General features: G+C 47.2%; 52 protein-coding genes, 1 tRNA gene and 1 rRNA gene. 27 read left to right on the top strand and 27 right to left on the bottom strand.

Annotated features, from left to right (window positions below; translation table 11 throughout):
• Window positions 1–41 precede the first annotated feature (41 nt).
• Together rhlB and gppA are read left to right on the top strand one after the other, a co-directional pair.
• Window positions 42–1,352: an ATP-dependent RNA helicase RhlB gene (gene rhlB, locus AACT42_RS24750; RefSeq protein ID WP_064626111.1), complete on the top strand. Its 1,311-nt coding sequence runs from the start codon at window positions 42–44 to the stop codon at window positions 1,350–1,352.
• 7 nt (window positions 1,353–1,359) lie between these two features.
• Complete coding sequence (gene gppA / locus AACT42_RS24745; RefSeq protein WP_017045714.1) at window positions 1,360–2,853, top strand: guanosine-5'-triphosphate,3'-diphosphate diphosphatase; 1,494 nt, start codon at window positions 1,360–1,362, stop codon at window positions 2,851–2,853.
• Between the two features lie 105 nt (window positions 2,854–2,958).
• On the opposite strand, the gene AACT42_RS24740 is transcribed toward gppA, so the two are convergent.
• The gene (locus AACT42_RS24740) at window positions 2,959–3,633 is read right to left on the bottom strand and encodes a 7-cyano-7-deazaguanine/7-aminomethyl-7-deazaguanine transporter (protein WP_026028324.1); all 675 of its coding nucleotides are present in this window, start codon (window positions 3,631–3,633) and stop codon (window positions 2,959–2,961) included.
• 391 nt (window positions 3,634–4,024) lie between these two features.
• Between AACT42_RS24740 and gmk the strand changes: the two genes are divergently transcribed.
• From gmk to AACT42_RS24715, 5 genes are all read left to right on the top strand, one after another.
• A complete protein-coding gene (gmk, locus tag AACT42_RS24735) occupies window positions 4,025–4,648 on the top strand; it encodes a guanylate kinase (RefSeq protein ID WP_017044367.1) in 624 nt (207 codons plus the stop codon).
• Between the two features lie 103 nt (window positions 4,649–4,751).
• A complete protein-coding gene (rpoZ, locus tag AACT42_RS24730; protein ID WP_013855406.1) occupies window positions 4,752–5,024 on the top strand; it encodes a DNA-directed RNA polymerase subunit omega in 273 nt (90 codons plus the stop codon).
• A 39-nt stretch (window positions 5,025–5,063) separates the two neighbouring features.
• The gene (gene spoT / locus AACT42_RS24725) at window positions 5,064–7,184 is read left to right on the top strand and encodes a bifunctional GTP diphosphokinase/guanosine-3',5'-bis pyrophosphate 3'-pyrophosphohydrolase (protein WP_017045712.1); all 2,121 of its coding nucleotides are present in this window, start codon (window positions 5,064–5,066) and stop codon (window positions 7,182–7,184) included.
• A gap of 206 nt (window positions 7,185–7,390) precedes the next feature.
• A complete protein-coding gene (gene recG / locus AACT42_RS24720) occupies window positions 7,391–9,469 on the top strand; it encodes an ATP-dependent DNA helicase RecG (protein WP_094168042.1) in 2,079 nt (692 codons plus the stop codon).
• A 219-nt stretch (window positions 9,470–9,688) separates the two neighbouring features.
• Window positions 9,689–11,083, top strand: coding sequence for a uracil-xanthine permease family protein (locus AACT42_RS24715; protein WP_047688004.1), 1,395 nt, complete (start codon window positions 9,689–9,691; stop codon window positions 11,081–11,083).
• Window positions 11,084–11,186: 103 nt separating this feature from the next.
• On the opposite strand, the gene envZ is transcribed toward AACT42_RS24715, so the two are convergent.
• The 3 genes from envZ to AACT42_RS24700 form a co-directional block, all read right to left on the bottom strand.
• The gene (gene envZ / locus AACT42_RS24710; RefSeq protein ID WP_017043535.1) at window positions 11,187–12,491 is read right to left on the bottom strand and encodes a two-component system sensor histidine kinase EnvZ; all 1,305 of its coding nucleotides are present in this window, start codon (window positions 12,489–12,491) and stop codon (window positions 11,187–11,189) included.
• Window positions 12,492–12,571: 80 nt separating this feature from the next.
• Entirely contained in the window at window positions 12,572–13,291 is a 720-nt protein-coding gene (ompR, locus tag AACT42_RS24705; RefSeq protein WP_010319303.1) for an osmolarity response regulator transcription factor OmpR, read from the bottom strand.
• A 151-nt stretch (window positions 13,292–13,442) separates the two neighbouring features.
• Window positions 13,443–14,429, bottom strand: coding sequence for a DUF3187 family protein (locus AACT42_RS24700; protein WP_094134139.1), 987 nt, complete (start codon window positions 14,427–14,429; stop codon window positions 13,443–13,445).
• 282 nt (window positions 14,430–14,711) lie between these two features.
• Between AACT42_RS24700 and nfsB the strand changes: the two genes are divergently transcribed.
• Together nfsB and AACT42_RS24690 are read left to right on the top strand one after the other, a co-directional pair.
• On the top strand, window positions 14,712–15,365 hold the full coding sequence (nfsB, locus tag AACT42_RS24695) for an oxygen-insensitive NAD(P)H nitroreductase (RefSeq protein WP_094134140.1): 654 nt from the start codon (window positions 14,712–14,714) through the stop codon (window positions 15,363–15,365).
• Between the two features lie 3 nt (window positions 15,366–15,368).
• Window positions 15,369–15,659, top strand: coding sequence for a putative quinol monooxygenase (locus tag AACT42_RS24690; protein WP_013855414.1), 291 nt, complete (start codon window positions 15,369–15,371; stop codon window positions 15,657–15,659).
• A gap of 7 nt (window positions 15,660–15,666) precedes the next feature.
• Here AACT42_RS24690 and AACT42_RS24685 read toward each other — a convergent pair whose 3' ends face one another.
• Both AACT42_RS24685 and AACT42_RS24680 read right to left on the bottom strand, forming a co-directional pair.
• Window positions 15,667–16,599 (bottom strand): LysR family transcriptional regulator, encoded by a 933-nt coding sequence (locus AACT42_RS24685; RefSeq protein ID WP_013855415.1) that lies wholly within the window; start codon window positions 16,597–16,599, stop codon window positions 15,667–15,669.
• Window positions 16,583–17,347 (bottom strand): tRNA (adenine(22)-N(1))-methyltransferase, encoded by a 765-nt coding sequence (locus AACT42_RS24680; protein ID WP_237666813.1) that lies wholly within the window; start codon window positions 17,345–17,347, stop codon window positions 16,583–16,585. Before AACT42_RS24680 ends, AACT42_RS24685 begins: the two co-directional genes overlap by 17 nt.
• Before the next feature lie 181 nt (window positions 17,348–17,528).
• On the opposite strand from AACT42_RS24680, the gene AACT42_RS24675 reads away from it, so the two are divergent.
• The 3 genes from AACT42_RS24675 to AACT42_RS24670 are packed head-to-tail and all read left to right on the top strand — an operon-like array spanning window position 17,529 to window position 19,039.
• A complete protein-coding gene (locus AACT42_RS24675; protein ID WP_064624188.1) occupies window positions 17,529–17,879 on the top strand; it encodes a GlpM family protein in 351 nt (116 codons plus the stop codon).
• 3 nt (window positions 17,880–17,882) lie between these two features.
• Complete coding sequence (locus AACT42_RS24880) at window positions 17,883–17,987, top strand: NUDIX domain-containing protein (RefSeq protein ID WP_161441892.1); 105 nt, start codon at window positions 17,883–17,885, stop codon at window positions 17,985–17,987.
• An 11-nt stretch (window positions 17,988–17,998) separates the two neighbouring features.
• Window positions 17,999–19,039 (top strand): AbrB family transcriptional regulator, encoded by a 1,041-nt coding sequence (locus tag AACT42_RS24670; RefSeq protein WP_064624186.1) that lies wholly within the window; start codon window positions 17,999–18,001, stop codon window positions 19,037–19,039.
• A 48-nt stretch (window positions 19,040–19,087) separates the two neighbouring features.
• Here AACT42_RS24670 and greB read toward each other — a convergent pair whose 3' ends face one another.
• Window positions 19,088–19,570, bottom strand: coding sequence for a transcription elongation factor GreB (greB, locus tag AACT42_RS24665; RefSeq protein WP_010319306.1), 483 nt, complete (start codon window positions 19,568–19,570; stop codon window positions 19,088–19,090).
• Window positions 19,571–19,913: 343 nt separating this feature from the next.
• Here greB and AACT42_RS24660 point away from each other — a divergent pair, with 343 nt between their 5' ends.
• Entirely contained in the window at window positions 19,914–22,244 is a 2,331-nt protein-coding gene (locus tag AACT42_RS24660) for a Tex family protein (protein WP_088728565.1), read from the top strand.
• 149 nt (window positions 22,245–22,393) lie between these two features.
• On the opposite strand, the gene AACT42_RS24655 is transcribed toward AACT42_RS24660, so the two are convergent.
• Both AACT42_RS24655 and bioH read right to left on the bottom strand, forming a co-directional pair.
• Window positions 22,394–22,864 carry a hypothetical protein gene (locus AACT42_RS24655; protein ID WP_026027513.1) on the bottom strand — a complete coding sequence of 157 codons (471 nt, stop codon included), beginning with the start codon at window positions 22,862–22,864 and terminating at the stop codon, window positions 22,394–22,396.
• Window positions 22,865–23,131: 267 nt separating this feature from the next.
• Window positions 23,132–23,896: a pimeloyl-ACP methyl ester esterase BioH gene (gene bioH, locus AACT42_RS24650; protein WP_038148688.1), complete on the bottom strand. Its 765-nt coding sequence runs from the start codon at window positions 23,894–23,896 to the stop codon at window positions 23,132–23,134.
• A 146-nt stretch (window positions 23,897–24,042) separates the two neighbouring features.
• On the opposite strand from bioH, the gene AACT42_RS24645 reads away from it, so the two are divergent.
• From AACT42_RS24645 to cysQ, 4 genes are all read left to right on the top strand, one after another.
• On the top strand, window positions 24,043–24,744 hold the full coding sequence (locus tag AACT42_RS24645) for an amidophosphoribosyltransferase (RefSeq protein WP_019282843.1): 702 nt from the start codon (window positions 24,043–24,045) through the stop codon (window positions 24,742–24,744).
• Between the two features lie 99 nt (window positions 24,745–24,843).
• Window positions 24,844–25,431 (top strand): Fe-S biogenesis protein NfuA, encoded by a 588-nt coding sequence (nfuA, locus tag AACT42_RS24640; protein WP_013855425.1) that lies wholly within the window; start codon window positions 24,844–24,846, stop codon window positions 25,429–25,431.
• A 155-nt stretch (window positions 25,432–25,586) separates the two neighbouring features.
• Window positions 25,587–26,132, top strand: a complete 546-nt coding sequence (nudE, locus tag AACT42_RS24635; RefSeq protein WP_010319312.1) for an ADP compounds hydrolase NudE — start codon at window positions 25,587–25,589, stop codon at window positions 26,130–26,132.
• Window positions 26,133–26,156: 24 nt separating this feature from the next.
• Window positions 26,157–26,984, top strand: coding sequence for a 3'(2'),5'-bisphosphate nucleotidase CysQ (gene cysQ, locus AACT42_RS24630; protein ID WP_010319313.1), 828 nt, complete (start codon window positions 26,157–26,159; stop codon window positions 26,982–26,984).
• A gap of 80 nt (window positions 26,985–27,064) precedes the next feature.
• On the opposite strand, the gene AACT42_RS24625 is transcribed toward cysQ, so the two are convergent.
• The 12 genes from AACT42_RS24625 to gspC are packed head-to-tail and all read right to left on the bottom strand — an operon-like array spanning window position 27,065 to window position 38,291.
• On the bottom strand, window positions 27,065–27,823 hold the full coding sequence (locus tag AACT42_RS24625) for a type II secretion system protein N (protein ID WP_017043523.1): 759 nt from the start codon (window positions 27,821–27,823) through the stop codon (window positions 27,065–27,067).
• Window positions 27,820–28,317: a type II secretion system protein M gene (locus tag AACT42_RS24620; protein ID WP_013855429.1), complete on the bottom strand. Its 498-nt coding sequence runs from the start codon at window positions 28,315–28,317 to the stop codon at window positions 27,820–27,822. The genes AACT42_RS24625 and AACT42_RS24620 overlap by 4 nt, the downstream gene beginning before the upstream one ends.
• Before the next feature lie 10 nt (window positions 28,318–28,327).
• Complete coding sequence (gene gspL / locus AACT42_RS24615; RefSeq protein WP_017049386.1) at window positions 28,328–29,539, bottom strand: type II secretion system protein GspL; 1,212 nt, start codon at window positions 29,537–29,539, stop codon at window positions 28,328–28,330.
• Window positions 29,508–30,527 (bottom strand): type II secretion system minor pseudopilin GspK, encoded by a 1,020-nt coding sequence (gspK, locus tag AACT42_RS24610; protein ID WP_017048718.1) that lies wholly within the window; start codon window positions 30,525–30,527, stop codon window positions 29,508–29,510. The genes gspL and gspK overlap by 32 nt, the downstream gene beginning before the upstream one ends.
• Window positions 30,514–31,167 (bottom strand): type II secretion system minor pseudopilin GspJ, encoded by a 654-nt coding sequence (gspJ, locus tag AACT42_RS24605; RefSeq protein ID WP_094134142.1) that lies wholly within the window; start codon window positions 31,165–31,167, stop codon window positions 30,514–30,516. Before gspJ ends, gspK begins: the two co-directional genes overlap by 14 nt.
• Window positions 31,154–31,516 (bottom strand): type II secretion system minor pseudopilin GspI, encoded by a 363-nt coding sequence (gene gspI / locus AACT42_RS24600; protein WP_013855433.1) that lies wholly within the window; start codon window positions 31,514–31,516, stop codon window positions 31,154–31,156. Before gspI ends, gspJ begins: the two co-directional genes overlap by 14 nt.
• Window positions 31,500–32,078, bottom strand: a complete 579-nt coding sequence (gene gspH / locus AACT42_RS24595) for a type II secretion system minor pseudopilin GspH (protein ID WP_094134143.1) — start codon at window positions 32,076–32,078, stop codon at window positions 31,500–31,502. The genes gspI and gspH overlap by 17 nt, the downstream gene beginning before the upstream one ends.
• Window positions 32,079–32,112: 34 nt before the next feature.
• On the bottom strand, window positions 32,113–32,556 hold the full coding sequence (gene gspG, locus AACT42_RS24590) for a type II secretion system major pseudopilin GspG (RefSeq protein ID WP_010319321.1): 444 nt from the start codon (window positions 32,554–32,556) through the stop codon (window positions 32,113–32,115).
• A 50-nt stretch (window positions 32,557–32,606) separates the two neighbouring features.
• Entirely contained in the window at window positions 32,607–33,827 is a 1,221-nt protein-coding gene (gene gspF, locus AACT42_RS24585) for a type II secretion system inner membrane protein GspF (protein ID WP_017045694.1), read from the bottom strand.
• Window positions 33,827–35,326 carry a type II secretion system ATPase GspE gene (gene gspE, locus AACT42_RS24580; protein ID WP_019282846.1) on the bottom strand — a complete coding sequence of 500 codons (1,500 nt, stop codon included), beginning with the start codon at window positions 35,324–35,326 and terminating at the stop codon, window positions 33,827–33,829. Before gspE ends, gspF begins: the two co-directional genes overlap by 1 nt.
• Window positions 35,323–37,356, bottom strand: coding sequence for a type II secretion system secretin GspD (gene gspD / locus AACT42_RS24575; RefSeq protein ID WP_094134144.1), 2,034 nt, complete (start codon window positions 37,354–37,356; stop codon window positions 35,323–35,325). Before gspD ends, gspE begins: the two co-directional genes overlap by 4 nt.
• Before the next feature lie 38 nt (window positions 37,357–37,394).
• The gene (gene gspC, locus AACT42_RS24570; protein ID WP_237666812.1) at window positions 37,395–38,291 is read right to left on the bottom strand and encodes a type II secretion system protein GspC; all 897 of its coding nucleotides are present in this window, start codon (window positions 38,289–38,291) and stop codon (window positions 37,395–37,397) included.
• A gap of 337 nt (window positions 38,292–38,628) precedes the next feature.
• Between gspC and hslR the strand changes: the two genes are divergently transcribed.
• The 4 genes from hslR to AACT42_RS24550 all read left to right on the top strand — a co-directional run bounded on the left by hslR (window position 38,629) and on the right by AACT42_RS24550 (window position 43,930).
• Window positions 38,629–39,015 carry a ribosome-associated heat shock protein Hsp15 gene (gene hslR, locus AACT42_RS24565; protein ID WP_094134146.1) on the top strand — a complete coding sequence of 129 codons (387 nt, stop codon included), beginning with the start codon at window positions 38,629–38,631 and terminating at the stop codon, window positions 39,013–39,015.
• Window positions 39,016–39,046: 31 nt separating this feature from the next.
• Window positions 39,047–39,922 carry an Hsp33 family molecular chaperone HslO gene (hslO, locus tag AACT42_RS24560; RefSeq protein WP_013855441.1) on the top strand — a complete coding sequence of 292 codons (876 nt, stop codon included), beginning with the start codon at window positions 39,047–39,049 and terminating at the stop codon, window positions 39,920–39,922.
• Window positions 39,923–40,259: 337 nt separating this feature from the next.
• Window positions 40,260–41,888, top strand: a complete 1,629-nt coding sequence (pckA, locus tag AACT42_RS24555; RefSeq protein ID WP_013855443.1) for a phosphoenolpyruvate carboxykinase (ATP) — start codon at window positions 40,260–40,262, stop codon at window positions 41,886–41,888.
• 107 nt (window positions 41,889–41,995) lie between these two features.
• The gene (locus AACT42_RS24550) at window positions 41,996–43,930 is read left to right on the top strand and encodes an AsmA family protein (RefSeq protein WP_094134147.1); all 1,935 of its coding nucleotides are present in this window, start codon (window positions 41,996–41,998) and stop codon (window positions 43,928–43,930) included.
• On the opposite strand, the gene AACT42_RS24545 is transcribed toward AACT42_RS24550, so the two are convergent.
• From AACT42_RS24545 to typA, 4 genes are all read right to left on the bottom strand, one after another.
• Window positions 43,891–44,823: a bifunctional GNAT family N-acetyltransferase/hotdog fold thioesterase gene (locus AACT42_RS24545; protein ID WP_017048711.1), complete on the bottom strand. Its 933-nt coding sequence runs from the start codon at window positions 44,821–44,823 to the stop codon at window positions 43,891–43,893. The genes AACT42_RS24550 and AACT42_RS24545 overlap by 40 nt on opposite strands.
• Window positions 44,824–44,895: 72 nt before the next feature.
• Window positions 44,896–45,330 (bottom strand): D-aminoacyl-tRNA deacylase, encoded by a 435-nt coding sequence (gene dtd / locus AACT42_RS24540; RefSeq protein WP_013855445.1) that lies wholly within the window; start codon window positions 45,328–45,330, stop codon window positions 44,896–44,898.
• A complete protein-coding gene (locus tag AACT42_RS24535; protein WP_094134148.1) occupies window positions 45,302–46,216 on the bottom strand; it encodes a virulence factor BrkB family protein in 915 nt (304 codons plus the stop codon). The genes dtd and AACT42_RS24535 overlap by 29 nt, the downstream gene beginning before the upstream one ends.
• A 133-nt stretch (window positions 46,217–46,349) precedes the next feature.
• Window positions 46,350–48,173, bottom strand: coding sequence for a translational GTPase TypA (typA, locus tag AACT42_RS24530; RefSeq protein WP_010319743.1), 1,824 nt, complete (start codon window positions 48,171–48,173; stop codon window positions 46,350–46,352).
• 500 nt (window positions 48,174–48,673) lie between these two features.
• Between typA and glnA the strand changes: the two genes are divergently transcribed.
• From glnA to add, 6 genes are all read left to right on the top strand, one after another.
• Window positions 48,674–50,083, top strand: coding sequence for a glutamate--ammonia ligase (glnA, locus tag AACT42_RS24525; RefSeq protein ID WP_017043509.1), 1,410 nt, complete (start codon window positions 48,674–48,676; stop codon window positions 50,081–50,083).
• Between the two features lie 148 nt (window positions 50,084–50,231).
• Window positions 50,232–50,813 carry a DUF4124 domain-containing protein gene (locus tag AACT42_RS24520; protein ID WP_094134149.1) on the top strand — a complete coding sequence of 194 codons (582 nt, stop codon included), beginning with the start codon at window positions 50,232–50,234 and terminating at the stop codon, window positions 50,811–50,813.
• 134 nt (window positions 50,814–50,947) lie between these two features.
• Window positions 50,948–51,994, top strand: coding sequence for a nitrogen regulation protein NR(II) (glnL, locus tag AACT42_RS24515; protein ID WP_026027507.1), 1,047 nt, complete (start codon window positions 50,948–50,950; stop codon window positions 51,992–51,994).
• A 39-nt stretch (window positions 51,995–52,033) separates the two neighbouring features.
• Window positions 52,034–53,437, top strand: coding sequence for a nitrogen regulation protein NR(I) (gene glnG / locus AACT42_RS24510; protein ID WP_088731466.1), 1,404 nt, complete (start codon window positions 52,034–52,036; stop codon window positions 53,435–53,437).
• Between the two features lie 105 nt (window positions 53,438–53,542).
• Entirely contained in the window at window positions 53,543–56,092 is a 2,550-nt protein-coding gene (locus AACT42_RS24505; protein ID WP_441351405.1) for an EAL domain-containing protein, read from the top strand.
• Between the two features lie 91 nt (window positions 56,093–56,183).
• Entirely contained in the window at window positions 56,184–57,188 is a 1,005-nt protein-coding gene (gene add / locus AACT42_RS24500; protein ID WP_094125495.1) for an adenosine deaminase, read from the top strand.
• A 198-nt stretch (window positions 57,189–57,386) separates the two neighbouring features.
• On the opposite strand, the gene AACT42_RS24495 is transcribed toward add, so the two are convergent.
• Together AACT42_RS24495 and rrf are read right to left on the bottom strand one after the other, a co-directional pair.
• Window positions 57,387–57,463: transfer RNA gene (locus tag AACT42_RS24495), tRNA-Asp, on the bottom strand.
• Window positions 57,464–57,492: 29 nt separating this feature from the next.
• Window positions 57,493–57,608: ribosomal RNA gene (gene rrf / locus AACT42_RS24490) — 5S ribosomal RNA — on the bottom strand.
• Between the last annotated feature and the right edge of the window lie 63 nt (window positions 57,609–57,671).

The following is a 57,671-nucleotide window of genomic DNA, read 5'->3' as shown; positions in this document are numbered from 1 at the left end:
TTTACTTTCGTATTGCAAGCTTAAGCTGATATTCTATGGCGATGAAAAAGACACATATCACAGAGCAAAAGTTCGCCGATTTGGGATTACATCCTCAAGTTGTTGAAGGATTGGAAAAAAAAGGGTTCGATTACTGTACCCCGATCCAAGCCTTGGCGTTGCCGGTACTGCTCACCGGCCAAGACATTGCAGGCCAGGCCCAAACAGGGACTGGTAAAACGCTTGCGTTTCTCGCTGCTACTTTTAACCACTTACTAACAACCCCTGAACATGAAGGGCGAAAACCGACGCAGCCGCGTGCCATTATTATGGCCCCGACTCGTGAGTTAGCGATTCAAATTTATAACGACGCCGAACCTCTGATTGCCAGCACTGGCATCAAAGCCGCGCTGGCTTACGGTGGTGAAAGCTACGATAAGCAATTGTCTAAGCTGCAAGATGGTGTCGACATATTGATCGGTACAACAGGACGTATCATCGATTTCTACAAACAACACGTGTTTAACTTGAATAATATTCAAGCTGTAGTGCTGGATGAAGCTGATCGCATGTTTGACCTTGGTTTTATCAAGGACATTCGTTTTCTGTTTCGCCGTATGCCTGAACCTAAAGAACGCCTGAACATGCTATTTTCAGCCACGCTTTCTTATCGCGTTCAAGAATTGGCGTTCGAGCACATGCATAACCCTGAGCACGTGGTTGTTGAACCAGAACAAAAAACTGGCCATCGCATCCAAGAAGAGCTGTTCTACCCGTCTAACGAACATAAGATGGCGCTATTACAGACACTGATAGAACAAGACTGGCCAGATCGCGCCATCATTTTTGCCAACACAAAACACCGCTGCGACTCTATTTGGGGTCATTTAGCTGCAGATGGGCACCGTGTCGGCTTGCTAACGGGCGACGTACCACAGAAGAAACGTGAAAAGATCCTTGAGCAATTCACTACCGGTGATGTAGACATTCTTGTTGCAACCGACGTGGCAGCGCGAGGCTTACACATTCCTCAAGTCACACACGTATTCAACTACGACTTACCTGATGACTGTGAAGACTACGTGCACCGTATTGGTCGTACAGGTCGCGCAGGAGAGAGTGGTCACTCGATTAGTTTTGCCTGTGAAGAGTACGCCATTAACCTAACCGCGATTGAAGAGTATACCGGGCACGCGGTTCCTGTTTCTGATTACGATGCATCGGCGTTGATTGAAGACTTACCACCGCCAATTCGTCTGCGTTCTCGTAATCCTCAGCAGCGCCGTACTAATAACAATGGCCCTCGTACTGGCAACCGTAAGCCACAAAATCGTCGCCCACGTCAACCGCATCAAAGTAATAAGGGTTCGTAATCCATTTATGAGTAAAGCCGTCTCCTCGCCGCTCTACGCTGCCATCGACCTTGGGTCGAACAGTTTTCATATGCTCATCGTGCGTCATATTGATGGCAGTGTACAAACGATGGCCAAAATAAAGCGCAAAGTACGCTTGGCCGCCGGGTTAGATGATAACAACGCTCTTAGCCAAGAAGCGATGCAGCGAGGATGGGACTGCCTCAGTTTATTTGCGGAACGACTACAAGATATACCCGCCAGCAATATCCGTATTGTTGGCACTGCCACACTGCGTACAGCCACCAACGTTGAGCTGTTTTTAACTCAAGCCAACCAAATACTCGGCCACCCCATTCAGGTTATTTCCGGTGAAGAAGAGGCGGCAACTATCTATAAAGGAGTGGCTCACACTTCGGGTGGCTTAGGACGACGCTTGGTTGTCGATATTGGTGGGGCCAGTACTGAACTCATCATTGGTGAAGGGTTCGATGCCAAAGCGTTAACCAGTTTAAAAATGGGCTGCGTCACTTGGCTTGAGCGCCATTTTAAAGACAGACAGCTTAACGCGGCTAACTTTAATCGAGCGATCGATGCGGCAAAACAGACGTTAGCGCCTATCCTTGAGCAGTACACACAGTTAGGTTGGGATGTGTGCGTGGGTGCCAGTGGCACAGTACAAGCGTTGCAAGAAATTATGTTAGCGCAAGGGATGGATGAGGTGATCACTCATACCAAACTAAAACGCTTGCAAAAACAAGCGATGCTCGCCGATCACTTGGAAGAGCTTGATATTGAAGGCTTAACTTTAGAGCGAGCGTTAGTTTTCCCAAGTGGCCTATCGATTTTAATTGCCATCTTTGAACTGCTCGAGATTGAATCGATGACTTTAGCTGGCGGCGCATTGCGTGAAGGCTTAGTGTATGAAATGGTCGAAGAGCTGCGCCAAGATGACATTCGAACGCGTACCATCAATAGCGTTCAGGTGCGATATCAAATTGATGTTGACTACGCCAAGCAAGTGGCTCAACTTGCCCAATCGCTGCTCAAACAGTGTGGGGGGGAAGATTGGATTGCGGAACCGCAAGCTGAAATGCTGCTCACTACCGCTGCACAATTGCATGAAATAGGGTTAGCGATTGATTTAAAAAAAGGCGGTGAACACAGCGCCTACCTGTTACAAAACCTCGACTTACCCGGCTATACCCGTGCACAGAAACACTTTCTAGGCGAAATTGCTCGTCGTTATCGCGAGCAGCTCTCTTCATTGCCAGAGCAGTACGCTCTGTCGGGCAACAGCGCCAAACGGGTGTTACGTTTACTGCGCCTTGCCGTATTGCTCAGCCATCGTCGTAACGAGGCACTACAGCCTAAATTTACACTGCAAGCTCAAGGTGACCAACTGACTCTTCGGTTATCCGCCAAATGGTTAGCGGCCAATCCTCTCACCACCGCCGAGCTGGATATTGAAGCAAACCGTCAAAGCGACATTGGTTGGCCACTCATTATCGACCCATCATAGTTATAAGATGCAGACACATAAAAAAGCCCGAGCAGCACTTGCTCGGGCTTTGATTTTCTATCTTCCTAGTATAATAGCTTGCTACTCCACTACTGAACATTTCAACTACTGAGCATTGATCCCAACGGTTCGAAAATCAGGGTTGACCGCTGTCAGCTTCCGGATCAAGTAATTGAGCAGCACACCGTACATCGGCACAAACAGGCCTAAACTGATCACCAGTTTAAAACCATAATCGACCAAGGCAATTTCGGTCCAATGTTCAGCCATGAATGGATCGGGGCTTTGATAGAAAGCAATCGCAAAAAAAGCGACCGTGTCTAATGCATTACCAAATAACGTAGAACATGTTGGCGCAACCCACCACTGCTTCATCTGGCGCAGACGATTAAACACATGCACATCCATAATTTGCCCTAGCAAATACGCCATAAAACTGGCAATCGCAATACGAGCAACAAACAGATTAAACTCATGAAGCTGAGCAAGCCCTTGGAATTGACCTTCAAAAAATAGCACCGAGAGTGCATAAGAAACAATCAAAGCCGGTAACATCACTAAGAAAATGATTTTACGAGCCAACGCTGCACCAAAAATGCGTACAGTGAGATCCGTTGCCAGAAAAATGAATGGGAAAGTAAATGCGCCCCAAGTGGTATGTAAACCGAATACAGTAAAGGGAAGCTGAACCAGATAATTGCTTGATGCAATAATGATCAAATGAAATAGCACTAAAAGTGCCAAAGCTTTGCGCTGCTGCGCAAGGGTAAAGTAACTCATTGTGTACCTTTTTAGTTTGTTTTGGGGGCGAGGGAACCCAAATCGAAGAATTAGTCTTGCATTAATTTATAGGCTTACCACGCGATCATATCCAAATCACGAGCTCAGCGGCGGGCGATTATACAGCAATCCCTCTCCTCGACAAGCCTTGAAATAAGAGCAAACGTTTACCCATTGAAGAAAATATCACCGTTTTAAAATTTCCCTTTCACAGCTAAAGGCCGACCTTTTTGTTGTAGACATCCATGGGAACGTGCTACTCTTCGCCTCCATTTTTTCTGGCCTTATTTTCATTTTCTAGGATGAAACTCTCTGGGTCAGTGCTATCTTTTAACATGCTGATAGACGCAAATATCAGTATTCAATCCTAACCTAACGTGGAACAGAACAGATGGGCAAAGGTACTCTTTATATCGTCTCTGCACCCAGTGGTGCAGGCAAATCAAGCTTGATCTCTGCGATGTTGGAAACCAACCCAACCTATGCGATGAAAGTCTCTGTTTCACATACCACACGCGGCATGCGCCCGGGCGAACAAGATGGTGTTCACTACCATTTTGTGCAAAAAGAGCTGTTTGAAGAGTTGATTACTAAAGGTGAATTTCTCGAACATGCTGAAGTATTTGGCAACTACTACGGCACCTCTAAGGTATGGATTGAAAATAACCTCAACAAAGGCATTGACGTTTTTCTTGATATTGACTGGCAAGGCGCGCGTCAAATACGCGACAAAATGCCGGATGCAAAAAGTGTGTTTATCCTTCCTCCTTCAAAAGAAGAATTGGAACGCCGCTTGAATGCTCGTGGTCAAGACAGTGAAGCCGTCATTGCTAAACGTATGAATGAAGCTCAAGCTGAAATCTCGCATTACACCGAATACGACTATGTCATCATAAATGATGATTTCGATGTGGCATTAATGGATTTCAGAGCTATTTTACGTGCTGAACGATTGAAGCAAGACAAGCAAGCTGCTAAATATAACAGCATGCTCAACGCGCTACTGGCGGAATAATCACCCGCTCAAACAAGGCAAAGTCTATCGCTAGTATAAACAAAGATTAGACTGTATACTTTCTCGTCATTTAAAAATTTTTAGTTAACTATTTGGAGTTCTCATGGCACGCGTAACTGTTCAAGACGCTGTTGAAAAAGTGGGCAATCGTTTCGACCTAGTTCTGATTGCGGCTCGCCGCGCTCGTCAAATGCAAACTGGCGGTAAAGATTCATTGGTGCCAGAAGAGAACGATAAGCCAACCGTTATCGCTCTGCGCGAAATCGAAGAAGGTCTTATCACGAAAGATGTGCTTGATGCTCGTGAGCGCCAAGAGCAGAAAGAGCAAGAAGCCGCAGAATTGGCCGCCGTAAGCAGCATCGCTCACAACCGTTAATTCTGCCATTCAAATTCAACAACCTTCCGGGCCTATAATTTGTATCTATTTGATAGCCTTAAAGACGTTGTCCAAGAATACCTAACAGAGCCTCAAATTGAGGCTCTGCGTCAATCTTATGTGGTCGCACGTGAAGCCCATGAAGGGCAAACCCGTTCTAGCGGCGAACCTTACATCATTCACCCTGTTGCGGTTTCTCGAATTTTGGCTGATATGCGCCTTGATTTGGAAACGCTACAAGCAGCGTTATTACATGATGTCATCGAAGATTGCGATGTCACTAAAGACGATCTTGAAGCGCAATTTGGTCACGCCGTGGCGGAATTGGTAGACGGGGTTTCTAAACTCGACAAGTTGAAATTTCGTGATCGTAAAGAAGCCCAAGCCGAGAACTTTCGTAAGATGGTGCTGGCAATGGTGCAAGACATTCGCGTTATTCTCATCAAACTTGCTGACCGCACACACAATATGCGTACCCTTGGCGCATTGCGCCCGGATAAAAAGCGCCGTATTGCCCGTGAAACGTTAGAGATTTACGCACCTCTTGCTCACCGCTTAGGGATTCATAACATCAAGACTGAGCTAGAAGAGCTTGGCTTTGAAGCATTGTACCCAAATCGTTATCGCGTATTGAAAGAAGTGGTAAGATCCGCTCGCGGTAACCGCAAAGAGATGATCCAACGCATCCACAGTGAAATTGAAGGCCGCTTGCAAGATTTCGGTTTGAAAGCACGCGTGGTCGGCCGTGAAAAGAACCTGTTCTCCATCTATAACAAGATGAAAACCAAAGAGCAGCGCTTTCACACCATTATGGACATCTACGCTTTTCGAGTCGTGGTCGACACTGCAGATACTTGTTATCGTGCATTAGGCCAAGTTCATAGCTTGTACAAACCTCGCCCGGGGCGCATGAAAGATTACATCGCCGTGCCCAAAGCGAACGGCTACCAATCTTTGCATACCTCGATGGTCGGCCCACACGGCGTCCCAGTTGAAGTGCAGATCCGCACTGAAGACATGGAACAGATGGCCGACAAAGGCGTGGCTGCTCATTGGTCTTACAAAGGTAATGGCGAACGCACTGGCACCACCGCGCAAATTAAAGCTCAACGCTGGATGCAAAGCCTACTTGAGCTACAACAAAGCGCTGGCAACTCGTTTGAGTTTATTGAGAACGTTAAGTCGGATCTTTTCCCTGATGAAATCTACGTCTTCACACCCAAAGGCCGCATCGTTGAGCTGCCTGTCGGGGCAACTGCGGTTGATTTTGCCTACGCGGTACACACCGATGTCGGTAATACCTGTGTTGGAGCTCGTGTTGATCGAAACCCTTATCCGTTAAGTAAATCACTGAAAAACGGCCAAACGATTGAAATCATCAGCGCTCCTGGGGCTCGTCCTAATGCCGCTTGGCTCAACTATGTGGTCACGTCTCGCGCTCGTACTAAGATACGTCAAGTGCTTAAAACCATGCGCCGTGAGGAATCGATCACACTTGGTAGACGTTTGCTCAATCACGCGCTGGGTGATCTTTCACTCAGTGACATCAGTGACGAGAACATTAAGCATGTGATTGGTGAGCTTAAAATGGCCACGGTCGATGATCTGCTGGCCGCGATTGGTTTAGGCGAACTGATGAGTATTGTCATTGCGCGTCGTCTGCTTGGCGATGCTGATGAGCTGACCGAAGTGGAAAGCAATGATGGCAAACCGAAAAAGAAACTGCCGATCCGCGGCGCTGAAGGTATTTTGCTCACGTTTGCTAACTGCTGCCACCCCATCCCAGACGATCACATCATTGCGCATGTCTCTCCGGGTCGTGGTTTAGTGGTGCATCGTGAAACCTGCCCTAATGTTCGTGGCTACCAAAAAGAGCCGGATCGTTACATGGCGGTTGAGTGGTCTAAAGATTACGACCAAGAGTTCATCACCGAACTGAAAGTGGACATGCAAAACCACCAAGGTGCGTTAGCGGAACTGACGAATGTAATCTCGAAAACAGGTTCCAACATTCATGGCCTCTCCACCGAAGAGCGTGATGGACGTTTGTATACTGTTACTGTGCTGCTGACCACCAAAGATCGCATTCACTTAGCAAACATCATGAAAAAAATTCGTGTGATGCCTCATGCACTGAAAGTGCGACGCCGGAAAAATTAAACTATCCAAATAAATAAAACCCCTTGCGGCTAACCACTCATGGGGTTTTTTATTTGCCGATACCCTACTTCATCTTGCATTTTAGACGTCACTATTCAAATTAGCCGATGGCCTGCCGCTTATCGACCATTACATGATTTTATGCTGTACAAAAAAACAGTTCGATGGTTGAATAATACATAACGATACTGTTAATGAGCCCTGTTATGTCACAGCTACTGTCCGCGATTCCTCTCACCTCACTCTCTGGCGTGGGTGCTAAAGTGGCTGAAAAACTGGAAAAGGTTGGCTTAATCAGTGTGCAAGATCTGCTGTTCCATCTCCCTTTACGTTATGAGGACCGCACACGGATCTACCCTATCGCTAAATTGCATCCCGGGCTTTGGGCCGCCGTGCAAGGTAAAGTCATGGCGGTGGATACGGTTTTTGGCAAACGCAAAATGCTCACAGTAAAAATAAGCGATGGTAACGGCACCATTACGCTGCGTTTTTTTAACTTTACGGCTGGGATGAAAAACAATTTTGCTGAAGGTAAGTTAGTGCACGCTTACGGTGAAATTAAGCGTGGTGGATTCGGCCTTGAAATTGTTCATCCTGATTATAAATTTTATGCTCCTCAGCAACAGCCAGATGTCGAAGCTAACTTAACACCCGTTTACCCAACAACCGATGGCCTGCGCCAACTCACGCTACGCACACTCACTGATCAAGCATTAAGTTTACTCGACAAAGTCGCCGTACAAGAATTGCTACCTGCCGGGTTGTATGATCACCAAATTACGCTCTCTGAAGCGCTGCACATCATTCACCGGCCGCCACCGGGCATTAACCTGCAACTGTTTGATGAAGGGAAACACCCGGCGCAGGTTCGCTTAATTATGGAAGAGCTGTTGGCGCAAAACCTCTCCATGCTGGCTGTACGCCATCAAGGCCAGCAAGATATCGCATTGCCGCTGGCTGGGTCTGGCAAACTCAAACAACAGCTGCTTGCACAACTGCCTTTCTCTCCCACTAAAGCACAAACACGTGTTGTGACAGAGATCGAAGCCGATCTGGCACAAGCTCACCCCATGATGCGTTTAGTACAAGGTGATGTGGGCTCAGGGAAAACCTTGGTCGCTGCATTAGCCGCCGCACGTGCTATCGAACATGGCTATCAAGTAGCATTAATGGCACCGACAGAATTGCTGGCCGAGCAGCACGCGATTAACTTTGCCAACTGGTTTGAAGCAATGGGCATCCAAGTCGGCTGGCTGGCGGGTAAATTAAAAGGCAAAGCGAAAGAAACAGAACTGGCTCGCATTGCCAGCGGTGAGGCAAAAATGATAGTGGGTACTCACGCTCTTTTTCAAGAACAAGTTGAATTTCATCACCTTGCGCTCGTCATCATTGATGAACAACACCGCTTTGGCGTCCACCAGCGTTTAGAACTGCGTGAGAAAGGGGCGAAGCAAGGCGCATATCCGCACCAGTTGATCATGACCGCAACGCCGATCCCACGAACTTTAGCGATGACTGCTTACGCTGATTTAGAAACCTCCGTTATTGATGAACTGCCACCGGGACGAACGCCCATTCAAACTGTCGCAATCCCAGATACAAAGCGTGATGATATCGTCGAGCGCGTACGTCATGCCTGTTTGAGTGAAGGAAAACAGGCTTATTGGGTCTGTACTTTGATTGATGAGTCTGAGGTGCTAGAAGCGCAAGCCGCCGCCGACACAGCGCAAGAACTACAACGCACTCTGCCCGATGTCAAAATCGGTTTGGTGCATGGCCGAATGAAGCCGAGCGAAAAACAAGCGGTGATGCAAGCCTTTAAAAACAATGAACTGCACTTGCTGGTTGCCACAACGGTGATTGAGGTTGGCGTTGACGTGCCGAATGCGAGCTTGATGATCATCGAAAACCCTGAGCGTTTGGGCTTAGCACAGTTGCACCAATTACGCGGCCGCGTAGGGCGAGGCTCTGTCGCCAGTCATTGCGTATTGCTTTACCATGCACCACTATCGAAAACCGCGCAAAAACGCTTGGGTGTACTGCGTGAGAGCAATGACGGTTTTGTGATTGCCCAACGAGACTTAGAAATTCGCGGTCCGGGTGAGCTGCTTGGTACCAAACAGACCGGCCTCGCGGATTTCAAAATTGCGGATTTAGTCCGTGACCAACGTTTAATTCCTGAAGTACAGCGCATTGCTCGCTACTTACACGACCATTATCCAAGCCACGCGACCGCCATTATCGATCGCTGGTTAGGAGAGAAGGACATCTACGCCAAAGCATAAGATTGTTCGTTCTGTATTCCCCTCTCCACTTACACAGCAAAGCAAACGTTTGCTTTCTTGCGTAAACCCTCTATAATTTCGCCAATTTTTTTAGTGAACTACTCACTTATCCAGTCCGAGCAGATTCTGATTAACAGCAATCACAGATGACGTGTCTGCTCCACTTAGTGCTCCCACTCAGCGAACGCTAAGACAACAACGCACCATTAGGAAAACAGTATGACTATCCACAACGCTTCGCGTAAGTCTGATTTGGTTTATCAACTCAACGATAGGCCACCGCTACCCCAAACCATTTTCGCCGCTTTACAACATTTGCTAGCCATGTTTGTTGCGGTCATCACCCCTTCGCTCATTATTTGCCAAACACTTGGTGTTTCTGCCGAACAGACCAACACCATCATCAGCATGTCGCTGTTTGCATCTGGCTTATCCTCCTTTATCCAGATCCGCACCATTGGCCCGATTGGCTCCGGTTTACTTTCTATCCAAGGCACCAGTTTTAACTTTCTTGGGCCAATTATTGGCGCAGGCTTGTCATTAAAAGCGGGTGGTGCAGATATCAGCACTATGATGGCGGCGATCTTTGGCACCATTTTAGTCGCTTCTTTTGCTGAAATCCTATTATCACGAGTGCTGCAATACGCGCGCCGCGTGATCACGCCGCTGGTGTCGGGCATTGTGGTCACCCTGATAGGCTTAACACTGGTACAAGTTGGTTTAGTTTCTATGGGTGGCGGCTATGCTGCGCTCAGCGATGGCACTTTTGGCAGCTTAGACAAACTGGCATTGGCGGGAACCGTGCTTGGGCTTATCGTGTTGCTCAACCGCTCAAGTAACCCATACATTCGCGTAGCATCGATTGTGATTGCGATGTTCGTTGGTTATATCATGGCCTACTTGATGGGGATGGTGAACACTGATTCACTGAGTGAAACTGCCCTGATTGCACTACCAATACCTATGCAGTTTGGTTTGGGTTTTGATTGGTCACTCTTTATTCCTCTGGTACTGATTTTCTTGATCACCGCATTGGAAGCGATTGGTGATATCACCGCCACTTCCGAAGTGTCGGGCGAGCCTGTCAAAGGGCCGATTTACATGAAGCGTATTAAAGGTGGTGTGCTGGCTGATGGTTTGAACTCCGCGCTGGCGGCGGTCTTTAACAGTTTTCCCAACTCGACCTTTAGCCAAAACAATGGCGTAATTATGCTCACCGGGGTTGCCAGCCGTTATGTGGGTTACTTTATTTCCGCCATGCTGGTGTTGCTCGGCCTGTTCCCAGGCGTGGCAAGCTTTGTACAATTGATTCCTGAACCGGTACTTGGCGGTGCAACCATCGTCATGTTCGGCACCATTGCAGCCGCAGGTGTGCGTATTATTTCCCGTGTGGATCTCGACCGCCGCGCGATTTTAATCATGGCACTGTCGTTTTCGATGGGGTTAGGCATTGCGCAAAAGCCAGAGATTCTGCAATTTATGCCCGAGTTCATTAAGAGCATTTTTTCATCCGGCGTAGCGGCTGGCGGTATCACCGCCATTTTGCTCAACTTGCTACTGCCAGAAAAATTGCCACGCGAAGAAGAAGAACTCGAAGAGCTCAAAACCAACTGATTGCATGGATGGGCCCAAAAACTTCGGTCAGCAGCCGAAAAAGCATAAACCGCAAACACAATGGGCTCAGTTGAGCCCATTGTGTTATTTAGTGACTAAGCCCTTATTTGGTCGGGAAGCTCAGTTGCGCTTTGAGTCCACCTTCACTGCGGTTACTCACCACAACGCTGCCATGATGCTGGCTAACAATCCGTTTCACTATCGCCAAACCAAGCCCTGTGCCTTCACTGCCGCGCGCGGTATCACCACGCGTAAAAGGTTCAAACACTTTACTCACTTGGCTAGGATCAATACCCGGGCCATTATCCTCCACACAAACCCAAGCCATTTTGTTATCTGCGGTACTGCCCGTGCTCACCTTAACCCAACCATTGCCATAACGAATGGCGTTCACCACTAAGTTGCTCACCGCGCGTTTAATGGCGATCGCATTGCCAAAGGCTGGCTGCATTGGTAAATGCAGCGCGACATCGATTTTGATTTCGTAGCCCCCTTCGGCAGTGGCGACATCATTGGCGATCTCATTGAGATCAACGGCGGTAAAGGTCTGTTTATTGACGGGTTTAAGGTAGTCCATAAACTGACTGATGATCTCGTTACACTCTTCCGTATCACTGATGATCCCTTCGGCGAGATAACTCTCTTCTGGAGACATCATTTCCGTGGCTAAGCGAATACGAGTCAGCGGCGTACGTAAGTCGTGGCTGATCCCCGCCATCAATAATGAGCGATCCTCTTCAAGTGCTTGGATCCCTTTCGACATTTGATTAAACGCCAACGTCACCGCGCGAATTTCAGAAGCGCCTTTGAGCGGCAATGGCGGCGGGTTCTCACCTCGGCCAACGGCTTTGGCGGCTTTTTCTAAGGCAATTAAAGGACGATTTTGCAGACGAATAAACAGCCATCCCCCTAATACGATCAGTAACGCCATCACCAAACTATTGTGAAATAGTGGCGCAAAATCCTCTTTTTGCAACTCAGAGAGAGGGATGCGTATTAATGACCCCGGAAAAGAGTCCACTTTCATCCATAAAATATAACTCTCTTTACCCAAAATCATCCGCACATCGGTCGGCGAGCCGAGCTCATTGCTCATCTCCTCGCTCATCAAATCAATGCTGATGGCATCGTGATACTCTTGGGCCATCTCACTCTCTTCACCATGAATAGTGACACCCAACTGCTCTAACACTCGGCGGCGCTGTAAGGCGTCCATTCCCAGCTTCGATGTATTGTTCGCCGCATCATCCAGCATTAGGTTGATCTCATGGCCCAAAATCTTATTGAACTGCTGCAAACTGGGCATCAAAGCATAGTTAAATACGGCGTAATAAGAATACACTTGGCTGGCGATCAGCAATGAAAAGAAGAGCAAAATCGATTGAGTAAAGGAACTGCGAATGCGCATAGGAAAACCCGCTATGAACGTACTATCAAAAAGGCGACAAAAAAGCTCCTGTGGGTTAACCGACAGGAGCTGATTGAAATTTAAGACTCTTTACCATCTGGAACGAAGACGTAACCTAAGCCCCACACCGTTTGTATGTAGCGTGGTTTGCTTGGATCCACTTCAAGCATGCGACGTAAACGCGAGATTTGCACATCAATCGAGCGCTCCATTGCGGAGTATTCACGCCCTCTTGCCATATTCATCAACTTATCGCGCGACATCGGCTCACGCGCATTGGTGACTAAGGTCTTCAATACGGCAAATTCACCGGAAGTGAGCGGCATCGGCTCATCGCCACGGAACATTTCGCGGGTACCTAAATTCAGGCGAAACTCACCAAATTCAACCACCGATTCTTCAGCACTTGGCGCGCCGGGGGCTTCAATCACTTGGCGGCGTAGCACGGCTTTGATTCGCGCCAGTAGTTCACGCGGGTTAAACGGTTTGGGCAGGTAATCATCCGCACCCACCTCCAAGCCAACAATACGATCCACTTCGTCGCCTTTAGCGGTCAGCATTAAAATCGGCAACATGTTATTGGCGTTACGCAAGCGGCGGCAAATAGACAAACCATCTTCACCCGGTAACATCAAATCAAGCACCATTAAGTGGAAGTTTTCACGAGTGAGCAGGCGATCCATCTGTTCGCTATTGGCGACACTACGCACCAGAAAACCTTGCTCTGACAAGTAACGCTCAAGCAATGCACGTAAACGCGCATCATCATCCACCACTAAAATTTTATAGTTTTCTTGCATCTGAGATCCCACCTAATTCTGAGCTTCAGCCAATATCAAACCGAGCGAGTAAAATGTAACACCGTTGCGGCTAAAATCATGCAAAGAATTGTTAACGTTTATGTCTTTTGTCGCGCTTCGTTGTTAGACACTAAGCGGATAACATCGTTTGTCAGTTCGGCTCTTTATCAAAGCGGCCAAAACGATAGCGATAGCCTAAACCAAAGGCAATATCGGTGCTGTTGTTGGCATTAAACATATTTTCGACCGCAGTAACTTCAATCGCTGAATGGCTCATTTGATAACGATACCCCAAAATAAACTCGGTCGATGGTTTAGAAAAGTCATCCTCGCCCGTTGAAAGGCCTTGATAGAATGAGACCTGCCCAATCAGATAATGGCGTTCTAACCACTGATATCGATAACTGGTACCCATCGACCAAGTGCTCGAATGATACTGGGTTTGGCCTGGTACATTGGTCGGGTTGCGAAAGGTGATAGCCAACAGGGTATCAAGTGCATGCTTACCTCTTCGGTAGCCATAATTGAGCTGCACCGCTTGTTCAAACTCGGACAGGTTGAATATTCCATAGTGTGGATCGTTGTAATAGAGTGAAACTCCCAATGACAAACCGTGATGAGGCTTATCCACCATCTGGTACTGTAAATAGCTGGTCAACGCACGGCTCAATGTCTCGCCTCGGAACGCTTCCTGATCAATGCCGTATTCTGGCATTTGAATGATGAAGCGATCGTTATCGACATCCTCACGCCCATTTTGATCAATGCCAAACCAGTCATGAAAAGCAAGTGTTAAGCCATCTAAATGATTATTGGCAGCAAAGTTCCAACGATAATTAAGCTCAACCTGCCACTTCGAAGAGAACTGCCATTTACCGCCCATTGCAAGCTGATTCTGGTAATAATCCAAACTATAGTGGGGAGTGATCGCCCAAATGCTGGCGATAGTCGCGCTGGTGTAGAGCTCCGCTTCTTCCTCTAGCATCGAAAAGCCGGAGCGAAGTTGCGCAGAAAGGCTATTGGTATGCAGTGGCGATTGCACATAGCTTTGCGCAGGCCCGTAGTCAATGTCCGCCCACGCCGAGGGGATGGGAAGAGAAAAGAGAATAAACCAACAAATGCACTTACACTCCGTCATGCATACTCTCCGGCCAAAGCAACCTTTTGAATATATTAGACAATCATTAACGCTTAGTGAGTGACCATATCCCTTAATGATGATCTACCGTACACATTAAGTGTATGCGCTAATTCAGAAATATCATGAGATAGTGCTAACTTTTTCCGCAAGCTAGGGCGTTTTCAAATTCGGATTATCAAATTTTTTTTGAAAATGAATTAAGTAAGAGGCGGTTTCTTGTTTGGACTCAGTCCGTTATCTTAGCGCCATCTCGAATGTTATCTTCCCTAGGAGGGAAAAATGAATATTGTTCAAGCATCGCAAGCGCGCTATTCCACCAAAGCGTTTGACACCAACCGTAAACTGACTGAACAGCAAGTCGCTGATATTAAAGAACTGGTACGCATGAGCGCCTCTAGCGTCAATTCGCAGCCTTGGCATTTTATTTTGGCGGCTAGCGAGGAAGGCAAAACGCGTATCGCCAAAGCGGCGCAAGGTCAATTTTCCTTTAACGAACGCAAAATTTTGGATGCGTCTCACGTGATGGTGTTTTGCGCCAAAACCGATATTGATGATCACTACTTATTGACGCTGCTGGAAAACGAAGAGAAAGATGGCCGCTTTGCCAATGAAGAAGCCAAAACAGGCATGCACGGTGGACGCAGCTATTTTGTTAACTTGCATCGAGAAACGCTCAATGACGCCGAACACTGGATGCAAAAACAAGTTTATTTAAATGTTGGAACACTGCTGCTCGGAGCGGCTGCGATGGGCATTGATGCTGTCCCCATTGAAGGATTTGATGCCGAGGTGCTCAACCAAGAGTTTGGCCTGACTGAAAAAGGGTTCACCAGCTTAGTAATTGTACCGCTCGGTTACCACAGCGAAGAAGATTTTAACGCCAAGCTGCCGAAATCTCGCTGGTCAGAGCAAACCGTCTTTACTGAGTTATAAGCCATGATCCACTTATTAGCCGAAATCAAAGCCCTTCCCGACTCAATAGAGCGAGTGCAAGCTATGCTTGAAGCGCTGCTTGAACCAAGCCGCAACGAAACAGGCTGCTGCCAATATGAGCTCTATCGTGATAACTCGATTGACGGGTTATTCTTGATGCAGGAGATTTGGTGCTCAGAGGAGAGCTTGCAACAACACCAGCAGAGTGCGCATTTTCAGCACTTTCAACAACAGCTTAGCGAGCAAGAGGCATTGGAATACCTACAAATCCGCCCGCTAACGTTTGTTGGCTAATGCGGGATTAACTCTCACGCTGTTTGATGGCTGTCAGTACCGCTTGTCGTTGCTGGCAGCCTTTTCCACGAATAAATTCCTGAAAAGCGCGAATGGTTGGGGTGATCAAACGTCGGTCTGCGCACACGATATAAATTGGCACTGGCCCACTTTCCCATTGCGGTAAAATGCGCACTAAGCGCCCATCAATAATATCCTGACTGATATCCATTAATGACTTATTGGCAATGCCTTTACCTTTAACAGCCAATCGATGTACCACGTCACCATCGTTGCATGCAGGGTTTCCTTGCACTACCACACTCTGCGTTTCGCCCTCTCGGCTCAAAACCCACTTATTATGCAGCGTGTCGGCCAGCATATAACAAAGACAATTGTGATGTTGCAGATCGTCAGGATGGAGGATAGGTGGATGCGTCGCCAAATATTCAGGCGAGGCGCACAACACGCGCTCGTTTGATTCACACAGCGGCATCGCAACCAAATTGGAATCAGCAGGATGGCCATAACGAATCGCAATATCCATCGGGTGAGCATACATATCCGCTAAGCGATCGGAGAGATCCAGTTTAACAATGACGTTCGGGTGCAAAGCAATAAATTCATCGATCCAATCCAGCAATAAATTGCGTCCCAAATCCGAAGGGGCACTGAGGTGCAGCTTCCCCGCTAGTTGACCGCGCGCGCATGCTATCTGATCGAGCCCTTCTTGCAACGTGGCAAGGGCTGTCTGAGTTTTGGCGAGGAAAATCTCCCCCTCTTGGGTTAAGCGCATATGACGTGTCGAGCGGACAAAGAGCGGAAACTGCACCTGCTCTTCTAAGCGGCGAATGGCGGCACTGACCGCGGCCGTGGTCAGCGATACGCTGTTGGCCGCCTTAGAAAAACTGCCTTGGCGTGCGGTTTCGACAAACAAGTTCAGATCATTGAGTGCTTTCATCTTCTCCGCCTATTGGGCTATTTCCATCGCTAAAATTCCCATGACAAGTGATATTAATCGGCTGATAGGCTTGCCAACACTTTTGCGCGCTAACATCGCCGCCTTGCGCTTTACGCTGATAATGCTGTTGCAATTGCGTCAGATAACGCTGGGCAATCATTTTTTGCTCATCATTGGCCACTTGCCAGATCGATTCACCGACCAAACTAAGGGGTGGTAATTTTGGTTCTCTACCTCGTACTGCAGGCGGATGAATCTGCACGTTCAGCAGCTCGTAGATACGCCGATTCTCTTCCACCAGTTGTTCCTGTTGTAATCTCGCGCCCAGTGTTATCAACTGTTCACGTAAGGTATAGCCGTGATGCACAGGACAAAGCAGAAAATCGAACGAGCGATGCGGATAACGCTCAACCAGCGCGGCAATGAATTCACTCATTAAATCACCGCCAACCCCAGCGATGATCAGTAGATGCGAGCCAGAATGGCTATCAAGCGGCAAATCGCGCACATCAAGGCAATGTGCACGCCAGCGCGGTAACGACGCCGTTGCAGGGAAATAACGCGTTAAATCAAGCGTCACCTTTTCAATCAACGCTGGCACAATATCTACAAAATGCACCACACTATTTGGACAGCGCTTCAGTAACGCCGCGCCAAGCAAACCGTGATCGCAGCAGCAATCCCAAATATGATCGTAGTGGCGGTTGATCTGCTGTACTAACTGCGTGAGCCGTTTTCCTAATTTCATCTTTGCCCAACCAAGCCGCATGATACAACATGCCGCCGAATAAAAAGAGTGGCGGCCATTTTACTTGGATTTGAAGAAATGTTGCAGAGAAAATAACAAACCCGCCAATGAGCATTTCTACTTATTCAGTGAGTGATTTATAGTGGGCAACACTTACCCTATTCTGACAAAAGGACATGTCATGGCGGCTCTGTTTTTCAAGTGCTTACTTGGTGCGCTTGCAGTGTTAATCATTGCCCTGCTCTCTAAAAGCAAAAGCTTTTTTATTTCTGGTCTTGTACCGCTGTTTCCTACCTTCGCTCTGATTGCGCATTACATTGTCGGCACAGAACGCACGATGGAAGACCTGCGCACCACCGCGTTGTTTGGCCTTTACTCGCTTATCCCGTATGCGGCATATCTGTTGGCAGTATACTACTTCAGTTATTGGCTACCTCTCACCAGTACACTGGTATGTGCCACTCTGGTGTGGTTGGCATTCGCTGCATTATTGTTAGTAAGTTGGACACGTTTAAACCCTGCGATGGCCTAAACCATCATCATCCCCAACGGTCATATCGATACGGGAGAAAGCCAAACGCAAGCACTACAACGTGAAGTGCTAGAGGAACGATGGCATTTACGCTGCACAATTTATTAAGGAAAGACATAATGTTCGAAAGAGCTTCTTTTACTCTGTTTATTCACATTGTGGTGATCGCAGCTGTTGCGGCGAGTGTGGGAAGCTTGCTCGCCATTCCGCTTTCTGAAATGTTTATTGCCGCAGCTTTGGTCATTGTGCTGCATAAAAAACGCCTCTTATCCATCCACGTTCCTAACGGGTTATTGTTGACGGTGCAAATTGTGCTCGGCATCAGCGTTGGGGCGACCATCAGTTTAAGTCAACTGGGCGAAACCTTAACCCTACCGGTGATTATCGGTTTGGTTTGCTGCTTAAGCTTGCAGATCGCCAGCAGCTTTCTTTGGCTCCGCAAAAGAGAAGGTTGGTCACCGTTTGAATCTCTACTCGGTGCGGTACCGGGCGCGATGGCAGCGATTTTGGTGATCAGCGAATCAAGCCAGACTCCTTCAACCAAAGTGGTTTATTCGCACTCGGTGCGCTTGATGATCCTCACGTTACTGGCTCTTTTTATCTCCAATAGCACGCCCGACGTTGCCCCTGTTGAGAGCAGTTTGACGATTTACGCGTGGTTGATTTTCTTTGCGCTTGCGCTGCTTAGTCTACTGCTGGGCAAAGGCTCGACCTTGCTCGGTATTCCTGCGCCCTATATGTTGGCGGCACTGCTGGTCACGGCCAGTTTCAATAGTTTTTCGACAGGCATTACGCTACAACTTCCAACATGGATGGTGGTATTCGCCACCGCACTGCTGGGTATTTTGATTGGCGCACGCCTTGCCGATACCACATTGCGCGAAGCCATGGCTTATTCGCGCGCAGGTGTGATGGTTACACTGATTGGTCTGCTGGTCGCCGTCGCCATGTCTGGCTTGTTTGCGTTACTGCTGGATAAATCTTGGGTGGTATTACTTTTAGCTTGGGTCCCCGGCAGCGTAGAAGCGATGACCGCCGTCGCCCTACTGCTGGGCATGGAACCCGCGTTTGTGATGATCAACCACGCCCTACGGCTACTGCTGCTCTACTCGCTACCCGCCGTGTTGAAAAAGCCGTTAGAGGCGTTGCGAAGCAAGTGAGATGAGAAAAATGAGCGACCGAGGAATATTTTGAACCGAATACTCCGTTCACTGCCCTTTTTCATACTCAATCGAGTTAATAAACCACTCTTTGATACCGGTGGGCGTGGGCACTTGCACCTCGTCATCAACCTCTTTTTTCAGCAGAGCACGCGCCATCGGTGAATCGATGGATATGTAATCTTTCGCGTCACCGTAAATCTCTTCTGGACCCACAATGCGAAAGCGCTTTACATCACCCGCTTCATTTTCAATTTCCACCCAAGCACCGAAAAACACTTTCCCCTCTTGTTGAGGCGAATAATCAACTATCGTCACTTCCGGTAAAAATTTTCTCAAAAAACGAATTCGGCGATCAATTTGGCGTAGTAAACGCTTATTAAAGGTGTAGTCTGCGTTTTCAGAGCGATCCCCTAGGCCAGCAGCCCAAGTGACTATTTTGGTAATTTCTGGCCGTTTTTCATGCCAAAGATGGTCATGCTCTGCCTTTAATTTATTGTAGCCCTCACGGGTAATCAGTTTGGTCTTCAAGATCTTTTCCCATTACACACTGCCGCACATTCAAGGTAGCCGCGGGTTATACATTCATCACGATGGCTTGCTACTATACTGTCATTTTCGCTCGGCACCAACTGACTGAGCTTATCTTTAGCCACTAAACTCATCTTCGGTTTTAGCGCTGCCAACGCTGAAAAATGACATCAAAATCACACGCGTTACGTGACCTCTTTGGCACAATCGGGTAGAAGGTTATCTCACTAATCTCATAACAGCGCGCCGTTAGACTAGAAATAAGTCTAACGTGCCCCAATAGTTACCCTATTCAAACCACCCTGAGTGGTGGTGCTACTGAACTACAAAAGAGAAACCACGGATGAGCCAAGCTATCTGCAAATTGATCGCACAAGAGCTAAATGTGCGTCTTGAGCAAGTGACAGCGACTGTCACACTTATTGATGACGGAAACACCGTTCCTTTTATCGCCCGTTACCGTAAAGAGGTCACGGGTGGGCTAGACGACACCCAACTGCGTACCTTAGACAGCCGTTTATCCTATCTGCGCGAACTCGATGATCGCCGCCAAACCATTCTGAAATCGATTCAAGAACAAGGCAAGCTCAGCGCTGAGCTAGCACAAGAGATCAACCAAGCAGATAGTAAAACTCGCCTTGAAGATCTCTATTTGCCCTACAAACCTAAGCGTCGTACTAAAGGTCAAATTGCGATTGAAGCAGGGCTTGAACCCCTGGCAGACAAGCTGTGGAATGAAGCGCAAACCGACCCTGAAACCGAGGCCGCACACTATGTGAACACCGAGAAAGGGATCAGTGATATCAAAGCAGCACTGGACGGTGCACGCGCCATTATCATGGAACGCATTGCTGAAGATGCCAACCTGCTGGACAAAGTGCGCCGCCATTTGACGCGCAGTGCCGAATTGGTCTCTCGCGTGGTCGAAGGCAAAGAGCAAGCAGGGGAGAAATTTAAAGATTACTTCGCGCATAATGAAACGCTCAGTAAAGTGCCTTCACACCGCGCATTGGCCATGCTTCGCGGCCGCAATGAAGGCTTTTTAAGCTTGAGCATGAATGCCGACCCAGAGCAAGAAGAGGGCGTGCGCCAATCGTATTGCGAAACGCTGATTGCACAACACTATGGCATTCACTTAAGCAGCGCCCCTGCCGATGGGTGGCGCAAACAAGTGATCAGTTGGGCGTGGCGCATTAAAGTATCAATGCACATGGAAACCGAACTGATGGGCACAATGAAAGAGCGTGCCGAAATCGAAGCGATTGAAGTGTTTGCCACCAACTTAAAAGATTTGTTGATGGCCGCACCAGCTGGCCCACGCGCCACTCTCGGCTTAGATCCTGGTTTGCGAACGGGTTCGAAAATTGCGGTAGTGGACGCCACGGGTAAAGTACTGGCAACTGAGACGATTTATCCGCATCAACCGCATAACCAACATGACAAATCAGCGAAAATTGTTGAGCAGTTGGTACGCCAATTTAACGTCGATTTGATTGCGATTGGCAACGGTACCGCATCGCGCGAAACCGATACTTTTGTCGCCGATGTCATTAAGCGCGGCAACCTGAAAGTGCAGAAAATCATTGTTAGCGAAGCAGGGGCCTCGGTCTACTCAGCCTCTGAGTTGGCGGCCAAAGAGTTCCCCAATATGGATGTGTCGCTACGCGGCGCGGTGTCGATTGCTCGCCGCCTGCAAGATCCACTTGCCGAGCTGGTGAAAATCGATCCGAAATCGATCGGTGTGGGCCAATACCAACACGATGTCAGCCAGTCGATGCTCGCCAAACGCTTAGATGCGATTGTTGAAGACTGCGTCAACGCAGTGGGCGTGGATGTGAATACCGCCTCTGCCGCGCTGTTAACACGCGTGGCCGGCTTGTCTAACGCACTGGCGCAAAACATCGTTGATTATCGGGATGAAAATGGACGCTTCGCCTCACGCGCTACACTGAAAAAAGTCGCGCGCTTAGGGCCAAAAGCATTTGAGCAATGTGCGGGCTTCTTACGCATTATGGATGGAAAAAATCCACTCGATGCCTCTTCGGTTCACCCAGAAGCGTATCCAGTGGTGAAAGCCATCGCCGAAAAAAACAGCAAAGAGATCAAAGCACTGATCGGCAATAGTGAATTTTTGCGCAATTTACACGCCGTCGATTACACCGACGAGCATTTTGGCCTACCGACTGTCACTGACATCATCAAAGAGCTCGATAAACCGGGCCGCGATCCACGCCCTGAGTTTAAGACCGCGACCTTTGCTGACGGCGTGACTGAAATGAAAGATCTGGAAATTGGGATGATTTTGGAAGGCGTGGTATCGAATGTGGCCAACTTTGGTGCTTTTGTTGATATTGGCGTTCACCAAGATGGCTTAGTGCATATCTCTGCGCTGACTGATCGTTTCATTGCCGACCCGCGTGAAGTGGTGAAAGCGGGCGACATAGTCAAAGTCAAAGTAATGGAAGTCGATGTGCAGCGAAAACGCATTGCTCTCTCGATGCGCTTAAACGATGAGCCGGGGCAAGATAACCGCAGCCAACGCTCTGGCTCTACAAGTGGCAACACGCGTTCGCATCAAAACGGTGGCCAACCGCAACGCCGTCGTGAAGAGCCACAACAAAACGCGGCAATGGGTGGAGCTTTCGCCGCCGCCTTTGCTAAAGCGAAAAAATAGCGGCGATGCGTAACTTACTGGATAAACGAATCACAGTGAAAAGCACCTAACCACGTCGCTCATATCAGAGCCGCAAAAAACACAAATCCCCACTGCGGCCAATGCCTAAGTGGGGATTTTATTTATCGCGATAAGTCGCATTCATCGACCTACAACACCGCAATCACTTCAGAAGGCGTATTGGGTGCAACCGCGTGACCATAATAGTACTTAATTACAGTTCGCCGGCGCGCCATTTTGCCTTCGGTTATCGCAGCATCAATAATGTGTTTAGGTAACCTAAACCGCATCGTATAGCTTTTACCTTGATCCTTGCTGTAGGTGGCGAGAGCGAGCAAGTCAAACAGCCTTTCGAGCTCGCTTTTCTGCTCCTCTTGATAAGAAGTCGATGTTTCGTATTCGGTGCCAACCTCATAGCTTGGATGCTCTGAAGGGTCCCATGACGACTGTTTTCGTCTTTTATCATCCGCCTTTACCTTACGCTCAGCGTTGGTTTTAGCCAGTTCGACGGTTGGCATCACAGGGGCGCGGATCCGATTGTCACGCGCGGCCTGTTCCGTTTGCACATTAACCGATGGGGCGATAAGTGGCACACTTACGTTCGTTGGTGACACCATCATAGCCGAAACCTCCTCAGTATCGCCCGCCCCGATAGACCTGCTTTCGCTCAGCACTACTGGGTTAGACTTTATATCGACCAGATTGCTCAAACTTTTAGCAAATTTATTTTTAATTTAACATTTGCACCCAACGGCTTGACGTTTCAGGACGCTACAGATAAAGACAGCAAGCGGGCGAATCCCCATGAGAGAGATCAACGATGTGATTGAGGTGAGCCAACACAGCTATAGCTTTAAGTAGAAAAACATTGCATGGGTATCAATGCCTTAACGTGCAAAGGCGATGAGCTGCTGGCAAAAATCGTCCAGTTCAGTGATGAACGGTGCGTGGGAGGAATTGCCAAAAATGTACTGCTCGCTATTGGGCAAGGTTTTTTGCAACTCTTGCGCCACCTTAACCGGCACCAAACCATCAAGCCGACCATATAGACGAAGCATGGGAATCGAGAGTGCTGTCAACGGCTGGCGCAAATCCACCTCCGCCAACATGACCAAACCCGCTAACAACGATTGTGGGTTCGGCGCGGGCCGTGATAACACCGCTTGTTTTAGGTATTTGACATCTTGCTTTGCCTGAGGGCTACCCATCGCTTGCAGCGCCATAAAGCGCTCAACAGTAGCCTGAAAATCGTCCATTAACTGTTCAGTAAAGGCACTGAGCACTTGAGGGAGAATACCACGCCACGGTTTCTGTGCCGCAAATTTGGGAGAGCTCGCCACAGTGACCAATTTGCTCACATAACTTGGGTGATGCAGTGCCATATGAGTCGCCACTAACCCACCCAAAGACCAACCGACCCAAATGGCTTGTTTAGGCGCTTGCATGATTAGCGCTTGCGCGATCTCTTCTAGATCAGCGGCGTGGCTAGCGGCGCTGTGACCATAACCAGGCAAATCAACCACGTGCACACGAAAATGTCCTTTAAGCACATCGACCGCTTGCTGCCATACTGCACCATTCATCCCCCAACCGTGCACCAAGACAAGATCATCGCCCTCGCCTGAGGCTTGCCAATATAACGCTGTGGCCATGCTCACAAATTCTCCCACTAAATTCACACTTCTTCGCTGAAAAAATACCGATCATACACTCACTGACTTGAAATCACGGTCAACACAAAGACTGATTCAAGTTGCAAGAGTATAACCATACTTCGTTTCACAGCTTTGGTTGAGTTATGTTATCGCATTGGGTTCAAAAAACCATCACTCGCTTGGTAAGCCGTCAGTGTCTACTGTGTCGTTTACCGATTGAAACTCATCAAACTGGGGCTTGGTGTAAGACCTGCCTAACCTATTTTGCACCACAACCTCGCTGCCAACAATGCGGCCTGCCAACGCTTATTACCGTGCCTCAATGTGGGCAATGTTTAGCGAATCCTCCGCCTTGGCAACGCCTATACTGTGTCGGCGACTATATTTTTCCGCTCAGTCACACCATTCATCAACTCAAATATGAAGGTCAATTTTGGCAATCTCGCCATTTGAGTGCCTTACTGACGCCACGTATCGACACTCCCGCCCCGCTCATCACTAGCGTTCCGTTGCACTGGCAACGGCGCTTAAAACGCGGCTTCAATCAAAGTGCGCTACTTGCCTCTCAATTAAGTCAACAACTGGGGGCTAGCTGCGATAACCAGTTGATCAAACGCAATCGCGCAACACCCCAGCAGCAAGGGCTTTCTAAATTACAGCGCAAACAAAATCTCAAACATGCATTCACACTACGGCACCTTCCCACGCACAAGCACATTGCACTTGTTGATGATGTAGTGACCACGGGCAGCACCGTGCAGCAAATCTGTCAATTACTGCTTGAAGTCGGTGTCGAAAGGATTGATATTTACTGCATATGCCGCACTCCTGAACCTAAAGATTAACCAACACGGTTTTATTTAGCGCGTAAAAAGGACTGGATCCGCCGTGTTTCAGGAGTAGAATGGCAAGTAATAACCTATAAATTTACTCAGGTATTCGTCGTGTCAAATTCTATTATTATTACCGAAACAGCCCAAACCCATTTCGGCAAGTTGCTTGGGCAACAGCCTGATGGTACTAACATCCGAGTTTTTGTAGTCAATCCAGGCACTCAAAATGCAGAGTGTGGCGTCTCTTACTGCCCACCCGAGGCAGTGGAAGCGACTGATACTGAAATTGCCTTTGAAGGTTTTTCTGCGTATGTCGATGAACTGAGCTTGCCGTTTTTAGAAGACGCAGAGATCGATTTCGTCACTGATAAAATGGGTTCACAACTGACACTTAAAGCTCCGAATGCGAAGATGCGTAAAGTGTCTGATGACGCAAGCCTGATTGAACGTGTGGAATATGCGATTCAAACTCAAGTCAACCCGCAGTTAGCTGGCCATGGTGGCCATGTCAGCTTGGTTGAAATCACCGAAGATGGTATTGCGATTGTCGCCTTTGGTGGCGGCTGTAACGGTTGTTCAATGGTCGATGTCACCCTCAAAGAAGGCATTGAAAAAGAACTGCTTCAACAATTTGAAGGCGAATTAACCGCGGTGCGCGATGCCACTGAACATGATCGTGGTGAGCACTCTTACTACTAGTGACCCGCTAGATACGTGGATTACAGAAAAACGAAGCCGAGATGAGATTCTCGGCTTTTTTATACTTAAAATCATTTGCCGCGCTCAAGTCCTTTTCAATTAAGGTCATTTTCTCATATAGTTAGAAAAGTCATTTGCCTTACGGGAATTAGTGTATGCCAACCAAAAAACTGCCCGAAATTTTAGCCCAAAGAACGGCAGCTCAATCGACCCTGTTTACCATCGAATCATTAGATTTACGCTTTTCTAACGGCGAACAGCGCACCTATGAACGAATGAAACCGAGCGGCCGGCATGCAGTCATGATGGTGCCAGTAACGGCACAAGGAGATTTACTGCTGGTTCGAGAGTATGCCGCTGGCACTGAACGCTATGAGCTCGGATTCCCTAAGGGTTTGATTGACCAAGGAGAAAGCCCGCAACAAGCAGCAAATCGTGAACTCAAAGAAGAAATTGGTTTTGGCGCAAGCACCTTAACCCCCTTAAAAGAAGTGGTACTTGCCCCCTCTTACTTTTCGAGCAAAATGACACTCTTCTTAGCACAAGATCTATACTCAGAAGTAATGGAAGGCGATGAACCCGAACCTTTAGAGGTCATTCGCTGGCCTCTGGCCCAAGCAGAAGAGCTACTGACTCACCTCGATTTCTGTGAAGCCCGAAGCATTACCGCACTACTGCTTGCTCTGCGCAGCCTAAAATAACAAAGTAGAGCTATAGGATTGATGATGCCAACAGCCAATAATTTATCTTACTTACTGCCTGACGTAATTGAAATCGCTCGCTCTGCCGGGCAATTGATTCTCGATATCTACGAAAAGAAAAACTACGAAGCGTTCACCAAAAGTGACCACACCCCTGTCACCAGTGCCGATCTTGCTGCGCATAAACTGATCTGCGAACGACTGAGTGAACTCACGCCAGATATTCCTGTTTTGTCGGAAGAGGCGGCGGACATTAGCCTAGAAAAACGCAGCCAATGGCAGCGCTACTGGTTGGTTGACCCGCTTGATGGTACGCAAGAGTTTATTGCGCGCAGTGGTGACTTTGCCACCATTATCGCACTGATCGAAGAAAACCAACCAGTGATGGGCGTCGTCTATGGGCCCGTTTCTGGCGTGACCTACTACGCCTACGCAGGCAAAGGCGCATGGAAGATCCCCGACATGTCTGAAAGCTTGCGTATTGAAACACACAAGCACGAAACCGTTGGGCAATCCATCGCGATTGCGATCAGTCGCCGCCAAGATATTAACCGTATTACAAGTTGCATGAGCAGCGCATGGAATTATGAGCTAGTGCCGCTGGGCTCGGCAGCGCTGAAAGCGTGTTTAGTCGCAGAAGGTGCTGTCGACTGCTATTTGCGCCTCGGCCCAACCGGTGAATGGGATACCGCCGCCACGCAATGCATCGTAGAAGAGGCGGGCGGACGCATCCTCAACACGCAACTGCAACCGCTGTCCTACAATGAGCGTGAAACGTTAGAAAACCCCAACTTTATTGTGTTAGGGGATGCTGATTTGCCTTGGAATACCATTTTACAAGTCAAACCATAACGGCCATTACCAATAAAAATGCCGATCAATAGACTCAGCATTTTTATTGGGGTATGAAATGATTACGGTTAAAAAACCAATCAAAGCTGGCCTTGATAATTAAACTGATATTTACCTTGGTTGTCTGGCGCTCCAATCCACTGTAATTGCTCCGCCATTTCGGGTGGGAATTGCGCTTCAGGTTTAAACCACGCTTTCGCACTGTAACTCATATCTGGTTGCAGCTGCAGGGCAAATTCACTGCTCATTTGCTCACTGTTTTGCTGACCGTTCAATGTCATCTGATTGCTTTGACATTGCAGATCTGCCACTACCGGACCAAGCGAGAGCTCTCCTAAAGGTGAGTCAACTCGGCCATGAGTCCACGCAAGTGAGCCTTCGGCAGATTCACACCACGGGCTATCATAGCGGTAATGGTTCAGGGACAACTCGACTTGCCCCTGAAAAGTCACTGGTACAGGCAGCGGAAACAGCGTCGCTAATTTATTAGCCGCGACAGAAACCACAACCTTGTCCGCATAAGGGCCAGAAAACCCCAGACCAAGATTGCCTTTGCCACGAACTCCCATATCACTACCGCGTCCAAAGCGTACCGCCACTTCAAACTTGGCCATCAGCAGTTGTGATACTTGGATGTCCCAGTTGAGATCGCCGACATTTTGCCCTTGCCAAAAGAGTTGCTGAGCACTACCAGACCACACCGTACCGTCAACACCAGTGACACGCATGACTTCGGAAGAGGAGAGTTGATTCATCACCAAGGAAGCCGGAATATGCGCGACCACACTGATGAGAAAAACCATTACAAGGAACCCGCTATAGAGCAATTTCTTTTTCACTCACCACCTCGCTTCAGTTGTAAGCGTTTTACTTCGACAACGCCACTTTGCTGAGCACGGTTGATGTCCATAAACTCGACATCGACACCTTGCTGCTCTTTTAGAAAGGCAAGCCAATCCACCAATTTAGAGAAAGGAAGTGGTTGTATCCAAACCTGCATCATTTCATCACGCGGTTGAATACGAATAAGCTCAATTTGAAAACGCTGCACACTTGATGAGATGACTTGATTGAGCGGTTGCGTCGTTGCCACCCCACCACCTTGTGCGCGCAATTGAGTAATGGCATCGGCCTTATCCGTCACCCAATTAAGCAATTGTCTTTCACTGATAATCCGGGCTTGCGCAAGCTCGGTTTTCTGATTAAGTGGCGCTAAAATGCCCCAATAAATGATCGCAACCACACACAGCGACACACCACCTAACAGTAATTTCTGTTCACGAGGGGAAAAGGCCGCCCATCGTTGTTGAAGTGCACTCAGGCTATTTTTCATGTCACTAACCTCACTGGCTTTTCAGTATGAAGGTACCATTAACTACAGAACCCGAGCGGTTTAACTGCCCTTGCTCAACCACAAACTGCTTTTCCAATTTAAGGCGCGCTTGTTCAAAGCTTTCAAAATCATTACTTTGAACTTCAAGGCGAATTTCACCCCGATTGCCATCATATTTAACACTTTGCAACTGCATGTTCGGTACGCTGCCGATACTGCTGGGCAACTTCGACAACCACTCCAACATCGAACCATTGGCTTCACCGCCAGAGAGTCGAGCCGCTTCATCATTCATCAGTCTTTTCAGGTAACTGATGGTGGGTATTTTCTGTTTATCAGGGAAAACCGCGCGAAAAACACGTTCACTCTCCGCTCGATAAGCATCGGCTTGCGCTTCGTAGTGCCCTGCTTGCAAAAGATGGTGGCTGGTTGAAATTACAATCAACACCGCGGCCGCTAATGCGCATTTTTGCCATACTTGCCAATGCTTCAAAAACGAGGACTTGGTTTTAAAACTTCCCGTCAGTAAAGTCACTTTGCTCGCTATTGCTTGCTGAGTCAGCAACGCCATGACTAAATGAGGCTCGGCCTGTTGCCAATGTTGCCCTTCAGCCAATGTCAGCTCAGGGAGCGGGGTATACGCCTCTAGCGGTAAATAGTGCCCCTCTTGCTTGACCCATTCTGAAGCACTAAACAGCGTTAACCACTGCGGTTCAATGCTCACCCCTAAATACTCACCTTTACGGATTAACCATTCTTGGCCGATCTGCAGTGCCGACAACCCCTCTGATGCAGGGATAGCCAACACATCCGGTAATACCTTTTTCACGTCAAAACCCGCGGCTTTGAGCTCATCTAAGCGGGTACGCAACCAAGCACGATCCACCCCGACAACGTAAGCAGTGGAAGCGGTTTTATGCAAAATTGAAAAATGCAGCTCATCCACATCTTGTGCGATCTCATCTTCGATTAGATAAGGCAACATTGACTCTAAGCGACGAGCCGCCCCTGATGGAATCGCGACCTCAGTGAGAACTAAATCACTGGCAGCGAGCAGCACAATCGTGGCGCGTTCAGCCGCATAGCTAGAGAGCTGAGATAGCTGCTCCCATCCGGATATTTCACCGCTGGCAATCACTTCTTGCTGCTGTGTTGACCACACCAGCCAAGGTATTTCAGCGTCTTGTTGACTACTCAGCCGAACGGTCAGAAACTCGCTCACTGATCCCTCCAAAGCGACGGCGTATGACCGTTGCGGTTTCTCTATTATCACTAAACAATAAACTGCGAATACGAACTCGCGAGTCATCAACCAAGATTTGAGCATCCAGTTCAAAATAAGCACTATCGACAGCTAGGTACTGTTTCGCCTCTTCTTTCACTTTGCTCTCCACAGCAGCCAATGCGGCCTCTGCGAGAAAATTGTCTACCGAAGCCCAACCATCAAATGGTCGGCTCTCGAGTAAGTTTTTTGCATCCCCTTCACTTAAGTGCGGGCTGAACATCGCCACCAATAACTTGGCATGATCAGGTTCCAAGGTATTGATATTCAAACGCCAATCATCAGTGGGGAGAGTACAGATATAAGGCGCTATTTTATTCATTACATCACCGCTCACCTGCTGAACCGCGCGCAACTCACTGTTATCCGCAAGTAAACTATTCGCCGCCAGATAAGCAGGAGACATTGATTCATACTGGCTGTCTTCTACGCCATAAGAGGACTGCACATCTGAATCGCCATCAATATACTCCCAAGCCGAATCGGCAATCACTTCGGCTTGATAGCTGTCGACCTCAAGCTCTTCCAATAACCGTTGCAACACTTGCACTAAATAGGGTTTTTCGACACTCCCTGCCGCAGGTCTGGCTCTCGAGAGTACATTCAGGTTAAAACAAGCCTGTTTATCAAGGATGCGCCCTTTCAAAGTGCCGTAATCCAATGGATACGTTTGCTCTTTCATCGCCCAAGGTTGACTTAAGTTAATCGTTTCGTTGTCTTTGTAGCTCTGCTCGATAGCAACTTTGGCTAAAGCTTCACTACCCACACTATACCAATAGGCTTGCTGGTAACTAATTTGATTATTCGCTCTTTGAAACTGTGTGAATAAACGCTCGGACATGGTTGCGGCAATCGACACCATAATCGCCAACAACAGCAAGATAACGATTAACGCCACACCGCGTTGGGCTCGATTAGGGTGCGCCATTATTATCAGCCTCTTTATTGGTCGAATTGATGCCACCACCAGCAGTAAGGTAGATACGCTCAATCTCGCCATAATCTTTCAGCGCCAATTTCACGGCCACCGCCTGTGGGATTTTCAAGGCATCAATCCACTCTTCACTCCATTTATCTTGGTTATAAAAGCGCAGCGATAGTGACTCAACATCATGTAACAATGGCGTGATGATCCCTTCTTGCCCTGCAGGAGTATCAGGATAACGCCACCATATACGCTCTAACACGCCCTCTTTAATTCGGTAGCCGACCTTAGTGACTTCCCCGCGTGGAAATTGCTGCTGTGGGTTATGCCAACCTAATCGAGCAAACAGCACTCCTTTTTGATCGGAGTCGAGCAAGTACTCTTTCCAAATCAGCATCTGTTGACTTGGCTCTTCACCATTGGTGCGAAATTGACGCGTTGCCATCTGCCGAAAATCGCCATCCATTAACACCATGGCGCGCTGCAATTCGTTCAAACGTTGGCTACGTTGGGCTGAAATCTCATTACTGCGCTGGACTTGGTTCAATACTTGGTAAGCACCAACGCTCAAACTAGCGAAAATCGCAATCGCCACCAGCACTTCAATCAGGGTAAAGCCTTTGTTCCGTTTATTTGGCGACATAACTTCTCACTGTCACCAAAGGTGATCCTTCTTTTTCACTAGCCACGCTGACATCAAAAGCTTTCAATAAATTATCCGCAGTGGGTACTAAAGTGACTTTCCAATACCAGGTTCGGCCCGCCAATACTTCACTGCCATTTTTCGCTTGTACGTTTTTAGGAGTAAGCATCACTTGCGCCATCTGGTTATCGACCACCATGGCGGCAAACGCTTTTTCTTCCAAATAACTCACGGTATTGATGTGTTGGCTGACCGAACGGATCACACTGATGGAAGCGGTGGCAAAAATAGCCAGCGCCACCAAGACTTCTAACAGCGTCATCGCTTTTTGTTTACCCATCGATCGCATCTCCCGGAGCGAACAGCGTGATTTCCCCGTTTTCTTTCACTACCACTCGCCAGCCTTGCTCTGCATCTTGCTGATTAAGATGGATGCTCAGGACAAAAGGGGTCAACTCACCACTGGATAAAATAAACACTTGTGGTGGTAGCTGCTTTTTCTGTTCGTTTTCATCAGCAAACTTATCGTCATCAAACAGACTGCCCGGTTTGAAGAGTCGATCATCGTTTTTCCATGCACTTCCTCCCAGCTCAAACTGGAGAGATAACCCCTCAGGCAGTTGGAGCTGTGAAGCCATTTTCTTGCTCTCTAGCGGCTGCCATCCCTTGTCCTCCACCGATAGGAAAACCAGATGCGATTTTTTTTCATCGACCCGCAAACCAAAATCTTTGCCACTGAGAATGGCTTCTTCATTGCTCAGTTGTAGACGCTGATAAAGGCTCATCGCGTACTGTTTCGCATCATCGTTGTTCGTGCTAGGTAGCGTCGATATAACGGCCACAGCACTGAGCGAGAGCAGCACGAGCACCAGCAGTATTTCGAGTAGGGTAAAACCGCGTTGAGATAGCATCAGATAAATGGGGCGGCTAAGGCCGCCCTCTCTCTTATTGGAAATCTTGCATGTTCCAGTTGCCTATGTCGGCACTGGCGCCTTCGCCGCCTTCTTGACCATCAGCACCCAGCGTGAAGATATCAATCGTACCGTTATCACCAGGGCTTAAGTATTGATAAGGGTTGCCCCAAGGGTCATTTGGCAAACGGCGAATATAACCGTTATCGCGGTAGTTGCGTGGCTCAGGATTCGACGGCTTGGTCACTAGCGCTTCTAAGCCTTGATCTGTCGTTGGGTACACGCTGTTGTCTAATTTATACATATCCAACGCATTTTCGAGTGCGACAATATCGGTAATCGCTTTTTGTTGGTCAGCTTTTTCTTTATTACCGAGCAAATTAGGCACCACAAAACTCGCCAAAATACCCAAAATAACTACAACCACCATCACTTCAAGCAAAGTAAAGCCCGACTGTTTATTTGTTTTTGTTCTCATTCCAATCTCCAACATAGTTTGGTCGTTATCATTGCAGAATTCAGTCATGATCAACGACTCATTAAATTATTCATTTCTAAAATCGGCATCAAGGTCGCCATCACGATAAACAGTACCAACCCAGCCATCAATGCAATCAGTGCCGGGGTAAAAATACCTAATGCGATGTTGACCGTCGATTCAAAACTCGCGTCTTGGTTATCGGCCGAGCGCGTCAGCATACTTTCGAGCTCACCACTTTGTTCACCACTGGCGATCATATGCAGCATCATCGGTGGAAATAACTTGGTTTGCTCAAGCGCTTTACGCAAGCTCGACCCTTCGCGAACATTGTCAGCCGCCAACAACACTTGTTGCTTAACGTATTTATTGGACATCACATCCACCGCCACACGCATCCCATCCAAAATAGGAATCGCACTGGAGGTACAAATCGACAAAGTTCGCGCAAAACGCGCAGTATTGAGACCGCGAGTGATTTTGCCAATCAACGGCATGCCGATGATTTTTTTATCCCACTTCAACCGCAAGTTCGGCTTGCTTAGCAACCATCGGACGAGATAAATCAAGATCACCAATAGCACCAGCAATTGGACACCCCAATGCTGGATAAAATCACTTGAGGAGAGTAAAAATTGAGTCGACTTCGGTAATTCTTGCCCCATTTGGACAAATTGTCCGACGATTTTAGGCACCACAGCCGCCAGCAAAAAAGCCACAATACACACCGCGAACACCACCAACACCACTGGATAAATCATCGCTTGTTGTAACTTGGAACGCATTTTTTGGCGATTTTCAGCATAGTCCGCTAAACGCTCAAGCACCGAATCCAAATGGCCTGATTTTTCGCCCGCTTCAACCATCGAACGAAACAGGTCATCAAAGATATGTGGATAATCACCTAAGCTGTCTGACAAGGTATAACCCTCAGTCACTTTGGAACGAACAGCGGCCAACATGGTGCGAATACGCGGCTTTTCCGATTGTTCAGATACCGCTTTCAAACACTCTTCCAGTGGCATGCCTGACTGCACTAAAGTGGATAACTGGCGAGTAATGAGCGCTAAATCCGGTGTACTGATACCGCGCTTAAAACTCAAAGGCGATTGCTCACGCTGAGCCGCTTTCGCTTGCGTCTCAATGAGTTCAATCGGTATAAGCCCTTGCTCTTTTAAGCGCTGGCGAACCTGCCGAGCATGGTCCCCCTCAATAACACCCTTTTTTTGTTTGCCTTTGGCGTCGAGCGCTTTATATTCAAATGCCGCCATTATGCTTCCTTCGTCACTCGCATCACTTCTTCAAGTGAGGTAATGCCTTTCAGCACTTTATCGAGCCCGTCATCACGAATGCTCGGTGTTTTCGCCCGCACCGCTTTTTCAATTGCTTGCTCTCCGGCTTCGCTATGAATTAAGGCTTGTACCTCATCATCAATCAGCAACAATTCATGTATACCCGTTCGGCCTCGATACCCTTTATGATTACATTTGTCACAGCCCTTCGGACGATACAGTGTCAGCGACTCTTTTTTCTTACAATTGAACAGTTTTTTCTGCTCATTGTCTGCTTGGTAGGCCTCTTTGCAATCGGGACATAAGGTACGCACTAAGCGTTGTGCCAATACGCCAAGCAGCGATGATGAGATCAAAAAGGGTTCAATTCCCATATCGCGCAAACGTGTTATCGCACCGATGGCGGTATTGGTGTGCAACGTCGACATCACCAAGTGCCCGGTTAAAGACGCTTGCACCGCAATCTGCGCGGTTTCTAAATCACGAATTTCCCCAACCATGACCACATCCGGGTCTTGACGCAAAATAGCACGCAATCCTCGTGCAAAAGTCATGTCCACTTTAGGATTGACTTGAGTTTGGCCGATACCATCAATATCGAACTCAATCGGGTCTTCCACGGTTAAAATATTACGCTCGTTGCTGTTGAGTTCTTGCAGGCCAGCGTACAAGGTGGTGGATTTTCCTGAACCGGTTGGGCCCGTCACCAAAATAATGCCATGCGGTCGTTTGATTAATTGACGGAAGCTTTCATGGTTGGCGGCCGTCATTCCTAGACTGTGCAGATCTAAGCGCGTGGCGTTTTTATCTAGCAAACGCATCACCACACGCTCACCGTGAGACGAAGGCATGGTGGACACGCGAACATCGACCGCTCGGCCGCCAATGCGTAATGAAATGCGTCCATCTTGTGGTACACGTTTTTCAGCGATATCAAGCTTAGCCATTACTTTGACGCGTGAAACCAGCAACGGCGCTAATTTACGACTCGGCGCTAACACTTCACGCAGTACCCCATCGACACGAAAACGAATCGACAAGATTTTCTCAAAGGTTTCAATATGAATATCCGACGCGCCCTCTTTGATCGCTTCGCCAAGCATGGCGTTGATCAATTTGATGATGGGCGCATCGTTTTCTGACTCTAACAAATCTTCATTTTGCGGCAGCTCTTCGGCTAATGAGAAGAAATCATCACTGTCAGCACCGATATCTTCCATTAATTGTCGCGCTTCTGACGAGTCTCGTTGGTAAGCTTGGGTCAGCTTACTTTCAAATTCGGCCAGTGAAATTTCAACCAAGTTGAGCGGCTGTTTCACGACTCGTTTCACTTCGACTAATGATTCGATAGCCAGCGGAGCGACATAAAATAACGTCGGCAGCTCGTTGTCTTCTACCAGCTCTAATACCAATTTAAAACGATTGGCAAAGCTAAACGGTAAACGACGGTAGTGAGGTTGCGACAAAACTTCGGTCATTGCTGTTTTTCCATTTGTTCGATAAAGGCTTGTACTTCCGCAGAATGAGTACGGTCATCACCAAACTTAGGCAGCACAGGAATATTGTCGTTCGCCATCAACTTCAAACCGCGATCAGCGTTATAGAGCTGCTCAGCACGAATGTAGTTGTACTTACGCTGAGTGATGCCATCGGCCGTCATGCCATCACGAATGATGGTCGGCTTAATAAAGACCATCAGGTTTTTCTTCTCAACTTGGGTACTGGTCGATTTGAACAAATAGCCTAAAACCGGTATATCGCCTAATAGTGGGACTTTGGATTCACTTTCGACCGCGCGCTCATCAATCAACCCCCCCAGCACTAACATTTGCCCGTCTTGAATGATGACCGATGTATTTAATTGACGCTTTGCAAAACGGACATCGACGGCACCATTCGCTCCTAATACGTTGGATACCTCTTGTTCAATTTTCAGTTGAACTGAGTCGCCTTCGTTGATTTGTGGTACCACTTTCAGCTTGATACCGACCTCTTTGCGTTCTACGGTTTGGAAAGGATTATCGTTATTTGCGCCCGCGCTCGAACCTGTCAAAACAGGCACCTCTTCGCCCACGATGAAGGAGGCTTCTTCATTGTCCATCACGGTAATACTCGGTGATGACAAGATGTTCGAGTTGGAGTCACTCGACACGGCGCTGATCAGCGCGGTCCAGTCGCCCATCACTAAGCTCATGGCTGCACCATTGACCGCACCGAGCGCTGACGCCAAAGTAGAGTAATCCCCTTTCTTCGTTGTTTCTTCGTAGTATTTTATTTCGCCTGTTGAGCTATCTCGAATCGGTTTTTTCTCAACGCTATCTTTGGCTTCTTCTAAACCAATCATTACCTTACCGATTGGCGCGCCCGCGTTGCCATACTGAATCACAGAGCCGTTGTCGAGTGAGCCCCATTGCACGCCTAAGTTGATGCCATCCCCTTCAGCCATTTCAACAATCAGCGCTTCAATCAATACCTGAGCGCGACGAATATCCAACTGCGCAACCACATCTTCTAGCTCTTTCATGATGTCTTGTGGGGCGGTAACAATTAACGAATTGGTCGGCGCATGTGCTGAAATCATCACTTCTGTGCGTTGTGAACTTTGCCCCGTTTTTTGCCCAGACTGTTTTTCAGCCTGCAAGTTGTCAGACACCCCTTTCAGCACATCAACCAAATCTTCCGCTTTCGCATTCTTAAGATAAATGACGCGGTTGTTGCCTCTGGTCGCCATCTCGACATCAAGCTGAGTGATCAATCGCTTTAGGCGTGCACGAACTTTAGGATCACCTGAGATCAAAATCGAATTGGTACGATCATCGGCCACCAGCTTAGGTTGCAAAAACTCTGGGGTATTTTTGGCATCCGTGGTTTTGTTTAATGCCTCCACAATACGCACCATTTCAGCGGCAGATGCATTACTCAGTTCCACCACTTCGATGTCTTTGTCACCGGCTTGGTCAACTCGTTTGATGATATCGGCTAAACGGTTGACGACCGCAGCACGACCTGTAATCAAAATGATGTTCGCCGGATCATAATGCACTACGTTGCCCGCTCCTGCGTTATCGATCAACTGGCGCAGCAAAGGTGAAAGCTCTCGTACCGAAACATTCCGCACCGCAACAACGCGCGTGATCACGCTATCACCGTTCTCTTTTCCTTCATCGCCAACCACAGGAATCGCAGACGTTTTGGCATCTTTCGACTTGATCACTTTGAGCACGCCGTTGTCCATCTCCACCACGGCAAAACCATACACTTCCAATACATTCAAAAAGAAGCTGTAGTATTGCTCTTCATTAAGCGTGTCATAGCTGCGGACATCGACCTTCCCCCGAACGGAAGGATCAACAATGATTGTTTTTTCAAGATTACGGCCCACGATATTGATGAATTCTTGAATATCGGTGCCTTTAAAGCTGGCACTAAAATCGTTTGCCATAACTAACGGCGATGACAACAAGCCACCCATCAATAACCATGTCGTTTTGTTTAACCAATGCTTCACGTCTTACTCCCTAAACTCATGCTCATGCATCAGTCTGTCTAAAATTGGATATAAATGTCATGGGATTGCCCGTCTCTTTCGACTGTTAAGTTCATTTCGGTTAACTCAGAGACTGACTGAAAAATCTTATTCATGGCATCCGGGTCCGTTAAATCCTGACCGTTTAACGCGATTGCGACATCGCCATCTTGTAGCCCTACCGACTCAAATAACTCAGGAGATTGCCCAGGGCTCACTCGGTATCCCAGCACTTTGTCATCACGTTTCACTTGCGACAGGCGTACATATTTAAAGATTTCTTGCGGATTGCTGGCAATAGCGGCGCGAATGTCATCCAACTTTTCTTCTGCAGACGCTGGGTTATTACCACGTACATTCGATGTAACAACGCGCTCAGGCGTTGCCACACTCGGTTTATGATAGTCAATTCCATCCAACATCAAGGTTTCATCGCGCCCTGAGTTATCAATAATAACGCGATCATTGAACACCGCTTTCAATTTGACACGGGTTCCTTCAATGACTTCGTTAACACCATAGGTCGATTGACTGCCACGATTTGCGATTACCGCTAGACTCTTACTCGGTTCATTGCTCGCCACCACTCCAACCAATAATAAGCTAAGGCTGGTTTTAGGTGCATCTTTGACCACAGGCTGTGCGGCTTCGACCTTCTGCTCGCTATAGCGACCAAATAAACTTCCTTGTTGTAAAGAAGAGAGATCAAGCGAACGCGCCGCATTCGGCGTTGATGCGATTGCTCTTGGAGACCAAGGCGTTATATCAACCGCGTTTTGCTGAATCAGCCACACCATTTTTCCTAGAATCCAAGCCGACGTGACCAGCAATACTAAGGTAAGAAATTGGCTGATTTGTTTCTGCCATTGCGGTATTTTTTGTAGCAAACCTGCTTGCCATAAGCGAGATGAGGTCATACTGCTAAAATCGATTCGCCTCAAAAGATGTCCTTACTGATATTTTCTTACTTCAACCATGATATTTCACATTCATGAGCCGTTAGCCAGACGAAAACCGGCGGATTGGCCTCAAACTATACTTCCATTTCATTTAAACTATGCTTCCATTTAAATGGAACAGATACATAAGACCGCGAAGATCGCGCTACAAAAACACATTAATATATCATAGGAGACATTCTCGTCATTTTTACTGACATTATTTTGTCGGGTAGCTTGAAAATCTGGAACCAAAACACCATTGTAAAGGCCATAAAACGTACAAGACTAACTCCCTTTGAGGCACATTTGTAGTATGAGTTCTGCGACAGAGCAAATAAGATTGGATAAATGGCTATGGGCAGCACGATTTTATAAAACGCGGTCGATCGCACGCAGTATGGTCGATGGTGGTAAAGTCCATTATAATGGCCAACGCACCAAGCCAAGTAAAATTGTCGAGCTTGGGGCAACGATTACCTTGCGCCAAGGCCAAGAAGAGAAAATCGTCACTGTGATCAATCTGTTAGGGCAAAGGCGCTGCGCGCCAGAAGCACAAACCCTGTATTCGGAAACCGCAGCAAGCATCGCCAAACGTGCCCATCATGCCGAGCAACGTAAGCTCAACGCACACAACCCAAGCCCCGAACGCAGACCAGACAAAAAAGAGCGTCGTGACATCATTAAATTTAAACATCAATAAAAGCTGGACCATGTTCCGAGGAAATAGCTAAATGGCAAATAACATTTTAAATCGCTACTTATTTGAAGATCTATCCGTACGTGGCGAGTTGGTACAATTAGACGACGCGTATCAACACATCCTTTCGAGCCAGGAATATCCAGCCCCAGTACAAAAACTTTTGGGCGAACTGCTCGTCGCAACGACCTTGCTAACCGCAACGCTGAAGTTTGAAGGCTCAATTACCATGCAATTGCAAGGCAATGGCCCAGTTTCCTTAGTCGTTATCAATGGTGATAATGAACAGAAAGTGCGTGGTGTCGCACGCTGGAAAGGCGATATTGCCGATGATGCCGACCTACACACTTTGATGGGTAAAGGTCATTTAGTTATCACTATCGAGCCCAAGAAAGGCGAGCGCTACCAAGGTGTGGTCGGTTTAGAGGGTGATAACTTAGTGGAAGTGCTGGAAGGTTACTTCATCCGCTCTGAACAGTTGAAAACACGCCTTTGGATACGCATTGGTACGCAAGATGGAAAAGCCTGTGCCGCTGGCATGTTACTGCAAACTATTCCAGATGGAACGGGTACGCCCGATGATTTTGAGCACTTAGAGCAGTTAACTAACACCGTAAAAAACGAAGAGCTGTTCACCTTAGAAGCCACTGATCTGTTGTATCGCCTGTATAACCAAGAGAAAGTTCAGTTGTTCACCCCACAACCCGTGGAATTCCATTGTGGTTGTTCACGTGAACGCAGTGGGGCGGCCATCATCACAATAGGGAAAGAGGAAATTTACGACATTTTATCGTCTGAAGGATCCGTTTCTTTACATTGTGATTACTGTGGCACCAACTACTCATTTGAAGAGGCTGAGATCGCAACACTCTACGCACAAGCCTCCTCAGGAAGCGACACAATTCATTAATTTGCATGAATTAACAAGCACGAAGAAAACGTATCAGAGCCAGCTTTACGCTGGCTTTTTTTGTGATCAAAACCCAGTAAAATCAAGCCTTAAACAAACAGAATGGCGTACTTATTTTTTTAAAAGTATTAATCTTATTGATCTAGCGCAAAGGTTTGCGTACGCGATAAAATAGTTGCGCCAATATGTGACGGGACACCTAAAACCACAGGAGTGTCATGGGCAATTTTTGAACTGTGTCCCTGTTTTATCCCCCACCCGTTGCTAGCATGGTGAGCAGATAACAATTACAAACATTATTACAAAATCCCTACAAAATCTCTTACAAGGAGCACCTATGACCGTTATGGAACATACAAAGGCTGCACAACTAGACCTGACCAAATACGGAATAACCAACGTAGTCGAAGTGGTTCGCAACCCAAGCTATGAACTGTTATTTGCCGAGGAAACTCGCCCAGACCTTGAAGGCTACGAAAAAGGCGTCGTCACTGAACTTGGCGCTGTTGCCGTTGATACTGGCATTTTTACAGGCCGCTCACCAAAAGATAAATTCATTGTCAAAGATGACACCACACGCGATACCCTATGGTGGACATCTGAACAAGCGAAAAACGATAACAAACCGATTAACCAAGAAGTATGGAATGATCTAAAAGCACTAGTGGGTCGTCAACTATCCGCTAAACGTCTATTCGTTCTTGACGGTTACTGTGGTGCCAACGCAGATACGCGCCTTTGCGTGCGCTTCATTACTGAAGTGGCGTGGCAAGCGCACTTCGTCAAAAACATGTTCATTCGCCCAACAGAAGAAGAGCTAGCTAACTTCGAACCTGATTTTGTGGTCATGAATGGTGCCAAATGCACCAATGACAAATGGCAAGAGCAAGGCCTGAACTCAGAAAACTTCACTGTGTTTAACTTAACGGAAAAAATGCAGTTGATCGGCGGTACTTGGTACGGCGGTGAAATGAAGAAAGGGATGTTCGCAATGATGAACTACTTCCTTCCACTGCAAGGTATTGCTTCAATGCACTGTTCAGCCAACATGGCTAAAGATGGCGATGTGGCGATTTTCTTTGGCCTATCTGGCACAGGAAAAACCACACTCTCTACCGATCCAAAACGCGCGTTAATCGGCGATGACGAGCACGGCTGGGATGATGATGGTGTCTTTAACTTTGAAGGAGGTTGCTACGCGAAAACCATCAAGCTCTCCAAAGAAGCCGAGCCTGACATCTACAACGCGATCCGCCGTGATGCGCTACTGGAAAACGTCACAGTACGTAGCGATGGTTCGATTGACTTTGATGATGGTTCTAAAACCGAGAATACTCGTGTTTCTTATCCTATCTACCACATCGAAAACATCGTTAAGCCTGTATCGAAAGGTGGTCACGCCAATAAAGTGATCTTCCTATCTGCGGATGCATTTGGTGTGCTTCCACCAGTCTCTAAATTGACTCCAGAACAAACCAAGTATCACTTCTTGTCTGGCTTTACGGCAAAACTAGCGGGTACTGAACGTGGCATCACCGAACCAACACCAACCTTCTCAGCCTGTTTTGGCGCAGCGTTTTTAACGCTCCACCCAACACAATATGCCGAAGTGCTGGTAAAACGTATGGAAGCAGCTGGTGCTGAAGCTTATCTAGTCAACACTGGTTGGAACGGCAGCGGTAAACGCATCTCGATTCAAGATACCCGCGCCATCATTGACGCTATCTTAGATGGTTCGATTGAGAAGGCAGCAACCAAGCATATTCCAATCTTCAATCTTGAAGTACCAACCTCACTACCTGGTGTGAACCCAACCATTCTCGACCCACGCGATACTTACGTGGATCCTCTACAATGGACAAGCAAAGCTGAAGATCTCGCCTCGCGCTTTATCAATAACTTTGCCAAGTATACTGATAACGCAGAAGGTAAAGCATTAGTGGCCGCAGGCCCACAACTCGACTAAAACTGATAAGTCAGTAGCAAGCCCCTTTGATAAGGGGCTTTTTTTGTTGCTGCGTGAGGTAATTTGTTTCACTCTGTCGCAGGTAACGATTTACGAGTAAGGACACCATGAACAAGGCTTTGGCATTGCTGATTGCGATCATCGCGCTATTTCTCACTTTCATGCTGGGTATGTTTGCACTGCTACATACCTCTTATGCTACTCCCGTTGCTCAAACTCTCGTTGAACGGCTTTCGAAAGGAAACGTGACGTTTCAATCTCTTCAATACCAGTATCCTTTGCATTTTCAGTTCAACCAATTAACACTGCGGCAAAATAAGCAGCATATCCCGATAGAGCAAGCCGATATTTGGCTCAGCCCACAGCTCATTCGCGACCAAAAAATCGCCGTTGATAGCGTGCTACTTAGTGGTATCAGTCTACAAAATGGCCTTCCTACCGATTTGCGATCATGGCCCATTTCGGTGAGCCAAATCGCGCTCAATCACGCCGACATCGCCCAACAAGGTTGGCTAGCGCGTGGTGTTAACCTACAGATTAAAAATCCACATTGGCCGGATGCTCCAACAGCTCTGCCTTTCGGCGAGATACAACTCTCAGCTGAACAATTTTATTGGCAAGGAGAAGCGCTGAATAACCTACTGCTCGATATGGATTACAAACCTGCCAACAGCACCGTCTATGGGCTCTCGTTGTCATGGCGCGGCGCGGCTATTTCAGGTCAAGCCGAGCAGTATCCTCAAGGTTGGTCGCTGATCAATGTGACACTGGAAAAACTCAATCTTAGCCGAGATATGAGTCATTCCTTACGCCAATCGGGTTGGTTTCAGCTCTTTGACAAAATAGACCATATCAATAGCTTAGATATTTTAAACAGTCAGATCGAGCTTGCGGATATCAGCTTGCGTAACGTCGATATTTCGCTGGAGAACATTTATCCACACAGCAATATTTGGCAGCAGCAACAAGGTAAGTTCTCGCTGCAAGCCGACGATGCAACTTGGCTAGGTCAGCAGTGGGTGGAGCCGACCTTTAGCCTGCGCACCGAGCCGGGTAAACTGATCATTGAGGATTTTAGTAGTGAATTTAAGCAAGGTGATATTCAATGGGCGGGTGTTATCACCCCAACCTCAGCATCGCTGCAACAGCTCACTATTCGCGGTGTAAAATGGGTGAGCGAAAGCAAAGATGATTTTACGTCGCTGAGCCAGCATTGGCCGTGGGTTGATAACCTCACCATCGAGCAACTCACCATCGCCAATAGCCAACTCATTCAATTATTTGCGCCACCTTATTGGCAATTGTCTGGTGTCCATGCCAAAGGGAAGCAGTTAACTCTCGTAAAAAAGAAGCGCTTGGGATTGTGGCAAGGCACGCTCAATATCAGCGCAAACAGCGCCAGCTACGATTCACTATTGAGCACGCAAAGCGTCGTTGAGATGCGCAGCGAACAAGGCCAATGGTACCTAGATCGTTTATTCATGCCGTTAGAAAACGGCTATATCGATGCCACTGCGCGTTGGAATTTCCAAACGTTAAGTCAGCCTTGGCAAACCAACATTCATGCCGATGGGCTACCGCTAGCGGTGCTCAATAAAGTCACCCAGCTTCCCTTTACCATAGAGGGTCTCAGTGAATTGGAAGCGCAGGTCAACGGCCTCGCCGGAGACTACGCCACCTTCGCCCACTCCCTCACAGGTGAAGCAACGCTCAATATTCGACAAGGCATATTAACGCTAAGCGATCCTGAGCAAAACCTCAGCCATGAGCCGTTTACGCTCGAAGGTTTAGTCATTCACTCAGACAGAGGGCGGATGATGATTAATACAACGCCGCTGGTTGGAAAGACGCTCAAGGCAAACCTTGATGGTCACGTGGATTTGGTCAAGTTGGAGAAAGGACAACTTAACCTTAACCTCCAACAGATGTGCCGTGAGATGCACTTCGAACTGCTCCACAACACACAGCACACCATCTATTCGTGTGATCCAGAAACCGACACTTACTCAGCCAATGATGCGGCGGCTAACAATGCCTTGTAATTGGGGATCAACATATAGGTTCCCGTAAATTCAACGGCTGGTTTACCGCCACTGGTGATAGTGACATTGACGACGATACGCGCTTTACGTCCACTGGCTAAACGATCTAAATCGCCACTAATGCCATCCAATGAAGTGAAGGCTAAAGGGTTATGCACCACAGGGTGACGATAGCGGATGCGGCTATCAACCAAAACAATATCGCCATTCAGACTTCGCTCACGCATCAGCAGCCATGCCATTCCCCATCCGGTCAAGGTGGCAAGGGTAAATGCCGAGCCTGCAAATAAGGTGTTGTGTGGGTTCAAATTCGGATTGAGCTGAGCGCTGCACTCAAATTGGTAGCCCGTATATTGAGTCACCTTAATGCCCATTTTTTCGCTGATAGGAATGTGCGTGGCCCAGCGTTCTTGCAGTTCAGTACACCATTCAGGTTTGCGAATCACATTGGCCATGGGATCGAGCGGTTTGACCATTTGTTGATGTCGAACCGGACCGCGTTCATCATTGAGCGAGCCCCGGCGTTCAAAGCCGTTCTTTTCATAAAATGCAATCGCATCTTCACGGGCGCTACAGACTAGGCGCTTTGCACCTTCTTGACGAGCCAGCGACTCTAGCGCCACCAGCACCAAAGAGCCCATACCTTTATTGCGACGGCTACTTTTAACCGCCATATAGCGAATTTGCCCTTCGCAATCTGGCGTAATGTACAAGCGACCAATAGCAATCGGTCGGTTACGACCATCGACAATCATCCTGTGGTGGCTCATGCCATCATACTCATCGCGCTCCGAGCCGATCGGTAGATGCCATGGCTCACGCAGCATTTGCCAGCGAAAATGGTAGTATTTATTCAGTTGGTTGTCGGTACTTGGCGTAATCAGTTTAAACATTTGGTTATCCCTAAATCACAGCCTCTCATACTCCGCATGATCCCAACGAAGGAGGCTCTATCCATTTCTTTATTAAACCTGAAGCCAGAATGTCACTGGGCCATCATTAATCAGCGAGACTTTCATATCTTGTGCAAAGCGGCCACGCTGAGTTGGCAAAATGTGCTCACACAAATCCGAAAAGTAATCATACAGACGCTCAGCATCAGCAGGGTGTGCACCTTTTGAAAATCCGGCACGCGTCCCTTTTTTGGTATCGGCTGGCAATGTAAATTGAGACACCACTAAAACCTGACCGTTCACTTGTTGCACGTTCAAGTTCATTTTTCCCTCTTCATCTTCAAACACGCGGTACTGAGTCACACGTTCGACTAGACGTTTGGCCTTTGCCTCATCGTCATCTCTTTCGACCCCAAGTAGCACCAGTAAGCCTTGATTGATTTCGCCAACCACTTCCCCATCAACACGTACCGCCGCTTCACTCACTCTCTGGATCAACGCTATCACTCTGATTTCCCTTTATCATTTGCTCGGAGATAAGCAATGAGTTTAGCATTTCTTGCTCATTGCTCCAGTGCTCTTTTTCACCCAAAGTCGCCGTTACCTCCGCCCCAACGAGCACAATCATCCAGCATAAGTAGACCCACACAAACAGGATAGGGATCGCCGCCAGTGCGCCGTAAATCAGTTGATAGGAGGGAAACTGAGTAATATAAGCAGCAAACCCTTTTTTACTGAACTCAAATAAAATAGCCGCCACCATTGCCCCGACCAAGGCGTGTGAAAGATGCACTTTTTTATTCGGCACCAGCAGGTACAAACCGACAAAAGCAGAGAATGACAAAATAAAAGGTAGCCAGCGCAGCAACAAATTATAAGCACCAGAGAGTGCTTCGCTGTCAATAATCTTGAGTGAGGTAATATACGAGGTTGCCGCAATACTCGCGCCGACTAAAATTGGCCCGAGCGTAAGAACCATCCAATACATTGAAAAAGAGAGCACCATGCGCCGTTTATTTTTAACTCGCCAAATGTAGTTCAAATTCTTGTCAATATTGGAAATCAGCATTAAAGCTGCAACGAATAAAAATGCCCCGCCCACGGCCGTCATCTTACCTGTATTCGCGATAAATTCGAGCAACGCCTCTCGCACTACATCGCCTGCGGCAGGCACAAAATGGGTGATCACAAAATCTTGAATAACCATACCGACATTGGCAAAAATAGAAAATGAGGAGAGAATTGATAACAGCACGGTAAGCATAGGTACGATCGACAACAACGTGATATAAGCCAAATAGCCCGCATTAACATTGACGCGGTCATGATCCATCCGGCTGAGTAAATAACGCGTAAACAGTAAACATTGTTTGCCAAACTTTTTGATTTTCAAATGCCTTCTCCCTGCTTATTTTTATCATCAATCACCATTCTATACCTAAAACTGACTATATTGCAGATAAGCAAAGGGCGAGAAGTACACTCCTCGCCCTTAAATTAACTCGTTAACTTATACCATGACGGTATTAGCCACGGCTTGCACGTTTACGATCATTTTCAGTTAAATGACGTTTACGGATACGAATGCTCTGTGGGGTCACTTCCACTAGTTCATCGTCGTCAATAAACTCAAGTGCTTGCTCAAGTGTAAACTTGATTGCAGGTGACAATACTTGCGCTTCATCAGTACCAGAAGCACGAACGTTTGTCAGCTGCTTGCCTTTCAGGCAGTTCACTGTTAGGTCGTTAGAACGGTTGTGGATACCGATCACTTGGCCTTCGTACACTTCATCTGCGTGCTCAGTAAATAGGCGACCGCGCTCTTGTAGGTTGAACAGAGCGTAAGTCAACGCTTTACCTGTCGCGTTAGAGATCAACACGCCGTTGTTACGTTGACCAATGTTACCGCCTTTGTGTAGGCCGTAATGATCAAACGTATGGTAAAGCAAACCTGAACCTGAGGTTAAGGTCATGAATTCTGTTTGGAAACCAATCAAACCGCGAGAAGGCATCATGAAATCAAGACGCACACGGCCTTTGCCGTCTGGAGTCATATTCGTCAGCTCACCTTTACGCAGGCCGATTTTCTCCATCACGCCGCCTTGGCTCTCTTCCATCACATCGATCGTTACGGTTTCGAACGGTTCCATTTTCTGGCCGTCTTCTTCCTTCAAAATAACTTCAGGACGAGAAACTGCAAGCTCAAAGCCTTCACGACGCATGTTCTCAATCAGGATTGATAGGTGAAGTTCACCACGACCTGAAACGCGGAAGCGATCTGGGTTGTCGGTTTCTTCAACACGCAATGCTACGTTATGAACAAGCTCTTTTTGCAGACGCTCAAGGATATTACGTGAAGTCACGTATTTACCTTCTTTACCTGCAAACGGTGAAGTATTGACTTGGAAAGTCATGGTCACTGTCGGTTCATCAACGGATAGCGGCACCATAGCTTCAACACAGTTTTGGTCACAAATGGTGTCTGAAATTTTCAGTTCACCTAAACCTGTTACCGCAATGATGTCGCCAGCGTTAGCTTGTTCAACTTCGTTACGCTCAAGGCCAAGATAGCCCAGAACTGTACCAACTTTACCGTTACGTTTCTTACCATCAGCGCCGACAACTGTTACTTGTTGGTTCGCTTTTACGCTACCACGAGTCACACGACAAACACCGATAACACCAACGTAAGAGCTGTAATCAAGTTGAGAAACTTGCATTTGTAGTGGGCCATCAAGGTCAACTTGTGGTGACTCTACATTGTCAACGATCGCTTGGAACAAAGGTTCCATATTTTCGCCAACTTCACCTTCGTTAAGTGTCGCCCAACCGTTCAGTGCAGAGGCATAAACCACTTTAAAGTCAAGCTGCTCATCCGTTGCACCAAGGTTATCGAACAGGTCGAACACTTGATCCATAACCCAATCAGGGCGAGCACCAGGACGGTCAATTTTGTTAATAACAACGATTGGTTTCAAACCGTGAGCAAAAGCTTTTTGTGTTACGAAGCGAGTTTGTGGCATTGGGCCATCAACCGCATCAACAATCAGCAAAACAGAGTCAACCATTGACATGATACGCTCAACTTCACCACCGAAGTCGGCGTGTCCTGGAGTATCTACGATGTTGATACGGAAATCATTCCAGTTAATGGCTGTATTTTTTGCAAGGATAGTGATACCGCGCTCTTTCTCGATATCGTTCGAGTCCATGACCCGCTCTTCCGTATTACCGCGAGACTCTAACGTACCTGACTGTTGCAGCAGTTTATCAACCAACGTTGTTTTACCGTGGTCAACGTGTGCGATGATCGCGATATTTCTTAATTTATCAATCTGTGGAGTAGCCATGGATTTTGCTTCACTTATTAAGGGAGTAACTCGCTTCGGCATGAGGCCGCAACGAGCATAGAACTTGATTAAAAAAACGGTCAATAATGTACCAGATTTTGGCGAAAAACCTAGAAATATGTGATCTATCGCGCTGATTTTCGCTCACCACAAGCTTAGTCCGCTACTTGCTTTAAAACAAATTGCATCAAAATGGACTAAATCAGCATTGACAAGCCTAGTAAACCTAGGCTGAATAGTGTGCGCTTTGGTAGTTAATGGTGCAACATAAAACTCAAGGCACCAAAATAGTGCAAATAAGGATCTTTTTGGTGCAGAGAAGCATTTAAATTCGACAAAGAACAACCAAAACACTTGAAATTAAAGGATTAATTTAATTGGCACGAATTTAGCTTTATTAGAAACAGCATCGATTAATAAGTTTAGAATGAAATTAATCAATGCTAGTTTCAATTCGATTCGGGCCATTACCGCTTTAATAACACTGGAGGTTATCCAAGATGTCAGTAGAAAACGTTCTATCGCTGATCCAAGAAAACGAAGTTAAGTTTGTTGACCTGCGCTTTACCGACACGAAAGGCAAAGAGCAACATATCTCTATTCCTGCTCATCAAGTCGACGCAGACTTCTTCGAAGAAGGTAAGATGTTCGATGGTTCATCCGTTGCTGGCTGGAAAGGAATCAATGAGTCTGACATGGTGATGATGCCTGATGCATCAAGTGCAGTTCTTGACCCGTTCACAGAAGACGCAACACTTAACATTCGTTGTGACATTCTAGAGCCTGCAACCATGCAAGGCTACGATCGTGACCCACGTTCTATCGCAAAACGCGCAGAAGATTACATGCGTTCAACAGGTATCGCAGACACCGTTCTTGTCGGTCCAGAGCCAGAGTTCTTCCTTTTTGATGACGTGAAATACACCAACAATATGTCTGGTGCCTCATTCAAAATTGATGATATCGAAGCGGCTTGGAACACTGGCGCTGAAATTGAAGGTGGTAACAAAGGTCACCGCCCTGGTGTGAAAGGTGGTTATTTCCCTGTTGCACCGGTTGACTCATCACAAGACATCCGCTCAGCCATGTGTTTGATCATGGAAGAGATGGGCCTCGTCGTTGAAGCTCACCACCATGAAGTAGCGACTGCAGGTCAAAACGAAATCGCCACTCGCTTTAATACGCTAACTACTAAAGCCGATGAGATCCAAATCTACAAATACGTGGTGCACAACGTTGCGCACGCCTTTGGTAAAACAGCAACCTTCATGCCTAAGCCTCTTGTTGGCGACAACGGTTCAGGTATGCACGTTCACCAATCTCTTGCAAAAGATGGTGTAAACCTATTTGCTGGTGACAAGTACGGCGGTCTATCTGACTTAGCGCTTTACTACATTGGCGGTATCATCAAGCACGCGCGTGCCATCAACGCATTTGCTAACCCATCAACAAACTCGTACAAGCGCCTTGTCCCTGGGTTTGAAGCACCGGTAATGCTAGCTTACTCGGCTCGTAACCGTTCTGCGTCTATCCGTATTCCAGTAGTACCAAGCCCGAAAGCACGTCGTATCGAAGCTCGTTTCCCAGATCCAGCAGCGAACCCATACCTAGCGTTTGCCGCTCTTCTTATGGCTGGTCTTGATGGTATCAAGAACAAGATCCATCCAGGAGAAGCGATGGATAAAGATTTGTACGACCTACCAGCAGAAGAAGCCGCTGAGATTCCAAAAGTAGCCGAGTCACTTGAAGTGGCACTAAAAGCACTGGATGAAGATCGTGAATTCCTGACCGCTGGCGGCGTATTCTCTGATGATTTCATCAACTCATACATCACGCTAAAAGCAAAAGATGTAGAACGCGTCAACATGGCCGTTCACCCACTAGAATTTGAATTGTACTACTCGGTATAATTCTTAGCTTTGGTGCAAAATGTAACTTAGGTTACGGATTTATCAGGCTCGCCTCGCAGGTGAGCCTTTTTCATATTTGGGGTTAATTCCGGACGTCGTAACATTAGCGTTACAACAATAACGGCACTCAAAAGCCGATACCCTTAACGTGAAAACATCTCTATATAGGGGGATGACTGTGAATCTGATCCGAACTTTACTCCTAACAATCATCATGCTTTATTCCGCGACTTCAATTGCACAAAACGTCTATACGTGGGTGGATGCGAACGGCGTGTTGCATCTTAGCGATGTCCCACAAGATAAGGGAGCAAAGCAAATTTCGATTCCTGATTTTCAGGCCGATGCGCCTGAGCCAACCTTTGAAACCTCTCACCCCGTCACTGAGCTCACCAAAAATCTGCCACAGGAAAAATCCGCAACCCATGTCAACAAAATAGAACCGCTGACCATTGCAATTCGCTCTCCGGCTGACGATGAAACCTTACGCAGCAATGCGGGCGTTATTTCAATCAACGCCGAACTCAATCGCAACTTAACCGTCAATGAACAGTTGCAATTGGTCATGAATGACAAGGCCTATGGCGCCCCCGCTACTCAACCTACTTGGACGCTGAAAAATCTAGATAGAGGAACGCATCGCTTTTTAATTCAAGTGGTTGTAAACGGCAAGATTATTGCATCGTCTAACCCTGTGACGGTGCATTTACATCGAGCCAGCATCAAGTGATGAACTCTTCGCCAATAAGCTCGATATAACAACAGGTTTCACTTTTTCTTCTGACACCGATGCGCCATACTTAGCCATGCAATGCACCAAGGTTGTGCATTGCATCATTTGGGAACACGGACAAGGATGAAAACGTGAATTGTGAGCTAAGCCAAACGATTTTAAATAATATCGTTACCGCCACCTTGATGCTCGATGAGTCTCTTTGTATCCGTTATGCCAATCCAGCGGCTGAACAACTCTTCTCCCAAAGTGCTAAGCGAATTATCAACCAACCACTGTCAAAACTCATCCAGCACGCTTCTCTTGATTTAGCGCTGCTTTCTCAGCCGTTGCAAAGTGGCCAAAGTATTACTGATAGCGATGTCACGTTTGTGGTCGATGGTAAGCCACTGATGCTGGAAGTGACCGTGAGCCCTATATCTTGGCAACGCGAGCTGATGCTTTTGGTCGAAATGCGCAAAATTGGTCAACAACGACGGTTAACACAAGAGCTCAATCAGCACGCCCAACAGCAAGCGGCAAAACTCTTAGTTCGCGGGCTGGCGCATGAAATTAAAAACCCATTAGGTGGGCTACGCGGCGCGGCGCAACTGCTAGAAAAGATGTTGCCGGACCACAGTCTCACTGAGTACACCCAAATTATTATTGAACAAGCCGATCGACTGCGCGCTCTTGTTGACCGTTTGCTCGGCCCACAAAAACCAGGCAAGAAGTGCTCTGAAAATCTCCATGTAATTTTGGAAAAAGTCCGCCAATTGGTTGAGCTAGAAGCCAGCACACACTTGGTGATTGAACGAGATTATGACCCCAGCTTGCCCGATATTTTGATGGATACCGATCAAATCGAGCAGGCATTACTGAATATCGTCAGCAATGCGGCACAGATTTTATCTCATGATCCGCATGGTAAAATCACACTGCGCACCAGAACAGTGCACCAAGCCAATATTCACGGACAGCGCCATAAGTTAGTGGCACGCATAGAAATCAGCGATAACGGCCCAGGCATTCCTACCGAATTACAAGACACACTGTTTTACCCCATGGTCAGCGGCCGTGAAGGTGGAACGGGGCTGGGTCTTTCTATCTCACAAAACCTGATCGATCAGCACAATGGAAAAATCGATGTTGAAAGCTGGCCAGGTCGAACCACATTTACTATTTATTTACCCATTTGACCGATGTCTGATTGGGTTTGCTGCTAAGGAATAAACATTATGAGTAAAGGATACGTTTGGGTGGTGGACGATGATAGTTCGATCCGCTGGGTGATGGAAAAAACGCTCTCATCAGCCAACATAAAATGCGAAACGTTTTCCGATGCCGAAAGTGTGTTACTGGCGCTAGAAAGAGAAACGCCCGATGTGCTCGTTTCCGATATTCGCATGCCGGGCATGAATGGTATTGAGCTGCTAAACCAAGTTCATTCACGATCTCCTGAGTTGCCCGTCATCATCATGACTGCCCACTCAGATCTTGATGCCGCGGTGAATGCCTATCAAAAAGGTGCCTTTGAGTACCTGCCTAAACCTTTTGATGTCGATGAAACCCTCACCTTGGTTGAACGTGCCATTGCGCATAGTCAGGAGCAGCGCAAAGAACAATCCAATCAACAGATTGGCGTTGATAGTACACCGGAAATCATTGGAGAAGCCCCTTCAATGCAAGAGGTATTTCGGGCGATTGGCCGTTTATCACGTTCCTCAATCTCAGTCTTGATCAATGGTGAATCAGGAACCGGGAAAGAGTTAGTCGCTCACGCGCTTCATCGCCATAGCCCACGCGCCCAAAAACCGTTTATTGCCCTCAATATGGCCGCAATTCCAAAAGATCTCATCGAGTCAGAACTGTTTGGTCATGAGAAAGGAGCATTCACTGGTGCAAACAATGTCCGCCAGGGGCGTTTTGAGCAGGCCAATGGTGGCACCCTATTCTTAGATGAAATTGGCGATATGCCGCTCGACATTCAAACTCGGCTACTGCGTGTTTTAGCCGATGGTCAGTTTTACCGCGTAGGAGGGCATTCAGCAATCAAAGTGGATGTCCGCATTGTCGCCGCTACTCACCAAAACTTAGAAAAGCTCGTTCATCAAGGAAAGTTTCGTGACGACCTTTTTCACCGTCTCAATGTCATTCGTATTCATATCCCAGCACTGCGTGAGCGAAGCCAAGATATAGAAAAACTGACCAAGCACTTTCTCGCCTCTGCAGCAAAAGAATTAGGCGTAGAAATGAAAACGCTACATCCTAAGAGCATTGAAATTTTGAATCGTCTTGAATGGCCGGGAAACGTACGACAACTTGAAAATATGTGCCGCTGGTTAACTGTAATGGCCAGTGGCAGCGAGGTGCTACCCAGTGATCTTCCTTCCGAATTATTGTCGGAAAAGAAAAATAGTGACTTTGATAGTGCTATAAGTTGGCAACAACAACTCGCAAGTTGGGCTAAATCTTCATTAGCTTCAGGAGAAACAGAGTTGCTTTCTTATGCACTTCCTGAATTTGAACGTATACTTTTGGAAGCAGCACTTCATCACACCAATGGTCACAAACAAGACGCAGCTAAGGTGCTTGGGTGGGGGCGCAATACGTTGACAAGGAAGTTAAAAGAACTTTACTGATAATTTTTTAATGATCAGGTGCAGTGATTCACTTTCTGGCACAATGCAATCACCCACCACCTTGCGTGTTTTACCGATAATTTGTATGGATGCAGAAGACACGACATGTCATTTACGAATCAAATAACGTTGAAAACAGCCGTTGTTCTACCATTTGTTATGATTTTCCTCATAACGATTGGAGTGATTGTGGGTGTACAAAAATACAGTTATGAAGAGATGGTTGATGACATTAGCAGCAAACAGCTTTCATCATTAAATGCCAATGTAGAGCAGCGGCTGATCAGTTTTCTCGATGAACCTTTTCAAGCCAGCCTCGCTTTAAGCCACACGATCGGCTTTAGTCAGTTCTATTCTGCGGACGATGTCAGTAAAATAGAAGGATATCTGCTTGCCAGTTTTGAAACGCTTTATCGACCGCTAGAACAAATTGATGTGATCGGATTTGGTGGCGAACAGGCGGAGTACGTGGGCTTTCGCAAAGAGATTGGTGATAGTTTTACCTTGATGGTGAAAGATAATCGAACTCAGCAAAACTTGGTGATCTACTCAGGAAAAACCATCAATCAAGATATTCGCTCCACCATTGCCGATTATGATCCAAGAACTCGCCCCTGGTATACTCCAGTTGCACAAAGTTTAAGCCCAAGTTGGTCGCCAATCTACACTAATGTTGATGAACGCCAAGAGATCACGCTCTCTGCTTTAGCACCCGTTTTCTCTATGAACAAATTCATCGGTGTTTTGGTGACTGATGTGAAAATCGATACGTTCAATGCGTTTCTGGCCTCACTGCAACAGAAAACTCATGCCAACGTGTATATTATTGATCCAGAAAAAAGATTGGTGGCTCACTCCAATACCAGCACCGTTGTCTCTTGGGGGACCGAACTGTCGGCAAAAGGAGAGCGACTACTGGCTATCGAAAATGCCAACCCAGTGATCCAAGCCAGTGCACATTATATTGATAACCATGACAAAATGCTGTCAGCAACACTCAACAAATTCGAAACGGTAGTTGATGGCACCCGCTATTTTAATCATCTCACTCCCTTTAAAGATAAACATGGCATCGAATGGTTTATTGGCGTCTCGATTTCAGAAACCGATCTACTTGGTCGATTGCCAGAAAACCAACAAAACAGTTGGATTATTGGCAGCATTGTCAGCCTTATCGGCATTGGTATAGGGCTCATTGCCTTTAATCGAATCACCACTCCAATTACCGCCACCGCGGCTGCTGCTCAGCATCTAGCAAAAGGGGATTGGGAAAGTAACATGCCGAAAGCTGGTAATATTTATGAAACGAGTTTACTTGTTTATTCATTCAATGAAATGGCCAATAACCTAAAAGCCTCATTTAAGGCACTGCATTCCCAATTGATCTACGATTCCCTAACCAAGCTCTATAGCCGTGAAGGTTTAATTGATAACTTTAGCCAATCAAATCAAATTAATGGCAGCCTATTGCTTATCGGCATCGATAAATTCAGAGATATTAATGACAGCTTGGGGCATCAGCAAGGTGACTTGCTATTACAAACTATTGCTGAAAAATTACGTACACTATTTGCAAGCACCTCATGTATTGCTCGTACAGGTGGTGATGAATTCGCTATTTACATCCCCTCTTTACAACAAAAGAATGAAGCCCAATCCGCGGCTAACAGCATATTACAAATGTTTGCTGTCCCATTCTCAATGCATAATGAAAAAGTGGTCGTCAATGCCTCCATTGGCATCGTACTCCCTAATGACACACTCCATACTATGGCGCTATGGTTACGTAATGGTAGCATCGCACTCAGCCACGCCAAGCAAGAGCGCTCAAGGATCTGCTATTACTCTCCAGAGATGGACGATGTTTCTCGTAAACGTACGCAAATGCTCACTCAAATTAAGCTTGCCATCGAGAACAAAGAATATATTCCGCATTATCAACCAATTGTAAACTTATCAACGGGAGATATCATCGGAGCTGAAGCCTTGGCACGCTGGGTGACACCAAGCGGTGATATCATTCCCCCCTTGGAATTCATTCCTATCGCTGAAGAAAGCGGCTTCATTGGCCTGATTGGTGAGCAAATCTTGTATCAAGCGTGTTTTGACACAATGCAAGGCATCAAGATGGGTAAATGGGGATCGACGTTTAAAATGCACGTCAACCTCTCAGTGAACCAGCTATCTCAACCTCAGTTTGTTCATGAACTCAAAGCGACTTTGGAAAGAACGGGGCTTGAACCCAATAACCTCGCTTTAGAGATCACAGAATCAAGAATTGTTGATAACGACCCAGTTATTTTAGCAAACATGAACAAACTCAAAGAGCTGGGCATCCATATCGCGATAGATGATTTTGGTACCGGATACAGCTCCCTTTCTTATTTACATCAACTTCCATTCGATTGTCTAAAAATAGACAGGGCGTTTGTATCGCAGCTCGAACAGACAAATCTCAGTAGCTCAGTCGTTGCGGCAATCATCAACATGACTCGTGGGTTTAATGTCGAAATTGTAGCAGAAGGTATTGAAACCAAAGAGCAAGTCCATCTCCTAACCATACTTAACTGCACTCAGGGGCAAGGCTTTCTGTTTAGTAAAGCCATCCCTTTTAACGAATGGTCAACAGATATGGTAAACATAAAAGCCAAATAAACAGAATTGGGTGATTTAATACTCTTTGCTAGCTGACACTGACCACATTGATTTTTATACTTGATGCCATACACACTTTCGGAAAAACATAATGATAACTAAAAATCTACCGCTTACTGATTTGCATCGCCATCTTGACGGCAACATTCGAACCAAAACTATCTTAGAACTAGGGCAACGATTTGGTGTAGCGCTGCCAGCTGGCAACATAGAAGAGCTCACACCTCATGTACAAATCGTCGAAGCAGAGCCATCATTGGTCGCTTTTTTATCAAAACTTGATTGGGGAGTTGCCGTATTGGGTGATCTCGATGCTTGCCGAAGAGTCGCCTACGAAAATGTCGAAGATGCCTTAAATGCTCAAATTGATTATGCCGAGCTGAGGTTCTCTCCTTACTATATGGCTATGAAACATCAACTGCCTATCGCTGGCGTTGTTGAGGCTGTAGTTGATGGGGTGCAAGCGGGCGTTCGAGACTTCGGTATTCAGGCTAACCTAATAGGAATTATGAGCCGCACATTTGGCACCGATGCTTGTCAGCAGGAGCTAGACGCTATTTTGACTCAAAAACAGCACATTGTTGCAGTCGACTTGGCGGGCGATGAACTTGGGCAGCCGGGCGAGCGATTTATTTCTCACTTTAAACAAGTGCGAGATGCAGGACTAAGAGTTACAGTACATGCTGGAGAAGCAGCGGGGTCAGAAAGTATGTGGCAGGCAATTAAAGAGCTAGGTGCAGAACGCATTGGACACGGAGTAAAAGCCGTCCATGACCCTAAGCTAATGGATTATCTTGCCAAACATCGTATTGGCATTGAGTCTTGCCTAACGTCAAACTTCCAAACGAGCACAGTAAACTCTCTTGCTCATCATCCTATAAAACAGTTTTTAGAGCATGGGATACTTGCTTGTTTAAATACTGATGACCCAGCGGTTGAAGGTATTGAACTTCCACATGAATATGAAGTTGCAGCACTTCAAGCAGGCCTTTCTCAAGAGCAGATCAGACAAGCGCAAATTAACGGATTAGAATTAGCCTTTCTTTCAGACTCAGATAAAAAAGCACTGTCAGCCAAAGCCGCTTTGCGTAGCTAAATCTCCTGAACCATGTCTCTCTAGCCGATGTTTAATACATCGGCTTTTTTATACCTAAGACATAGAGACCGAAAAGAATAAGAATAGATTGAACAAAGTGTAGCTACCACACGACTGTCCTGAGAGTGATAAAAAATAAAATGCTATTTTTCTCAAACGAAAAAAGCCCTGCTATTACTAGCAGGGCTTCCTAATAAGTGGCGGAGCGGACGGGACTCGAACCCGCGACCCCCGGCGTGACAGGCCGGTATTCTAACCAACTGAACTACCGCTCCGCAGCGTGTCTGGTTAGACAATATTCAAAGCCTGGCGATGTCCTACTCTCACATGGGGAGACCCCACACTACCATCGGCGCTGTTGTGTTTCACTTCTGAGTTCGGCATGGAATCAGGTGGGTCCACAACGCTATGGTCGCCAAGCAAATTTCTTAATTCGGAAAGCTGTTTCGTTCTCATTCACACATTCAATGTTCTTCCATTGAG

Source organism: Vibrio sp. V15_P4S5T153, from assembly GCF_963874485.1.
Classification (GTDB): Bacteria; Pseudomonadota; Gammaproteobacteria; order Enterobacterales; family Vibrionaceae; genus Vibrio; species Vibrio anguillarum.
This window is presented reverse-complemented; position numbering and strand designations above follow the sequence as displayed.

Coding starts and splice junctions, on each gene's coding strand:
- rhlB (WP_064626111.1), top strand. CDS start 42: ATGAAAAAGACACATATCACAGAGCAAAAGTTCGCCGATTTGGGATTA.
- gppA (WP_017045714.1), top strand. CDS start 1,360: ATGAGTAAAGCCGTCTCCTCGCCGCTCTACGCTGCCATCGACCTTGGG.
- AACT42_RS24740 (WP_026028324.1), bottom strand. CDS start 3,633: ATGAGTTACTTTACCCTTGCGCAGCAGCGCAAAGCTTTGGCACTTTTA.
- gmk (WP_017044367.1), top strand. CDS start 4,025: ATGGGCAAAGGTACTCTTTATATCGTCTCTGCACCCAGTGGTGCAGGC.
- rpoZ (WP_013855406.1), top strand. CDS start 4,752: ATGGCACGCGTAACTGTTCAAGACGCTGTTGAAAAAGTGGGCAATCGT.
- recG (WP_094168042.1), top strand. CDS start 7,391: ATGTCACAGCTACTGTCCGCGATTCCTCTCACCTCACTCTCTGGCGTG.
- AACT42_RS24715 (WP_047688004.1), top strand. CDS start 9,689: ATGACTATCCACAACGCTTCGCGTAAGTCTGATTTGGTTTATCAACTC.
- envZ (WP_017043535.1), bottom strand. CDS start 12,491: ATGCGCATTCGCAGTTCCTTTACTCAATCGATTTTGCTCTTCTTTTCA.
- ompR (WP_010319303.1), bottom strand. CDS start 13,291: ATGCAAGAAAACTATAAAATTTTAGTGGTGGATGATGATGCGCGTTTA.
- AACT42_RS24700 (WP_094134139.1), bottom strand. CDS start 14,429: ATGACGGAGTGTAAGTGCATTTGTTGGTTTATTCTCTTTTCTCTTCCC.
- nfsB (WP_094134140.1), top strand. CDS start 14,712: ATGAATATTGTTCAAGCATCGCAAGCGCGCTATTCCACCAAAGCGTTT.
- AACT42_RS24690 (WP_013855414.1), top strand. CDS start 15,369: ATGATCCACTTATTAGCCGAAATCAAAGCCCTTCCCGACTCAATAGAG.
- AACT42_RS24685 (WP_013855415.1), bottom strand. CDS start 16,599: ATGAAAGCACTCAATGATCTGAACTTGTTTGTCGAAACCGCACGCCAA.
- AACT42_RS24680 (WP_237666813.1), bottom strand. CDS start 17,347: ATGAAATTAGGAAAACGGCTCACGCAGTTAGTACAGCAGATCAACCGC.
- AACT42_RS24675 (WP_064624188.1), top strand. CDS start 17,529: ATGGCGGCTCTGTTTTTCAAGTGCTTACTTGGTGCGCTTGCAGTGTTA.
- AACT42_RS24670 (WP_064624186.1), top strand. CDS start 17,999: ATGTTCGAAAGAGCTTCTTTTACTCTGTTTATTCACATTGTGGTGATC.
- AACT42_RS24660 (WP_088728565.1), top strand. CDS start 19,914: ATGAGCCAAGCTATCTGCAAATTGATCGCACAAGAGCTAAATGTGCGT.
- AACT42_RS24655 (WP_026027513.1), bottom strand. CDS start 22,864: ATGATGGTGTCACCAACGAACGTAAGTGTGCCACTTATCGCCCCATCG.
- bioH (WP_038148688.1), bottom strand. CDS start 23,896: ATGGCCACAGCGTTATATTGGCAAGCCTCAGGCGAGGGCGATGATCTT.
- AACT42_RS24645 (WP_019282843.1), top strand. CDS start 24,043: ATGTTATCGCATTGGGTTCAAAAAACCATCACTCGCTTGGTAAGCCGT.
- nudE (WP_010319312.1), top strand. CDS start 25,587: ATGCCAACCAAAAAACTGCCCGAAATTTTAGCCCAAAGAACGGCAGCT.
- cysQ (WP_010319313.1), top strand. CDS start 26,157: ATGCCAACAGCCAATAATTTATCTTACTTACTGCCTGACGTAATTGAA.
- AACT42_RS24620 (WP_013855429.1), bottom strand. CDS start 28,317: ATGAAAAATAGCCTGAGTGCACTTCAACAACGATGGGCGGCCTTTTCC.
- gspK (WP_017048718.1), bottom strand. CDS start 30,527: ATGGCGCACCCTAATCGAGCCCAACGCGGTGTGGCGTTAATCGTTATC.
- gspJ (WP_094134142.1), bottom strand. CDS start 31,167: ATGTCGCCAAATAAACGGAACAAAGGCTTTACCCTGATTGAAGTGCTG.
- gspI (WP_013855433.1), bottom strand. CDS start 31,516: ATGCGATCGATGGGTAAACAAAAAGCGATGACGCTGTTAGAAGTCTTG.
- gspH (WP_094134143.1), bottom strand. CDS start 32,078: ATGCTATCTCAACGCGGTTTTACCCTACTCGAAATACTGCTGGTGCTC.
- gspG (WP_010319321.1), bottom strand. CDS start 32,556: ATGAGAACAAAAACAAATAAACAGTCGGGCTTTACTTTGCTTGAAGTG.
- gspF (WP_017045694.1), bottom strand. CDS start 33,827: ATGGCGGCATTTGAATATAAAGCGCTCGACGCCAAAGGCAAACAAAAA.
- gspE (WP_019282846.1), bottom strand. CDS start 35,326: ATGACCGAAGTTTTGTCGCAACCTCACTACCGTCGTTTACCGTTTAGC.
- gspC (WP_237666812.1), bottom strand. CDS start 38,291: ATGACCTCATCTCGCTTATGGCAAGCAGGTTTGCTACAAAAAATACCG.
- hslR (WP_094134146.1), top strand. CDS start 38,629: ATGAGTTCTGCGACAGAGCAAATAAGATTGGATAAATGGCTATGGGCA.
- hslO (WP_013855441.1), top strand. CDS start 39,047: ATGGCAAATAACATTTTAAATCGCTACTTATTTGAAGATCTATCCGTA.
- pckA (WP_013855443.1), top strand. CDS start 40,260: ATGACCGTTATGGAACATACAAAGGCTGCACAACTAGACCTGACCAAA.
- AACT42_RS24550 (WP_094134147.1), top strand. CDS start 41,996: ATGAACAAGGCTTTGGCATTGCTGATTGCGATCATCGCGCTATTTCTC.
- AACT42_RS24545 (WP_017048711.1), bottom strand. CDS start 44,823: ATGTTTAAACTGATTACGCCAAGTACCGACAACCAACTGAATAAATAC.
- typA (WP_010319743.1), bottom strand. CDS start 48,173: ATGGCTACTCCACAGATTGATAAATTAAGAAATATCGCGATCATCGCA.
- glnA (WP_017043509.1), top strand. CDS start 48,674: ATGTCAGTAGAAAACGTTCTATCGCTGATCCAAGAAAACGAAGTTAAG.
- glnG (WP_088731466.1), top strand. CDS start 52,034: ATGAGTAAAGGATACGTTTGGGTGGTGGACGATGATAGTTCGATCCGC.
- AACT42_RS24505 (WP_441351405.1), top strand. CDS start 53,543: ATGTCATTTACGAATCAAATAACGTTGAAAACAGCCGTTGTTCTACCA.
- add (WP_094125495.1), top strand. CDS start 56,184: ATGATAACTAAAAATCTACCGCTTACTGATTTGCATCGCCATCTTGAC.